The organism is Curtobacterium pusillum (assembly GCF_007673235.1).
GTDB lineage: Bacteria > Actinomycetota > Actinomycetes > Actinomycetales > Microbacteriaceae > Curtobacterium > Curtobacterium pusillum_C.
Genome location: NZ_VDZH01000005.1, coordinates 57,672 through 114,860, shown reverse-complemented (window position 1 = coordinate 114,860; position 57,189 = coordinate 57,672). Strand labels below are relative to the sequence as shown.

At 71.6% G+C, this 57,189-nt stretch carries 53 protein-coding genes (2 of these 53 running past the window's edge); 36 read left to right on the top strand and 17 right to left on the bottom strand.

Going from position 1 to position 57,189, the window contains the following annotated elements:
• The 4 genes from FS532_RS14430 to opgC all read left to right on the top strand — a co-directional run.
• Positions 1-355 carry the 3' portion of a TetR/AcrR family transcriptional regulator gene (locus FS532_RS14430; RefSeq protein ID WP_144755773.1) on the top strand. 383 nt of this gene lie to the left of the window's left edge, so 355 of the gene's 738 nt are visible here — the last part of the coding sequence; the start codon falls outside the window, past its left edge; its stop codon occupies positions 353-355.
• 231 nt (positions 356-586) lie between these two features.
• Positions 587-2,608 (top strand): glycosyltransferase, encoded by a 2,022-nt coding sequence (locus FS532_RS14425; RefSeq protein WP_440130720.1) that lies wholly within the window; start codon positions 587-589, stop codon positions 2,606-2,608.
• Positions 2,605-3,018, top strand: coding sequence for an ATP-binding protein (locus tag FS532_RS14420; RefSeq protein WP_186322054.1), 414 nt, complete (start codon positions 2,605-2,607; stop codon positions 3,016-3,018). The genes FS532_RS14425 and FS532_RS14420 overlap by 4 nt, the downstream gene beginning before the upstream one ends.
• The gene (gene opgC / locus FS532_RS14415) at positions 3,006-5,549 is read left to right on the top strand and encodes an OpgC domain-containing protein (RefSeq protein WP_260852750.1); all 2,544 of its coding nucleotides are present in this window, start codon (positions 3,006-3,008) and stop codon (positions 5,547-5,549) included. The genes FS532_RS14420 and opgC overlap by 13 nt, the downstream gene beginning before the upstream one ends.
• Positions 5,550-5,741: 192 nt before the next feature.
• Here opgC and FS532_RS14410 read toward each other — a convergent pair whose 3' ends face one another.
• From FS532_RS14410 to FS532_RS14390, 5 genes are read right to left on the bottom strand one after another with little or no spacing between them, the layout of a single operon-like run.
• Complete coding sequence (locus FS532_RS14410; protein WP_144755767.1) at positions 5,742-6,857, bottom strand: Gfo/Idh/MocA family protein; 1,116 nt, start codon at positions 6,855-6,857, stop codon at positions 5,742-5,744.
• Entirely contained in the window at positions 6,854-7,660 is an 807-nt protein-coding gene (locus FS532_RS14405) for a ThuA domain-containing protein (RefSeq protein WP_144755764.1), read from the bottom strand. Before FS532_RS14405 ends, FS532_RS14410 begins: the two co-directional genes overlap by 4 nt.
• A 53-nt stretch (positions 7,661-7,713) precedes the next feature.
• On the bottom strand, positions 7,714-8,583 hold the full coding sequence (locus FS532_RS14400) for a carbohydrate ABC transporter permease (protein WP_144755761.1): 870 nt from the start codon (positions 8,581-8,583) through the stop codon (positions 7,714-7,716).
• Complete coding sequence (locus FS532_RS14395; protein ID WP_144755758.1) at positions 8,576-9,544, bottom strand: carbohydrate ABC transporter permease; 969 nt, start codon at positions 9,542-9,544, stop codon at positions 8,576-8,578. The genes FS532_RS14400 and FS532_RS14395 overlap by 8 nt, the downstream gene beginning before the upstream one ends.
• Before the next feature lie 2 nt (positions 9,545-9,546).
• Positions 9,547-10,782, bottom strand: coding sequence for a sugar ABC transporter substrate-binding protein (locus FS532_RS14390; protein ID WP_144755755.1), 1,236 nt, complete (start codon positions 10,780-10,782; stop codon positions 9,547-9,549).
• A 202-nt stretch (positions 10,783-10,984) separates the two neighbouring features.
• Here FS532_RS14390 and FS532_RS14385 point away from each other — a divergent pair, with 202 nt between their 5' ends.
• From FS532_RS14385 to FS532_RS14350, 8 genes are all read left to right on the top strand, one after another.
• The gene (locus FS532_RS14385) at positions 10,985-12,001 is read left to right on the top strand and encodes a LacI family DNA-binding transcriptional regulator (RefSeq protein ID WP_260852749.1); all 1,017 of its coding nucleotides are present in this window, start codon (positions 10,985-10,987) and stop codon (positions 11,999-12,001) included.
• A gap of 249 nt (positions 12,002-12,250) precedes the next feature.
• Positions 12,251-13,570: an ABC transporter substrate-binding protein gene (locus FS532_RS14380; RefSeq protein ID WP_144755752.1), complete on the top strand. Its 1,320-nt coding sequence runs from the start codon at positions 12,251-12,253 to the stop codon at positions 13,568-13,570.
• Positions 13,567-14,538 (top strand): carbohydrate ABC transporter permease, encoded by a 972-nt coding sequence (locus FS532_RS14375; protein ID WP_186322053.1) that lies wholly within the window; start codon positions 13,567-13,569, stop codon positions 14,536-14,538. Before FS532_RS14380 ends, FS532_RS14375 begins: the two co-directional genes overlap by 4 nt.
• On the top strand, positions 14,538-15,386 hold the full coding sequence (locus tag FS532_RS14370) for a carbohydrate ABC transporter permease (protein WP_260852748.1): 849 nt from the start codon (positions 14,538-14,540) through the stop codon (positions 15,384-15,386). Before FS532_RS14375 ends, FS532_RS14370 begins: the two co-directional genes overlap by 1 nt.
• A gap of 126 nt (positions 15,387-15,512) precedes the next feature.
• Positions 15,513-16,214 carry an acyl-CoA dehydrogenase gene (locus tag FS532_RS14365; RefSeq protein WP_144755749.1) on the top strand — a complete coding sequence of 234 codons (702 nt, stop codon included), beginning with the start codon at positions 15,513-15,515 and terminating at the stop codon, positions 16,212-16,214.
• A 7-nt stretch (positions 16,215-16,221) separates the two neighbouring features.
• Positions 16,222-16,779, top strand: a complete 558-nt coding sequence (locus tag FS532_RS14360) for a signal peptidase I (protein WP_144755746.1) — start codon at positions 16,222-16,224, stop codon at positions 16,777-16,779.
• Positions 16,776-17,486 (top strand): hypothetical protein, encoded by a 711-nt coding sequence (locus FS532_RS14355; RefSeq protein WP_144755743.1) that lies wholly within the window; start codon positions 16,776-16,778, stop codon positions 17,484-17,486. Before FS532_RS14360 ends, FS532_RS14355 begins: the two co-directional genes overlap by 4 nt.
• Complete coding sequence (locus FS532_RS14350) at positions 17,483-19,294, top strand: choice-of-anchor G family protein (protein ID WP_144755740.1); 1,812 nt, start codon at positions 17,483-17,485, stop codon at positions 19,292-19,294. Before FS532_RS14355 ends, FS532_RS14350 begins: the two co-directional genes overlap by 4 nt.
• Before the next feature lie 43 nt (positions 19,295-19,337).
• Here FS532_RS14350 and FS532_RS18725 read toward each other — a convergent pair whose 3' ends face one another.
• Positions 19,338-19,493, bottom strand: a complete 156-nt coding sequence (locus FS532_RS18725) for a hypothetical protein (protein ID WP_186322052.1) — start codon at positions 19,491-19,493, stop codon at positions 19,338-19,340.
• Positions 19,494-19,652: 159 nt separating this feature from the next.
• Positions 19,653-20,099: a MarR family winged helix-turn-helix transcriptional regulator gene (locus FS532_RS14345; protein ID WP_144755737.1), complete on the bottom strand. Its 447-nt coding sequence runs from the start codon at positions 20,097-20,099 to the stop codon at positions 19,653-19,655.
• A gap of 122 nt (positions 20,100-20,221) precedes the next feature.
• Between FS532_RS14345 and FS532_RS18925 the strand changes: the two genes are divergently transcribed.
• Positions 20,222-21,199 (top strand): helix-turn-helix transcriptional regulator, encoded by a 978-nt coding sequence (locus tag FS532_RS18925; RefSeq protein ID WP_222121998.1) that lies wholly within the window; start codon positions 20,222-20,224, stop codon positions 21,197-21,199.
• A 129-nt stretch (positions 21,200-21,328) separates the two neighbouring features.
• Here the strand turns inward: FS532_RS18925 and FS532_RS14335 are convergent, their stop codons facing one another.
• The gene (locus FS532_RS14335; RefSeq protein ID WP_260852747.1) at positions 21,329-22,360 is read right to left on the bottom strand and encodes a LacI family DNA-binding transcriptional regulator; all 1,032 of its coding nucleotides are present in this window, start codon (positions 22,358-22,360) and stop codon (positions 21,329-21,331) included.
• Between the two features lie 147 nt (positions 22,361-22,507).
• Here FS532_RS14335 and FS532_RS14330 point away from each other — a divergent pair, with 147 nt between their 5' ends.
• The 4 genes from FS532_RS14330 (at position 22,508) to FS532_RS14315 (ending at position 28,170) form a co-directional block, all read left to right on the top strand.
• Positions 22,508-23,806: an ABC transporter substrate-binding protein gene (locus FS532_RS14330; RefSeq protein WP_144755734.1), complete on the top strand. Its 1,299-nt coding sequence runs from the start codon at positions 22,508-22,510 to the stop codon at positions 23,804-23,806.
• A gap of 7 nt (positions 23,807-23,813) precedes the next feature.
• A complete protein-coding gene (locus FS532_RS14325; RefSeq protein WP_144755731.1) occupies positions 23,814-24,827 on the top strand; it encodes a carbohydrate ABC transporter permease in 1,014 nt (337 codons plus the stop codon).
• A complete protein-coding gene (locus FS532_RS14320) occupies positions 24,824-25,705 on the top strand; it encodes a carbohydrate ABC transporter permease (RefSeq protein WP_144755728.1) in 882 nt (293 codons plus the stop codon). Before FS532_RS14325 ends, FS532_RS14320 begins: the two co-directional genes overlap by 4 nt.
• A gap of 110 nt (positions 25,706-25,815) precedes the next feature.
• The gene (locus FS532_RS14315; protein WP_144756448.1) at positions 25,816-28,170 is read left to right on the top strand and encodes a glycoside hydrolase family 3 N-terminal domain-containing protein; all 2,355 of its coding nucleotides are present in this window, start codon (positions 25,816-25,818) and stop codon (positions 28,168-28,170) included.
• A gap of 117 nt (positions 28,171-28,287) precedes the next feature.
• Here the strand turns inward: FS532_RS14315 and FS532_RS14310 are convergent, their stop codons facing one another.
• A complete protein-coding gene (locus FS532_RS14310) occupies positions 28,288-29,079 on the bottom strand; it encodes an SDR family NAD(P)-dependent oxidoreductase (protein WP_144755725.1) in 792 nt (263 codons plus the stop codon).
• Positions 29,080-29,165: 86 nt separating this feature from the next.
• Here FS532_RS14310 and FS532_RS14305 point away from each other — a divergent pair, with 86 nt between their 5' ends.
• Positions 29,166-29,663, top strand: a complete 498-nt coding sequence (locus tag FS532_RS14305; protein WP_144755722.1) for a MarR family winged helix-turn-helix transcriptional regulator — start codon at positions 29,166-29,168, stop codon at positions 29,661-29,663.
• Between the two features lie 78 nt (positions 29,664-29,741).
• Here the strand turns inward: FS532_RS14305 and FS532_RS14300 are convergent, their stop codons facing one another.
• A complete protein-coding gene (locus FS532_RS14300) occupies positions 29,742-30,641 on the bottom strand; it encodes an NAD-dependent epimerase/dehydratase family protein (protein ID WP_186322051.1) in 900 nt (299 codons plus the stop codon).
• 54 nt (positions 30,642-30,695) lie between these two features.
• Between FS532_RS14300 and FS532_RS14295 the strand changes: the two genes are divergently transcribed.
• Together FS532_RS14295 and FS532_RS14290 are read left to right on the top strand one after the other, a co-directional pair.
• A complete protein-coding gene (locus tag FS532_RS14295) occupies positions 30,696-31,043 on the top strand; it encodes a MerR family transcriptional regulator (RefSeq protein WP_079238321.1) in 348 nt (115 codons plus the stop codon).
• A 38-nt stretch (positions 31,044-31,081) separates the two neighbouring features.
• Positions 31,082-31,525, top strand: coding sequence for an NUDIX domain-containing protein (locus FS532_RS14290; RefSeq protein WP_144755715.1), 444 nt, complete (start codon positions 31,082-31,084; stop codon positions 31,523-31,525).
• A 6-nt stretch (positions 31,526-31,531) separates the two neighbouring features.
• Here the strand turns inward: FS532_RS14290 and FS532_RS14285 are convergent, their stop codons facing one another.
• Genes FS532_RS14285 through xylA form a run of 3 tightly spaced genes read right to left on the bottom strand, consistent with a single transcriptional unit; the run spans position 31,532 to position 35,203 of the window.
• The gene (locus tag FS532_RS14285) at positions 31,532-32,518 is read right to left on the bottom strand and encodes an acetylxylan esterase (protein ID WP_144755713.1); all 987 of its coding nucleotides are present in this window, start codon (positions 32,516-32,518) and stop codon (positions 31,532-31,534) included.
• A 25-nt stretch (positions 32,519-32,543) separates the two neighbouring features.
• A complete protein-coding gene (locus FS532_RS14280; RefSeq protein ID WP_144755711.1) occupies positions 32,544-34,010 on the bottom strand; it encodes an FGGY family carbohydrate kinase in 1,467 nt (488 codons plus the stop codon).
• Positions 34,010-35,203, bottom strand: coding sequence for a xylose isomerase (gene xylA, locus FS532_RS14275; RefSeq protein ID WP_144755709.1), 1,194 nt, complete (start codon positions 35,201-35,203; stop codon positions 34,010-34,012). The genes FS532_RS14280 and xylA overlap by 1 nt, the downstream gene beginning before the upstream one ends.
• Positions 35,204-35,300: 97 nt before the next feature.
• Here xylA and FS532_RS14270 point away from each other — a divergent pair, with 97 nt between their 5' ends.
• The 10 genes from FS532_RS14270 to FS532_RS14225 all read left to right on the top strand — a co-directional run bounded on the left by FS532_RS14270 (position 35,301) and on the right by FS532_RS14225 (position 46,850).
• On the top strand, positions 35,301-36,479 hold the full coding sequence (locus tag FS532_RS14270; protein WP_144755706.1) for a Gfo/Idh/MocA family protein: 1,179 nt from the start codon (positions 35,301-35,303) through the stop codon (positions 36,477-36,479).
• Positions 36,480-37,178, top strand: coding sequence for a ThuA domain-containing protein (locus FS532_RS14265; protein WP_144755703.1), 699 nt, complete (start codon positions 36,480-36,482; stop codon positions 37,176-37,178).
• Complete coding sequence (locus FS532_RS14260; protein WP_186322087.1) at positions 37,175-38,260, top strand: Gfo/Idh/MocA family protein; 1,086 nt, start codon at positions 37,175-37,177, stop codon at positions 38,258-38,260. The genes FS532_RS14265 and FS532_RS14260 overlap by 4 nt, the downstream gene beginning before the upstream one ends.
• 32 nt (positions 38,261-38,292) lie before the next feature.
• A complete protein-coding gene (locus tag FS532_RS14255; RefSeq protein ID WP_144755698.1) occupies positions 38,293-39,333 on the top strand; it encodes a sugar phosphate isomerase/epimerase family protein in 1,041 nt (346 codons plus the stop codon).
• Positions 39,334-39,479: 146 nt separating this feature from the next.
• Positions 39,480-40,607 carry an ROK family protein gene (locus FS532_RS14250; protein WP_369008466.1) on the top strand — a complete coding sequence of 376 codons (1,128 nt, stop codon included), beginning with the start codon at positions 39,480-39,482 and terminating at the stop codon, positions 40,605-40,607.
• Positions 40,604-41,641, top strand: coding sequence for an NAD(P)-dependent alcohol dehydrogenase (locus tag FS532_RS14245; protein ID WP_144755692.1), 1,038 nt, complete (start codon positions 40,604-40,606; stop codon positions 41,639-41,641). The genes FS532_RS14250 and FS532_RS14245 overlap by 4 nt, the downstream gene beginning before the upstream one ends.
• Positions 41,642-41,828: 187 nt before the next feature.
• Positions 41,829-43,205: an MFS transporter gene (locus FS532_RS14240; protein WP_144755689.1), complete on the top strand. Its 1,377-nt coding sequence runs from the start codon at positions 41,829-41,831 to the stop codon at positions 43,203-43,205.
• Positions 43,206-43,608: 403 nt separating this feature from the next.
• Positions 43,609-45,042 carry a bifunctional UDP-N-acetylglucosamine diphosphorylase/glucosamine-1-phosphate N-acetyltransferase GlmU gene (gene glmU, locus FS532_RS14235; RefSeq protein ID WP_144755686.1) on the top strand — a complete coding sequence of 478 codons (1,434 nt, stop codon included), beginning with the start codon at positions 43,609-43,611 and terminating at the stop codon, positions 45,040-45,042.
• A gap of 54 nt (positions 45,043-45,096) precedes the next feature.
• Complete coding sequence (locus FS532_RS14230) at positions 45,097-46,074, top strand: ribose-phosphate diphosphokinase (RefSeq protein WP_144755684.1); 978 nt, start codon at positions 45,097-45,099, stop codon at positions 46,072-46,074.
• Positions 46,071-46,850: a putative protein N(5)-glutamine methyltransferase gene (locus FS532_RS14225; RefSeq protein WP_144755681.1), complete on the top strand. Its 780-nt coding sequence runs from the start codon at positions 46,071-46,073 to the stop codon at positions 46,848-46,850. The genes FS532_RS14230 and FS532_RS14225 overlap by 4 nt, the downstream gene beginning before the upstream one ends.
• Before the next feature lie 196 nt (positions 46,851-47,046).
• Here FS532_RS14225 and FS532_RS14220 read toward each other — a convergent pair whose 3' ends face one another.
• On the bottom strand, positions 47,047-48,642 hold the full coding sequence (locus FS532_RS14220) for a molybdopterin-dependent oxidoreductase (RefSeq protein ID WP_144755678.1): 1,596 nt from the start codon (positions 48,640-48,642) through the stop codon (positions 47,047-47,049).
• A gap of 256 nt (positions 48,643-48,898) precedes the next feature.
• Between FS532_RS14220 and FS532_RS14215 the strand changes: the two genes are divergently transcribed.
• Complete coding sequence (locus tag FS532_RS14215) at positions 48,899-49,525, top strand: hypothetical protein (RefSeq protein ID WP_144755675.1); 627 nt, start codon at positions 48,899-48,901, stop codon at positions 49,523-49,525.
• A 143-nt stretch (positions 49,526-49,668) separates the two neighbouring features.
• Here FS532_RS14215 and gndA read toward each other — a convergent pair whose 3' ends face one another.
• Positions 49,669-51,126 carry an NADP-dependent phosphogluconate dehydrogenase gene (gene gndA, locus FS532_RS14210; protein WP_144755670.1) on the bottom strand — a complete coding sequence of 486 codons (1,458 nt, stop codon included), beginning with the start codon at positions 51,124-51,126 and terminating at the stop codon, positions 49,669-49,671.
• A gap of 113 nt (positions 51,127-51,239) precedes the next feature.
• Here gndA and FS532_RS14205 point away from each other — a divergent pair, with 113 nt between their 5' ends.
• Positions 51,240-51,779 carry a gluconokinase gene (locus FS532_RS14205; RefSeq protein ID WP_144755667.1) on the top strand — a complete coding sequence of 180 codons (540 nt, stop codon included), beginning with the start codon at positions 51,240-51,242 and terminating at the stop codon, positions 51,777-51,779.
• On the opposite strand, the gene FS532_RS14200 is transcribed toward FS532_RS14205, so the two are convergent.
• Complete coding sequence (locus FS532_RS14200; RefSeq protein WP_144755664.1) at positions 51,766-52,008, bottom strand: hypothetical protein; 243 nt, start codon at positions 52,006-52,008, stop codon at positions 51,766-51,768. The two genes, FS532_RS14205 and FS532_RS14200, sit on opposite strands and share 14 nt — an antisense overlap.
• Before the next feature lie 215 nt (positions 52,009-52,223).
• Between FS532_RS14200 and FS532_RS14195 the strand changes: the two genes are divergently transcribed.
• The 4 genes from FS532_RS14195 (at position 52,224) to FS532_RS14180 (ending at position 55,688) form a co-directional block, all read left to right on the top strand.
• Positions 52,224-53,519: a sensor histidine kinase gene (locus FS532_RS14195; protein ID WP_144755660.1), complete on the top strand. Its 1,296-nt coding sequence runs from the start codon at positions 52,224-52,226 to the stop codon at positions 53,517-53,519.
• Positions 53,516-54,208 (top strand): response regulator, encoded by a 693-nt coding sequence (locus FS532_RS14190; protein WP_144755657.1) that lies wholly within the window; start codon positions 53,516-53,518, stop codon positions 54,206-54,208. The genes FS532_RS14195 and FS532_RS14190 overlap by 4 nt, the downstream gene beginning before the upstream one ends.
• 80 nt (positions 54,209-54,288) lie before the next feature.
• Complete coding sequence (locus tag FS532_RS14185) at positions 54,289-55,095, top strand: sugar phosphate isomerase/epimerase family protein (RefSeq protein WP_186322050.1); 807 nt, start codon at positions 54,289-54,291, stop codon at positions 55,093-55,095.
• Positions 55,092-55,688 carry a GNAT family N-acetyltransferase gene (locus FS532_RS14180; RefSeq protein ID WP_144755651.1) on the top strand — a complete coding sequence of 199 codons (597 nt, stop codon included), beginning with the start codon at positions 55,092-55,094 and terminating at the stop codon, positions 55,686-55,688. The genes FS532_RS14185 and FS532_RS14180 overlap by 4 nt, the downstream gene beginning before the upstream one ends.
• A gap of 127 nt (positions 55,689-55,815) precedes the next feature.
• Here FS532_RS14180 and uxaC read toward each other — a convergent pair whose 3' ends face one another.
• Positions 55,816-57,189: the 3' portion of a glucuronate isomerase gene (uxaC, locus tag FS532_RS14175; RefSeq protein WP_144755649.1), read on the bottom strand. Its footprint extends 123 nt past the window's final position; the window shows 1,374 of its 1,497 coding nt (coding positions 124-1,497); its start codon lies beyond the right edge, outside the window; it ends in the stop codon at positions 55,816-55,818.

Genomic DNA, 57,189 nt, shown 5'->3' with positions numbered 1-57,189 from the left:
GGTCGAGCCGGCGTCCCGGACGACGCTCACGATCGTCCGGGTGGTGGCGGACGCGCAGGGTGCGTCTGCGTCAGCGCCTGCCGGGAGGCACGGATCGCCCGTTCCGCCCACGGCGGCTCCCGGGGTGGTCGGCACTGCGGTCGCCGACGGCGTGGCCTCGCTGCACGCGTTCGGCCTGGACCTGCCGGAGGAGGTCCTCCTCCGCGCGCTGATGGCCTGGACGACCGTGTTCGGGGTGATCTCCTTCGAGCTGTTCGGGCACTACGTCGGTTCGGTGTCGGACGGTGCGGCCTACTTCGACGAGGTCATCGCCCGGCTCGCCGACGACCTCGGGTTCGCCGCCGACTTCGGCTGACCGTCCCCAGATCGGGGCGCCGGACTGACGAACGACCCCGTCCTGCGGTAGACAGGTCGCTACGCCCGGATCGCACCCGACGGTCAGGGCAGACGATCGGGCAGCGGCACCTGGAGCCGGCGACCGGTCGGCAACCACCCCTCGGGCGCACGCCGCGGTCGGGGGCCGGCGGATCAGGGAGGCACGCTTGCGACGCAGCACGTTCGGCGACGCCGCGGACGGTGGTACCCGGTGACCGCACTCGACCTCAGCCGTCAGGACCGTCGGCGGCTGACGACCGGAACGTCACGGCGGCGGATCGTCACGGTGCGGACGGTCGCGCTGCTCGCCTCGCTCGCCGGTGTGAACTACGTCGTCTGGCGCTGGGCCGCCTCGGTGAACTGGCACTCGTGGTGGATCGCCGTGCCGCTCATCCTGGCCGAGACCTACAGCGTCATCGACTCCCTGCTCTTCGCCTTCGGCGCGTGGCGGCTCCGTGAACGCGGGGAGCCGCCAGCGCCCCCGAGCGACCCCGTGACCGTCGACGTCTTCATCACGACGTACAACGAGCCGGTCGACCTCGTCGTCCGCACGGCCCGTGCGGCGAAGGCCATCACGCACCCGCACACCACGTGGATCCTCGATGACGGCAACCGCCCGGAGATGCGTGCCGCCGCCGAGTCGCTCGGCATCGGGGTGATCACGCGCGGCGCGGACTGGATCGACCGGCCGCGGCACGCCAAGGCCGGCAACCTCAACAACGCACTGCTGGCGACGCAGGGTGAGTTCCTGCTCATCCTCGACGCCGACCAGGTGCCGGAGCCGTCGATCCTCGACCGGACGCTCGGGTACTTCAAGGACCCGCGGATGGCGCTCGTGCAGACGCCGCAGTGGTTCGAGAACGTGCCCGACGCCGACCTGCTCGGCAGCCAGGCGCCGCTGTTCTACGGGCCGATTCAGCAGTCGAAGGACGGGTGGAACGCCGCGTTCTTCTGCGGGTCGAACGCGATCCTCCGGCGCGAGGCGCTCATGCAACTGGGGGTGACCCGGTACGTGCGCGAGGTCGAGGCCTCGGTGGCCCGCACCATCAAGACCTCCCGGAAGCTCGTGGCCCGTGCGCGGGAGACCGAGACCGACCCCCGGGTACTCGGCGCCCTCGACGAGGCCGAGGCCGTCGTCGACCGCGCCCGCGACCAGGTGCAGCGCGGCGAACCGCTCGGCGACGTCACCTACGACTTCCAGCGGGGCATCGACGCGATCTCGTACCGGTTCGCCGCGTCGGACCTCGAGTCCGTCCGCAACGACCTGCAGGAACTCGCCGCGATGTCGACGGACGCGAACACCTTCGCCGGCCTCGACGACGCAGCGCTCGACGTGCTCGGCCGCCGCGACGCCTCTCCCGTCGCGGCGATCGAGTCCATCGCCGTGCTGGCTCGTGCGCTCGACGTCAACCGCGACGACGAGGCGCAGCCGATCATGCCGCTGGCGACGATCTCCGTCACCGAGGACATGGCGACCGCGATGCGCCTGCACGGCCTCGGCTGGAAGTCCGCTTACCACGACGAGATCCTGGCGAAGGGGCTCGCGCCGGAGGACCTGCCGACCATGCTCGTGCAGCGACTCCGCTGGGCGCAGGGCACCATGCAGGTCTTCTTCCGCGAGAACCCGCTCGTGCAGAAGGGCCTGTCGTGGGGGCAGCGCCTCATGTACTTCTCGACGATGTGGAGCTACCTGTCCGGGTTCGCCGCGATCGTCTACATCGCCGCTCCCGTGCTCTGCCTGTCGTTCGGCGTCGTGCCCGTCCAGGCGTACAGCGTCGACTTCTTCGCCCGGCTCATCCCGTTCCTCGTCCTCAACCAGCTGCTGTTCTGGGTGGTGGCCGCCGGACGGCCGACCTGGCGCGGGCAGCAGTACTCGCTCGCCCTGTTCCCGGTCTGGATCGAGTCCGTGACGAGTGCGTTCGAGAACGTGTTCCGGGGCAAGCCGCTCGGTTTCCGGGTCACCCCGAAGGTCCGCGACGAGTCCGAGCAGAAGCCGCGGTGGGACCTCGTCAAGCCGCAGCTCATCGCGATGGGGGCGCTCGTCGCCGCGCTGGTGCTCATCGGCATCCGCTACCTGACCGGGCAGGCGTCCGGCATCGCGCCGCTCGTGAACACCGCGTGGGTGGTGTTCGACCTCTTCATCTTCAGCGTCGTCATCCGGGCGGTGCTCTACCGAGGGCCGGGCACCGTGCAGTCCGAACACGAGTCGAGCACGGCCGGGGGACCCCTGTGAGCGCGGCACGGATCGAGTTCGAGGTCCCGGCGACGGTGGCGTCCCTCGACGAGGTCCAGGACCGCTTCGGCGCGTGGTGGGACACCCTCGGCGTCGACGACCTCCGGCTCCGCTTCGGGCTCGAGACGGCCGTCGCCGAGATCGCGGCGAACATCGTCGAGCACACCCGACGCGCCGACCGGGAGGCCGGCCGGCGCTACACGGTGGAACTCGACGCGACCGACGACGAGCTCGTCGCCGTGCTCAGGGACAACGGGCTGCCCGCCGACGTCGACCTCGCCGCGGTGACGATGGCGGACGTCGACCAGGAGAGCGGACGCGGCCTCGCCCTCGCGATCGCGGCGCTCGACCGGCTCGAGCACCGGCACGAGGGCGGCCACAACGTCTGGACGCTGGCGTGCACTCGGTGATCCAGCGGGCGGTCGCGTTCCTCGTGGTGGTCGCGACGCTGGCGCTCGGCGGTGCGCTCCCCGCCTCGGCAGCTGCGCCGCCGACGGGCGCTGCGACGGCGGGCGCGACGACGACGGCGGCGACGACGAGCGCGGTATCGCCGGTTTCGGGGAAGACGTGGTTCGGACCGGACATCGACTGGGGCGACGACGCTCCGGACGGGTACGCCGGCCGACTCGGTGCGACACCGTCGATGTACGGCGTCGAGATCCCGTACCCGCTCGACCGCAGCGCCCGCAAGGAGTTCCTCCGTGCGACCCGGGCCGCGGCGACCCAGGGGGCGGTGCTCGTCGTGAGCTTCGAGCCCGACCAGTCGCTCCGGTCCCTCACCGCGGCGGACGCCCGGACGGCGAACACCCTGCTCGAGGAGGTCCACCGGCAGTACGACACCCAGGTGCTCGTCCGCTTCGCCCCGCAGATGAACGGCACGTGGGTGCGCTGGGGGCAGCAGCCGACGCAGTTCGTCAAGGCGTTCCGCGCGCTGGCGACCGCAGTGCACGACGGCAGCTCGGACGCTCGCATGGTCTGGTCGCCGTCGTACGGCGCCGGCTACCCGTTCGGTGAGTCCGCCGGGCGGCTGCGCGACCTGTCGGCGACCGACGTCGCCAAGCTCGACACGAACGGCGACGGGCAGCTCACCGCTGCCGACGACCCGTACGAGCCGTACTGGCCTGGCGACGCGTCCGTCGACTGGGTCGGGCTGTCGATGTACTCCTTCGGCAAGGGGAAGGCGACCGAGGCCGCTTGGCGCGACGTCCCGCTCACCCGGAACGACGTCCCCGAGGCCGGCGAGGTCGCAGGGCGCTTCGACGAGACCTGGGGCTACGAGCAGCCGCAGTCCGGGACCTTCTACGACCGGTTCGCCGTCGCGGACGACCGGCCGATGCTGCTCGACACCGGTGCCCTGTACGACCACTCGCTCCGCGGCGACGCCGAGCTCCCGGTCAAGCAGGGCTGGTGGCGGCAGGTGATCGCCGCCGTGCAGGACCGTCCGCTGATCCGGGGCGTGACGTTCCTCGAGACGAACCGCCGTGAACCCGAGGCCGGCAACCGCGTCGCGGACTGGCGTGACACCGCCGTGCCGGGCATCGCGGGCTCGTTCCGCACCGACCTCGAGCGCGCCGGCGACTTCGTCTTCGGGCCGGTCACCGACCGGGTGACCCCGCAGGACGGCGCCGCGGCGACCGACCAGCAGTACGACACCGGCGGCGACCAGATGGCGTGGATCGTCTGGCTCGCGGTGGGCCTGGCGGTGGTGTTCCTGCTGAGCGGGGTGTTCGGTCGGCTCCTGCCCGGCTGGCGCTACCCGGACGACGGGAAACCCGGACGCGACCTGCGACTCGACCTGTTCCGCGGGTTCATCATCCTCGCGGTGGTGATCACGCACATCGAGATCGGCGGACCGTACTCGTACATCACCCTGCACGCCACGGGTGCGATCACGGGCGCCGAGATGTTCGTGTTCCTGTCCGGCATGGTCCTCGGCATGACGTACCCGTTCGCCATCAAGAAGTTCGGCGAGTGGGCGGCGGCGATCGGGGCGTGGAAGCGCGCGCGGAAGCAGTACTTCGTGACGCTCGGGGTGATCCTCGTCGTCTTCGCAATGAGCTTCGTGCCCTTCCTGAACACGGACGCGATCACGACCTTCACGGACCGGGGGACCGGCACCGGCGGGGTCGGTGCCGAGGGACGCGTGTACGACCTGTACCCGAACGCGATGCAGCTGCTGGCCTACCCGCCGCCCTGGTACGCGATCCGGCAGTTCCTGCTGCTCGAGATGGGCCCGTGGCCGTTCAACATCATGGGCCTGTTCGTGGTGCTCAGCCTGTTCATCCCGGCGTTCATGTGGGTGATCCGGCGCGGCTACTGGTGGGCGCTGCTCGTCGTCAGCTGGGCGCTCTACGTGTTCCAGGCCGTCAACCCGGACTTCCGGCCGCTGAACTCGCAGTTCGAGTCGGTGTTCCCGCTGCTCACCTGGCAGGTCGTCTTCACGCACGGACTGGTGCTCGGGTACTACCGACGCCAGATCATCGGCGCCCTGACCGGCCGGCTCGGCAAGGTCCTGGTCGGCATCGGCCTGAGCGGCTACGCGCTGTTCCTGGTCTACGTCTGGGCCGGCGACCAGTACGGGTTCACGCCCGTGCCGTTCCCGGCGTCGATGTACGACCAGCTGTACAACACGGCGTACCAGCGGGTCGACCTGCAGTGGGGCCGGTTGGTGGACATCGCGTTCTTCGCGATCGTGTCGTACGCGATCCTCACCGTGTTCTGGAAGCCGATCGCGAAGACGATCGGCTGGCTCTGGATCCCGATCGGGCAGGCGAGCCTCTACGTGTTCGTCTGGCAGGTGTTCTTCGCGCTGGCGATCGCGTCGATCCCGGGCCTGGACTGGGGCAACCCGTGGATCGGTTTCGCGACCCACACGGTGCTGATCCTCCTCGCCTGGTACATGGTGCGGAAGCGGTTCCTCTTCTCGGTCATCCCGCGCTGACGCGCGCACGGACGGACTGGAGGCGCGGTGCCAGCTGGCACCGCGCCTCCAGTCCGTCGCCCGGTCGCGTCGTGACGTTCCTGCCCATCGCACGCGTCCTGGAAAGCCGAATCGCGCGTTGGAGGCAAGAACTTCCTGCTCCCTACGCGCGAAACGTCTCCCTACGCGCGGAACGGCCTCCCCCGCGGGACGTCAGCTGAGCGCGGCTGCGCCCGGTGACCCCGTCGCGAGCGCGCCCCGCACCGACCCCCACGATGCGAGCCGCTCGCGGATCGCCGCGTCCTGCTCAGCCTCGAGCGCAGCGGCGTGCGCTTGCTCGAGCACCTCGTCGATGACGATGCGCCGTCCTGATCGTGCCGAGGCGATCGCGGCGTCCACCATGGTGAGGCTCATGACGTTGCCGTGGACCTCGCCGTCCGGGGTTTCACCGGACCGGACCGCGCGCACGAACGACGCGAGCGCCCCGGCGATCTCGTTCCCGACGCTCGGAGCGACCGCGGGGGCTCCCGGTGTGCCGTCGAGGTCGCTCCACGGGTCGTGGTCGCCGTCCCACAGCGCCGTGCCGGCCGCTCCGGAGGCGCGCCAGTCGCCGTTCCACGAGGTCTCCGCGCCGGGCGCGCACCAGGAGCCGTCGTACACGTAGCGGACGTCGTCCTCGAAGGTGAAGATCGCTGCGGCCGCGGCGTCGCCCCGGTACCAGGACCACGACGGGTTCCACGACTCGCAGTACACCGACACGGGGTCGCGTTCGAGCACGTAGCGGGCGGAGTCGAACGCGTGGATCGCCATGTCGAGCAGGAGGACGTCGTCCATCTCCTCGCGGAAGCCGCCGAAGTGCGGGGCCTTCGCGAACCGGGTGCTCAGGCCACCGACGGCGCCGAGGTCGCGGACGTGCTGCCGGAACGCGACGAGGTGGTCGTTGTACCGGCGCGACTGCGACACCATGAACAGCTTGCCGGTGGCCTCGGCGGCGGCCGCGAGCGACAGCGCCTCGGCGACCGTCTGCGCGGCGGGCTTCTCGCCGAGCACCGGGAGCCCGGCGCGGAGGGCCTCGAGCGTGACCGGGTGGTGGGCGACCGGCACGGTGATGTCGAGCACCGCCTCGGCACCCGTCTCCGCGGCGAGGGCGGTCAGGTCCGTGCCGACGGGGATCGACGGGTCGCCCGCGACGGCTGCACCGACCCGTGCGGCGTCGAGGTCGAGGTCGACGATGCCGACCAGCTCGACGTCGGGGTCGGCGGCGACGGTGGCGAGCCAGGCCCGCCCCATGCCGCCGGCGCCGACCTGGACGACGCGGAGGGGGATCACGCCTGCGCCCCGGCTTCTGCCGGTTCGTCCACGGGCGCGTCGTCGAACGGGCCGCGGTAGTGCTGCCCGTCGAAGTACTCGCCGAGGTCGTACCGGCGCAGGGTCGGGATCTCCCGTTCGCGCTCCGGCCGGGCCCACTCGGTGGCGTTCGCGATCACGCGGCGGACGTCCTTGTGGTGGTACACGGGGAAGTCCTGGTCGCCGGGGGAGAAGTAGAAGATCTTCCCGAGGCCGCGGCGGTACGTCATGCCGCTCCGGAACACCTCGCCGCCGGTGAAGCCCGAGATGAACACGAGCTCGTCTGGGGTCGGGACGTCGAAGTACTCGCCGTACATCTCCTGCTCGGGGATGACGATCGGGTTCGGGACGCCGCGCGTGATGGGGTGCTGCGGGTTCACGGTCCAGACGAGCTCCTGGTCGTGCTCGCTGCGCCACCGGAGCGTGCAGGTCGTGCCCATGAGCTTGCCGAAGATCTTCGACCAGTGCCCGGAGTGCAGCACGACGAGTCCCATGCCGGCGAGCACGTGCTTGTGCACGCGGTCCACCACGGCGTCGTCGACGTCCTGGTGCGCGGCGTGCCCCCACCAGGTGAGGACGTCCGTCTCGGCGAGGACCTCGTCGGTGAGGCCGTGCTCGGGCTCCTGCATGGTGGCGGTGCGGACGACGGCGTCGGGCAGGTTCTCGCGGATGCCGTCCGCGATGGCGCCGTGCATGCCGTCGGGGTAGCGCTCGGCGACGTGCTGCTCGACCTGCTCGTGGACGTTCTCGCCCCAGACGGTGATGCGGAGCGGGGTGGTGGTCATGGTGTGTGCCTTTCCGGGGCCGGTAGGCCCGGTTCGGGGGCCGGTGGACCCGGTCACTTGACGGCGCCGCCGGTGGCCCCGGCAGCGATGAACTTCTGCGCCACGAGCAGCAGCACGATGGCGGGGACCGAGGCCATCACCGCGGCGGCCATGACGGTCGACCAGTCGGCGGTGAAGGTGCCGATGTAGTTGTAGATGCCGAGCGTGATCGGCCGGACGTCACCCGTGGTGGTGAGCGTCAGGGCGAACAGGAAGTCGCTCCAGGTGAACAGGAACGTGAAGAGCCCGGCGGTGATGAGGGCGTTGGCGCTGATCGGCACGACCACGGAGCGGAACGCGCGGAAGTTCCCCGCACCGTCAACCTTCGCGGCCTCGATGATCGACGGCGGGATGTTCTGCATGAACGCCCGCATGATGAGGATCGCGAAGGGCACCCCGGCGGTGGAGTCGGCGAGGATGAGTCCGGGGATCGTGTTGAGGAGCCCGAGGTCGTTGTACGCGGCGTACAGCGCGTTCGCCACGACGATGCCCGGGATCATCTGCGAGATGAGGATCCCGAACAGGACCGCCCCGACGCCCTTCACCTTGAACTGCGCGAGGGCGTAGGACGCGGGCGTGGCGATGAGCAGGCTGACGACCACGCTGCCGAGGGCGATCGCGAGGCTCGTGACGAGGGCGCCGCCCTGGTCGGCAATGGCCTGTGCGTACCCGCCGAGCTGCGCGTGGATCGGGAACCAGGCGGCCTCGATCGCGGGACCGGCCGGCTGCAGCGAGATGTTGATCATCCAGTAGACCGGGAAGAGCATCACGGCGAGGATCAGGATCCCGACACCGGACAGCACCCACTGCTTCGGGGTGGTCGGGCGGGTGGTGCGACGGGTTCCGCGGGTCACGACGGCCCGCGTCGCTGCTGCGTCAGTCATCGATGGCCTTCCGGTTGAGACGGAGGTAGACGATCGCGAACAGGGCGGAGATCACGATGAGGATGTTGCTCAGCGCGGCGCCCTGGCCGAAGTCGAACTGCTTGAACGACAGGTCGTAGGACTGGGTCGCGATCGTCTGGGTGGCGTTCGCCGGCCCGCCGTTCGTCAACCCGAGGATGATGTCGAGCACCTTGATCGTGTAGACGACACCGAGCACGAGCGTGACGCTGACGACCGGTCGGAGCATCGGCCAGGTGATCGACCAGAACGCCTTCCACCCGGTCGCCCCGTCGAGCGCGGCGGCCTCGTACAGCTCGGTCGGGATGTCCTGCAGGCCGCCGTAGAGGATCGTCGTGTTGAACGGGATGCCGATCCAGATGTTCACGCCGATCACGGTGATGAGCGCGACCGCCGGGCTGGTGAGCCACGGGACCGAGCCGATGCCGAAGATCCCGAGGAACTGGTTCACGACGCCGGAGTCCTGGTCGAGCATCCACTTCCACACCGCGCTCGAGACGATGAGCGGCAGCAGCCAGGGGAGCAGGAGCAGCGAGCGGAGGAGCCCGGACAGCGGGAAGTTCCGCCGGAAGAACAGGGCGAGGAGCAGCCCGAGGACGAACTGGCCGACGATCGACCCGATCGTGAACAGCGCGGTGTTGAGCAGCGCCGTGCTGAACAGCTGCGACGACACCACGGAGACGTAGTTCGAGAGCCCGACCCACGGCGCCTCGCCCGTGTAGAACGTCGAGGTCGTGTAGGCCTGGAAGCTCATCACGATGTTCTTGACGACCGGGTAGCCGAAGAACAGCACGAGGAACAGCACGGCGGGCAGCAGGAACAGGAGCTGGGCGATCCGCTCGAAGCGCAGACCGCGGCCCCGGCGGGCGGGCCGCGGGGCGGGAGTGGTGCTCCCGTCCCCGGCGGCCCGCTGCGGGGCGACGTGCGTCGCGGTGGAGGTCATGCTCAGTTGCTCGACTGCGCGTTCTTCAGCGCGTCGGCGGGCGAGTCCTGCCCGGTCAGCGCGGACTGCACGGCGGTGTAGATCTTCGTCGCCGCCTTGGGCCAGTCCGCTCCGAGCTCACCGGTGCGGGCACGGGCGTCGGCGACCAGGTCGACGAAGACCTGCTCCTCCGGGACGTCCTTGCCGAACTGCTGCGCGACCTCGGTCTTCGACGGGATCGTGTAGCGGAGCTTGGCCATCGCGAGCTGGTTCTTCGCGTCGTTCATGCAGTCGACGACCTTGGCCGCGACCTGCTGCTTCGCCTTGTCGCCGGTGTTCGGGACGGTCCAGACCTCGCCGCCGAGCGGTGCCACGGCGGTGTCGCTGGCGGACTGCACGGGGATCTGCGCGATCCCGTAGTCGATGCCGGAGTCCTTGAGCGCCGGGATCTGCCACGGGCCGTTGATCATCATCGCGGCCTTGCCGGCCATGAACTGGTCGTTGACGTCGGCCTGGGTCCAGTTGACGACGCTCTTCGACATCGAGCCGTCCTTGACGAGGTCCGTCCAGAGCGACAGCGCCTCGGCGGTCTTCGCGGTGGCGATGTCCTTCTCGTCGCCGCCGTTCGACCACATGAACGGCAGGAACTGCCAGGTGCCCTCGTACGTGGCGTTGGCGTCCACGGCGAACCCGTACTCGCCGTTCGCGGTGAGCTTCGCGGAGGCGGTCTTCAGCTCGTCCCACGTCTTCGGCGGGGTGACGCCGGCGGCGGCGAGCTTCTTCTTGTCGTAGAACAGCGCGATGGTGTTCACGGTCGGGGCGAGGCCGTAGACCTTGCCCTTGTACGTGCCGGCCTGCAGCACGCCCTTCGCGTAGCCGTCGGTCGAGATGCCGTAGTCGGTGAGCGGTGAGAGCGCACCCGTCTCGGCGATCTGCTGCAGGTCGGGGTTGTCGAGCATCAGGACGTCCGGCAGCGTCTTCGACGACGCCTGCTGGAGCACCTTCTGGATCAGCGAGGCGCCGGGCACCAGGCTGCGCTTGATGGTGACGTCGTTCTCGGCGCCGCACTTGTCGAGGTACTCGCCGATGACCTTCTTGTCGTTGCCCTGGTTGTAGTAGTCGAGGACGGTGATCGAGTCCACCTTGCCGCCGGAGCTCGCGGAGGAGCCCCCGGAGCAGCCGGCGAGGACGAGGGGGACGGCCGCCAGCATGGCGACCGCGCTGAGGACCTTGGGCGTCCTGCGGTGTCGAGGCTTCATTGCTTCGCTCTTCTCTGGATGGTTGCCGGGCACGGGCGGGCGTGCCGTCCGTGGATCGGGTGCGAACCGGACCAGAAGCGCTCCGTCGCGTCCCGAGTGGCACGAAGCTAGCATCTAAGCGCTTCGACAGTAAAGCGCTTAGACAGACTTTCTCCGGTCTCCGCGGCGCTACAGTGAGCGGATCACACGAACGGGAGACGTCATGGCGACGATGCAGCAGGTCGCCGACCGGGCTGGGGTGTCGATCGCCACGGTGTCGTTCGTGGTGAACGGCAACAAGCGCGTGTCGGAGGACACCCGCGCCCGGGTGACGGCGGCGATGCGCGAGCTCGGGTACCGCAACAACGTCGTCGCGCGAGCACTGGCCTCCAGACGGACGCACATCCTGGCGCTGCTGTTCCCGGTGCTCGAACACCGGCTCGGCCAGACGGCGCTGCAGTTCTTCACGAGCGCGGCCAGCCGGGCCTCGGAGCTCGGGTACCACCTCGTGCTCTGGCCCGCCGCGACCACCGCGGAGGACGTCCGCGACCTCATCTCGGGCGGCCTCGCGGACGGCGTCGTCGTCATGGAGGTCACCATGCACGACCCCCGGATCGAGCAGCTCGCCGCGATGGACGTCCCGTTCGTCGCCATCGGCCGCACCGCGGAGCCGTCGTCGATGTCGTACGTCGACATCGACTTCGAGCGCACCGTCGAGGACGCGCTCGACCACCTCGCCGGCCTCGGGCACCGGCGGATCGGGCTCGTCGTGGAGGACCTCGACGGCACCGCCATGGCCGACTACGGGCCGAAGGTCCGGTCCGAGGCGGCGTTCCGGGCCTCGATGGCCCGCCGGGGTCTGCACGGCACGGTCGTCGCGTCAGGGGCCTCGGCCGAGGGCGGGCGGCGGGCTGCGCGGGAGCTCCTCGCGAGCGACCCCGACGTCACGGCGACGATCATCATGAAGGACGACTCGAACTTCGGGCTCGTCAGCGGCCTGATCGCAGCGGGGCGGCGGGTCCCCGAGGACGTCTCCGTCATCGCGATCGTCTCCTCCGACGGTGCGGGTGCCGCGACCGAACCCGTGCTGACGACGCTGAACGCCCCGGGGCCGGAACTCGGGCGGCTCGCGGTGGAGTCCCTGACCGACCGCCTCGAGGGTCGGACGACCGCGCTCACGCACACGCTCATCCCCTGCGCCATCCACCTCGCCGACTCGACGGCCCCCGCGCCCGGCTGACCCGCCGCGAGAGCGACAGTCTGCCGCCGAACTTCCGTGCACCTCTGTCGCTTTCGCGACACGACCCGCGGCCCGGACCCGAGATCTGTCGCCATCGCGACATCGTGTCGGCCTGGAGGCGCGTGGCGGGCCCGCACCGCGCCTCCAGGCCGCCGTCGGGTCGCGCTCCACACCCCGCCCACCGGGCGTCCAGGGAGCGTTGGTTGTGTGGATCCACAGGAACGCCACACCACACGTCGAGGAGGACGGATGGCAATCGACCGCAGGTTCTTCCTGCTCGGGGGAGCGGGGGTGCTGCTGCTCGCCGGCTGCTCCACCCGCCCGGAGCGCACCACCGTCGAGAACTGGCCGACCGATCCGCCCGAGGGCGACGTCACGATCAGCTGGTGGGCCGGTCAGGTCGCGTCGAAGGACGGCGGCGACCTCCGGCGCCGGCTCATCGCCGAGTTCCAGAAGGAGCACCCGAACATCCGGGTCCGGATCGTCAGCGCTCCGAGCGACACCGACACGAACCGGACGAGCCTGACGACGCAGATCGCCGCGGGGTCGAGCACGCCGGACGTGTACCTCGGCGACGTCGCGTGGCCGGGCCAGTTCGCGAAGAACAAGCTCGCCACCCCGGTGAACCAGCTCGTCGGCGAGGACTTCTTCGACCAGTTCCCCGAGGGCCTGCGCCGGGCGGCGAGCGTCGACGGCACGTACTACATGTTCCCGCTCTACATCGACGAGTCGTTCTTCCTCTACCGGAAGGACCTGCTCGCCAAGCACTCCCTGCAGGTGCCGAAGTCGTGGGAGGAAGTGCGCGAGACCGCCGCGAAGCTCGTCGACACGGGTGACGTGTCGTACGGGTTCGCGTTCCAGGGCGACGTGTACGAGGGGCTCACCTGCAACGTCACCGAGTTCGTCGCGGACGCCGGCGGCTCGCTGCTCAACGACGACCTGACGAAGCCGGAGACGACCAGCTCGGAGACGAAGCGGGCGTTCGAGTTCATGCGGTCCCTGATCACGGACGGCGCGAGCCCGCGGGCCACCCTGACGTACCAGGAGCAGGACACGAACGACGCGTTCTCCGGCGGGCGGGCGGCGTTCCTCCGCAACTGGTCGTACGCCTGGGGCATCGCGAACGGCCCGGACAGCCGGGTCGCCGGCAAGGTCGGGCTCGCCGCACGACCGACGTTCGACGGCATGGACGAGCACCACTCGACGATCGGCGGGTGGGGGAACTACATCAACCCGCACACGCAGCAGCCCGCCGCGGCGCTGACGTTCGCGAGCTGGATGTCGAGCGAGACCGCGCAGCAGTTCCTCACCCGCGAGGGCGGCGTCCTGCCGGCCCGCAGCGCGTCGCTCGTCAGCGCTGATGCCAAGCGGCAGCAGCGCCCGACGTACGACACCGCCGCGGGCATCACGCTCGTGCCCCGCCCGACCTCGACGGCGTACTACCCGAAGGTCTCGCAGGGCGTGTACCAGAACGGCAACAGCATCCTCGGCGGGCAGGCATCGGTGGACGGCGGCACGAGTGCGATGGCCTCCGCCATCTCGCTCGCGCTGCAGGGGGAAGCGCTGTGAGCGCCGGCACCGCCACACGGGCGTCGACCAGGCCTGGAGGCACGGATCGCCTCGACCCGCCGCCTCGCCTCACCGGGCGGTCGCGGCTCGACCGCATCCGCGCGCGGGGCGCGTGGGGCTTCGCGGCCCCGGCGCTCCTGGTCGTGGCGGCGGTCACGATCTTCCCGGTGGTGTACTCGATCGTCCTGAGCTTCGCGGACGTCGAGGTCGGCTACGAGGGCTTCTCCATCCAGTCGTTCGGGCTCGGCAACTACGCGGCGCTGCTGCAGAGCGCCGACTGGTACCGGGCACTGGGCTTCACGGTGCTGTACACGCTCGTGACGGTGTCGGTGGAGCTCGTGCTCGGGATGCTCGTCGCCCTCGTGCTCGAGCGGCTCGGGGCCACGCGCGGCTGGATGCTCGCGCTCATGCTCGTCCCGTGGTCGCTCGTCACCATCGTCAACGCGCAGCTGTGGAAGTACGTCTACGACTCCACCTACGGGGTCGCGACGTGGTTCTTCGGCCTGTTCGGCGAGGCGCCCGTGATCCTCGGTGAACCGGTCCCCGCGATCACCGGCCTGATGGTCGCGGACATCTGGAAGACGACGCCGTTCGTGGCGATCATCCTGCTCGCGGGGCTCGTGCAGATCTCCGAGGACCACTACGAGGCGGCCGAGCTCGACGGCGCCAGCACGTGGCAGACGTTCTGGCGCGTGGTCCTGCCGCAGCTCACGCCGACGCTCACGATCGCCGTGCTGTTCCGCATCCTGCAGGCGTTCGGAGTGTTCGACCTGCCGTTCGTGCTGACGAACGGCGGACCGGGCACCAGCACCCAGTCGCTCGCGATCATGGGCTACAAGGTCCTGTTCCAGGACATCAACATCGGGCCCGGCGCGGCGATCGCGACCTCCACGGCGGTCATCGTCGCTGCGGGCTGTCTGCTGTTCCTCCGGGCGTTCCGGAACCAGGCGAAGGGAGGGGACGACTGATGCCCCGTCAACGCGTGCGCCGGGGGTGGCGCAAGTGGGTCAACACCGTCAACGTCAGTGGCGTCGTCATCGCGGTGCTCACCGCGCTGCCGCTGTACTGGCTCGTCACGACGTCGCTCAAGCCGGCGTCCGAGATCTCGCAGTCGCCGCCGACCGCGTGGCCGCAGGCGATCACGTTCGACAACTTCGTGGTGGCCTTCCGCGACAACGCCCTGGGCCAGTACATGGTGAACAGCGTCATCGTGTCGGTGTCGACGACGGTCATCGTGCTCGCCCTGGCGTTCCTCGCCGGGTACGCGCTGGCCGGCCGCTTCATCCGGGGCCGCACGGCGATCATGACCTCGTTGCTCATGCTCTCGGTGTTCCCGGCGATCGCGGTCCTGACGCCCCTGTACCTGCTCGAGCGCAACCTCGGGCTGCTCAACTCGTACCCCGGACTGATCGTTCCGTACGTGGCGTTCAACCTGCCCTTCGCCATCTGGATCATGCGGAACTACCTGCAGGGCATCCCCTCGACGATCGAGGAGGCCTCCGAGATCGACGGCGCCGGAGCCTGGCGCACGGTGCTGTCGGTGATCCTGCCGATGGCCAAGCCGGGGCTCTTCACGGTCGGGGTGTTCACCTTCACGGCGTCGTGGAGCGAGTTCCTGATGGCGTTGACGTTCAACAGCGAGAACTCGTTCCGGACCATCCCGGTCGGGATCGCCCTGTTCGGGACGCAGTTCACCGTGCCGTTCGCCCAGATCTTCGCGGCGAGCGTCGCGGCGACGGTGCCGATCGTCATCCTCGTGCTGGTGTTCCGCCGGTCGATCGTGTCCGGGCTGACGTCGGGGGCGGTCAAGGGCTGAGCAGACCTTGTCGATCTCTCAGCTCTGCGAGAGGATCGACGCACGACGTCGAGCACGACGGCCCGGGACCAACCACCCCGGGCCGTCGTCGCATCCGGTCGACGTCACGGATCAGGAGACACGGCAATGGCTGACACCAGCACACCCGCGCGCGCTCGACGCCGCACCAACCGCACCAGGGCGTTCGCACTCGCGGCCGGAGGAGCCCTCGTCGTGGGCGGCCTCGGCTACACGCTCGCCTCGTGGACCGACACCGAGTGGGTGTTCGGCGGCAACGGCTCCGGAGGCGGTGGCGTCGGCACCTCGCGCTTCGAGGTCGAGCAGAACGTCACGGCACCGTTCACCGCGGCCGGATTCACCTCGGACGAGACGAACCCGGGTCAGGCGCTCCGGTTCACGGTCGACGCTCTGGCGCTCTCCCCTGGTACCGCGACGTACGCCCCCGTCGCCCTGCGCACCACCGCCGACTCGGTCGCCGGCGACGTGGCCCTCCGCGCGGCCGTCCCCGCCGACGGCATCACCGTGACCGACGCCGACGACGCACTCTGGGATGCGCTGCACGTCCGGGTCGCCACGGCGACGAGCACCACGGCGGCCTGTGACGCCACCGCCTTCGCGACCCCGGCGAACGTCATCGCCGACGGGCCGCTCGGCACCACCGCCGCCTCGGCACCGCAACGGCTCGCTGCCGCCGGGGCCTCGACGCAGCTGTACTGCTTCGAGGTCTCCCTGCCCGCGTCGCCGACCCTGCCCGCGGGCGTGCCGCTCGACGCCCTGCAGGGGAGGACCGCCGCACCGGCCTGGCAGTTCGCCGCCGAGTCCGACTGAGCGCGTCGTGCGCGGCACCACCGCGCCGTCGTCCTCAGCAGAGGACACGGCGCCACCCCGTCGTCTCGTCGACCGGGTCCGCACGGTCGTCGTGACCGTCGCGGGCGCGATCGGCCTCGCCTGCTTGCTCGGGTGGGTGGCGATCGCCCTGACCGGGCTGTCGTTCGTCGTCGTCACCACCGGGTCGATGGCGCCGACGATCCCCGCGGGGGGACTCGCGATCACGCACGACGTCCCGGCGACGGAACTGCACGAGGGCGACGTCGTCACGGTGCCCCGACCGGGCTCCGCCCTGCCGGTCACGCACCGGATCGTCGCCGTCGAACCGGTTCCGGGCGAGACCGGTGCGCGGTCGCTGACGCTCCGCGGCGACGACAACGCCTCGGACGACCGCGACCCGTACGTCGTGCGCGAGGCCGGACTCGTCCTCGCCCACGCACCCACGCTCGGCTCGGTGCTCGTGGCCCTGACGAGTCCGGTCGCCCGCGGGATCGCCGTCGCGGCCGTCGGCGCGCTCGTCGCCTGGGCGTTCTGGCCGGACCGCCGACAGGAGGAGGACACGTGATCCGGCGGCTGACGTCTCTCCTGGCGCTCGCCGCCGTGGTCGTCGGGTGCGCCGGAGCCGGGACGACGGTGGCGGCGGTCGCCGCGTCGGACTGGAGGCCCGTGCCCGAGACCGGCACGCCGGGTCGCCTCGTGCTGCACACCGGACCAGAGCCGCGGACGCTCCCCGACACGGCCGGCGTCACCGAGACGGCGTGGCAGGTGCGCACGGAGGTGCGGGCCCCGGGGCCCGTCACGCTCGACCTCGAGGTGCGCAAGGACGGCGCGCTCGCCGAGGCCCCGACCGGGCTCCTCGTCACGGTGTCGTCCTGCGACCGCGCGTGGCGGGATGCGAGCGGCACCCCGAGCTGCACCGGTGACGCGATCGACCTCGTCCGAGCGACGCCGGCCGAGGACTGGGCAACGACGAGCCCGGTCGTCCGAGTGCCCGATCCCGACGGTGACGGCACGGCGTACCTGCTGGTCCGCTCGTCGCTGGCCGACGCCGCGGACCCCGGGCTCGCCGGACTGAGCGGACGCCTCGGCCTCGGGGTCACCGCCCGCGGGGACGACCCGGTGGTGACCGGGCGGCCGGGGGCTCCCGCTCCGGCCCTGGCGTACACCGGCGGTCCCCTCGTCGGTCCGGCGCTCGTCGCCCTCGCCGCGGTCCTCGCCGGCATCGCGCTGCGCAGCCGCCGGGGAGCGCGGGCAGCGGAGGTGCGACCGTGACCCCGCGGGGCCGGTCCGCCGTGGCGGCGGGCATCGCCCTCGCCGCCGCGCTCGTCGTGCCGACCGCCGTCCCGAGCACGGCGTCCTGGACCGACCGGGAGTGGAATACGGCGGCCGTCGGGACCTCGTCGTTCGACTGCGGGGCGGACTCCGGGTACACCGCCACCGCCTCGAGCCGGTTCCTCAGCGGCTCCCTGGCGGGGACCGACCTCGACGACCTCGCCACCGTGCGGGGCGTCGCCGTCGCCAAGACCGGCGCCGCTCCCGCATCGGTCGAGCCGGCCACGTCGCCGGAGATCGGGAACGCGCAGCCGTACGCGCAGTCGTTCGGCAACCCGCTCGACGTGGGGCTGCTCGGCGACCTGGTCGGCATCGACCTGACCGGGCTCGGCGTCGGGCTGCCGGCGGGCTCGGCGGGCGCGGTGAACCAGGTCGCCACCGCCGCCGGGACCGGGGACGCCGTGGCGGCCGCGGGGCTCGTCGCGGACTCCGGCGGCCTGCTCTTCACCGACACGACACCCACGAGCGAGCTGCCCGAACCGGCGGCCGTCACCCTCGGTCGTGCCCTGCCGGGGATCGCGAACGTCACCGACGTCGGTCTGGACGTCGGTGCGGTGGGGGCGACCGCGCAGCTCGCCGGGTGCGACGCGCTCGAGGACGAGCTCTGGGGCGGGGTCGTGCAGCAGGCGCTCCGCACGAACCTCCGCGCAGCCGTGCAGCGGGCCGTCGCGGCGGGGGAGACGACCGGGGTCACCCGGGACTACGGCATCGCGAGCCTCGACCTCCGCGTGGACAGCCCGCTCGTCGGCGCACTCGTCACCGCCGTCGACGACACCGTGGTCCAGCTCGACACCGCCGTGGGTGCCCTCGGCGGCAGCGACGGCGTCCTGGCACGGACGATCAACCAGGGTGTGCTCGGCGTCCTCGGCACGCTGACCGGCAGTCTCGGACTCGGCACGGTCGGCGGCACCGTCGTGCTCACCGGCCCGGACCTCGGGGCCGCAGTGTCCCCGCTGCTGTCCGAACCCGTCCAGGACCCGGGCGGCACGCTCGTGCTCGACCTGTCGGCCGGGTCGATCCGCGTCGACCTCGCGCACCTGCTCGGCGACGACGAGCACGGCCTGAACGACCTGCCGCCGAACCACGAGGTGGTCCTCGACGCGGTCACCCTCGGCGCGCTCGCCGACCGGCTCGGCCAGGTCGTGGACGCCTGGGCAGGCCGGATCACCGCGGCGCTCACGACGGCGCTCGGGTCGATCCGCCTCCAGATCGCCCTCGCGGCGGACCTCAGCGCGCCCCTGCTCGGCGTGCGGGTCCCGATCGCGAAGCTCTCCGTCGGGGTCGACACCGGGATCGCAGCGCTGATGTCCGGTCAGACGAAGCTGACGGTCGGCGTCGACCTGCTCGGCCTGCCGCTCGGCGGCTTGCTCGGCGTCGTCACCGGGCTGGCGACCTCGCTCGTGAACCCGTTGACGCAGGCGGTGGTCGGGACGCTCTCGACCAGGCTGTTCGCGCTCGTCGGCTCCCTCGGGACGACGATCACGACGACCATCGGCGGACCGGTCGTCACCGCGCTCGCGACGGTGCTCGTCGGACTGCCCGGGGTGCTCTCGTTGCGGGTGAACGTGCAGGAGGACACCGCGCCCTCCGGCGCGGGCGGCGCCCGCGCGGCGACCGGCCGTCACACCGAGACGGCCCTGCGCCTGACGATCGCCGACGCGCTCGTTGCCGGGGGCCTGGCCCGGGTCGACCTGGCCACGGCGACCGTGGGGCCGAACTCGGTGTCCCTGGTGCCGGAGCGTCCGTGACGGAGCCGCGCCGCGCCTCCAGGCCGGACCGGGTGACCCGTCGTCAGCCGCGACGCGGGTCGCGGACCGTGTCCGTGAAGAAGTCCTCGTACAGCCCGGCGCCGTCCTGCTGCTCGCCGTGCTTCCAGCGCTTGCGCATCAGCCGCAACGTCTCGATGCGGACCGGGTCGACGCCCTGTTGCGACTCGTAGTGGCTCATCGTTCGCTCCCTTCGCCCTCGTACCCCCGATCGGGGGCATCCGTGGACGAAGGTACGGGCGCGCGGGCGGGGCGTCCGGCAAGATAGGTAGGGAAGTTACCTAACTGCGCTTGGTGGACAAATGATCGGGGTGCGGTCGTCGTCGCCCGTACCCTGCCGTCAAGGCGACGGGGCGCCGAACTCGAGCGCCTCGATGACGCGGTCGATGACCCGGACGTACTTCGCCCGCTCGCGATCAGTGAAGGAGGACAACAGCTCGTGCAGGTGCTCGTTCGTGCTGTCCATCGCCGATGCGTAGGCGCGCTCGGTCTCCGGCGTCAGCTCGATGAAGCGGCTCCGGCCGTCGTCCGGGTTCGGGACGCGGCACAGGTGGCCCGCGCGCTCGAGCCGGTCGACCGTGCCCGTGACCGCCGGCCCGCTCAGGCCCAGGTGCGTGGCGAGGTCCTTCACGCGGACCTTCCGCTCGGCCGCTGCGGCACGGGCGACGAACTGCAGCACCGTGAGGTCCGATCCGGTCACGTCGAGCCGGTCGCGGAGTCGACCTCGCAGCGACCCCATCGCGGCTTCGAGCCGGGTGAGGGCCGCGGTCAGGTCGATCTCACTCACGTGGTCGCCCCCTCGGTGCGGATCGATTGCGCGCCACGATACGCCGCGCTCATCGGGCCAGCGTATCCAGATAACGAGGGTGACAGCGGGATGTGGACACCCGGGTCGGATCGGGGGTGCGTGTGAGCGAGCAGGTGACGAGTCCCTCCGAGGGTCCGGAGGCGATCCGGTTCGAGTTCACCGGCCACCGCCCGGACGACGCCGTGCGCGACCTGGCCGGCGTCTACGGCGCCGGGTCGGACGTCGTCGGCCGCTGGGTCGCGCATCCGAGCGACGGCGCCTTCGACCACCGCTACACCGCCGTCGGTGACACCGAGGTGACGATCCGCCGCGCGCAGTTGCACGGCGTGCTGCAGGGGGTCGTCCCGGCCGGCGGTGACTACGTCGTCCTCTGGATCGGCGCCGGTTCCGTGGAGACCGAGCGGCGCACACTGCCGCACGACGTCCCCCTCCTGCTCCCGCCCGACCAGGAGTTCGCGTTCCGGACGGCGGACCACGACCTGCGCATCGTGCACCTCGACCGGGCCTTCGTCCGTCGGGTCGCGGGCTCCCACGGCGACGCCGCGCTGCGCTTCGACGCCCACGGGGAGCCCGATTCCGAGTCCGCCCGGCGGTGGCAGGGAGCGCTCACCGCACTCGCCCGCGCGCTGCGGGTCGGCGGGACCGAGTCGGTCGCCTGGCAGGGGGCGAAGGTGGCCGCTGCCGAGGTGTTCCTCGACGTGTTCCCGCCGCTCCTCGACGACCTGCCAGCAGTCCTCGGGCAGCCGCGCAACGCACGGCTCCGGGCTGCCGTCGAGTACGTGCACAACCACGCGTCGGAACCCGTCACGATCTCGGACCTGTCGGCGGCGTCCGGGCTGAGCGTGCGGTCGGTGCAGGAGTCGTTCCGCCGGGTGTTCGACGTGTCGCCGCTCACGTACCTCCGGCAGGTGCGGCTCGACCGCGTGCGGGCCGAACTGCTCGACGCGGACCCGCAGGCCGGGGCGGTCGGCGACGTCGCGCGGCGGTGGGGGTTCGCGCACCTCGGGCGGTTCTCGGCGGCGTACGCGGAGCGGTTCGGCGAGTACCCGAAGGAGACGCTGCGGCGGTCGGTGGGCTGAGTCGCGCAGTCTCGTGGGACTGGGCTCGCCCGCTCGCCCGCTCGCCCGCCCGCCCGTTCGCCCGCTCGCCCGCTCGCGTTGAGTGAGCAGCAATTGTCGAGTCCCATCGATCGACTCGACGATTGCTGCTCAGTCGACGGCCGGCGGCGCCGTGCTCGCCCGGACGCGGAGGGTCGTCGGCAACCGGACGTGGTCGGACGTCGGCTCGCCGCGCAGCATCGTGAGCAGCATCTCGACGGCGCGCGACCCGAGTTCGGCGAGCGGCTGTGCGACGGTCGTCAGCGGTGGGGTCGTGGTCGACGCCTGCGGCACGTCGTCGAAGCCGACCACGGACACGTCCTCGGGGACGCGGAGCCCGAGCTCGGCCGCGGCGCGGAGGACACCCACCGCCGAGGAGTCGTTGGCGGCGAACACCGCGGTCGGCCGATCGGCTGCGGCGAGGAGGTCGCGGGCGACCGTGGCGGACTGGTCCTCCTGGTAGCCACCGTCCCGGACGAGCCCCTCGTCGACCGGCAGTCCGGCGGCGACGAGGGCGCGACGGTAACCGGCCTCGCGGAGCTGCGCGGACGCCAGGTCCGGGCGGCCGCGGAGGTGCGCGATGCGTGTGTGTCCGAGCGCGACCAGGTGCTCGACCGCCTGGACCGCGCCGTCCTCGTTGTCGGCGTCGACGGTCGCGTGTCCCTCGGGGCCGGTGTGCGGGTCGATGGCGACGACCGGGATCGACGTGCTCGACAGTGCCGTGGTGGGCGTGACGACGATGGCGCCGTCGATGAGCGTGCCCGACAGCCGCGAGAGTGACCGCCGCTCCCACCCCGGCTGGCCGGCGCCCGTGACGAGACCCGCGTAGGCGAGCAGTTCGTAGCCGGTGCCGATGGTGGCGCTCGAGATCCCGCGCAGGAGCTCGGTCGAGAACGGCTCGAACTCGGGCACGAGGATGCCCACGACCCCGGTCCGGGAGCTGCGGAGGCTCCGGGCGACGAGCGAGGTCTCGTACCCGAGCTGCTCGACGACCTCCTGCACGCGGAGGATCGTCGCCGGTGCGACGCCGTCGCGCTGGTTGATGACCTTCGACACCGTGGGGATCGACACCCCGGCGGCCCGCGCGACGTCCGCGATCGTCACCCGGCCGGCTCCGGGACGCATGCCGAGAGCCGTGTCCATGTGCACACCGTACCGCTGCCTCGGCGCGAAATCGGCAAAGAAAACGTTATCGATATCGATTGACAAGGCTCCTGACCACCTGGCACGCTCTCCGCAAGCGGCAGTCGATGTCGCTGCATGTCAACGACGACACTCAGGAGTTCCACGATGACGAGGAAGATCCGTGCCGCGGCAGCCATCGCGCTGATCGGGGTCACAACACTGGTGGCCGCAGGCTGCTCAGCGGGCAGCGACGCCGCCGGGGGTGACGGCGGGAAGGTCTCGATGACCTTCTGGCACAACTCCACCACCGGACCCGGCAAGGCGTTCTGGGCGAAGACCGTCAAGGACTTCGAGGCGAAGAACCCGAACGTGACGATCAAGATCCAGGCGATCCAGAACGAGGACCTGGACGGCAAGCTCCAGACCGCGCTCAACTCCGGGTCCGCCCCCGATGTGTTCCTGCAGCGCGGCGGCGGCAAGATGGCCGCGATGGTGAACGCCGGCCAGCTCATGGACATCTCCGGCTCGATCGGGAAGACGGCGAAGAGCGAGATCAGCGACGCCGCGTTCGGCGGGTACGAGCAGGACGGCAAGACGTGGGCCATGCCGGTCGACGTCAACCCCGAGGGCATCTGGTACAGCCAGGACCTGTTCGAGCAGGCCGGCATCGAGGGCACGCCCACCACGATGGACGAGCTGAACGCGGACATCCAGAAGCTCAAGGACGCCGGCATCCAACCCGTCGCCGTCGGGGCCAAGGACGCCTGGCCGGCAGCGCACTGGTACTACAACTTCGCCCTCCGTGCCTGCAGCGAGAGCACGCTGACGAAGACCGCGAAGGACCTGAAGTTCACGAACTCCTGCTGGACGCAGGCGGGCAAGGACACCAAGGCGTTCTTCGACACGAAGCCGTTCAACGACGGGTACCTCACCACGGCATCGCAGCAGGGTGCCGGCAGCTCCGCCGGTCTCGTCGCGAACCACAAGGCCGCGATGGAGCTCATGGGCGCCTGGGACCCCGGAGTGATCTCCTCGCTCACCCCGGACGGCAAGCCCCTCGCCGACCTCGGCTTCTTCCCGTTCCCGGAGGTCTCCGGCGGCAAGGGCGCACCCGGCTCGATGATGGGCGCCGTCGACGGGTTCTCCTGCTCGGCGAAGGCTCCGAAGCAGGCCTGCACCGACTTCCTCAACTACATGACCGAGAAGCCCGTGCAGGAGGCCTACTACAAGGCCTTCAACGCGATCCCGGCGAACCAGTCCGCGCAGTCGGTGGTCACCGAGCCCTACCTGAAGACCGTGCTCGAGGCCTACAACAAGGCGCCGTTCGTCTCGAACTACCTCGACACCGTCTACGGCCAGAACGTCGGCAACGCCCTCAACACGAGCGTCGTGAACCTGCTCGCCGGCAAGGGATCGGTGGACGACATCGTGAAGACCATCAACCAGGCCGCGGCCAAGGGGTGACGACACGATGACCACCTCCGTCGCACCCCGCCCCGAAGCGCGGTCCGGGACGGGACGGAACCAGGGAGGGGCCGACGGTTCGCCGTCGGCCCCGGCCCGCCGGGCCCGGAAGGGCACCGACGTCCGTACCCGCGTCGAGATCGCGGTCCTCGCCGGCCCGGCGACGATCATGTTCGTCGGGTTCGTCATCCTGCCCGTCGCGCTCGCCGCCTACTACGGCTTCTACAAGTGGCAGGGGTACGGCACCCCCACCGACTTCGTCGGCCTGCAGAACTACGCGATCATCTTCACCGACCCGGACTTCCGGGGCGTGCTGCTCCACAACGCGTTCATCGTGATCGGATCGCTCCTGGTGCAGGGGCCGATCGCGATCGTGCTCGCGCTGCTGCTCAACCAGCGCATCCGCGGCCGCGGGCTCATCCGCGTCCTCATCTTCCTGCCGTATGTCATCTCCGAGGTGATCGTCGGCACCGGCTGGAGCCTCATGCTGCAGTCGAGCGGCGCCGTGAACGACCTGCTCCAGGCGGTGGGCCTCGGTGCCCTGCGCGCCGACTGGCTGTCGAACCCGGACATCGCGATCTGGACGCTGCTGGCGATCATCTCGTGGAAGTACATCGGCTTCGCGGTGATCCTGTTCCTCGCCGGCCTGCAGAGCATCCCGGAGGAGCTGTTCGAGGCAGCGCAGCTCGACGGCGCGAGCTACTGGCAGATCCAGCGGCGGATCACCCTGCCGCTCCTCGGCCCGACCGTCCGCATCTGGGCGTTCCTGTCGATCATCGGGTCGCTGCAGCTGTTCGACCTCGTCTACATCATCTGGGGTCAGTACATCGCCGCGACGGCGGGCACCTCGACGATGGCGACGTACATGGTCGCGAACGGCCGCATGTCCGGCAACTACGGGTACGGCAACGCCGTCGCCGTGGTCATCTTCCTCATCTCGCTGGCGGTCGCCCTCGTCTACCAGCGGTTCGTCCTGCGCCGGGACACCGCCGGCGCCCTCACCGAGAAGGCCGACCGATGACCGCCACCGCCTCCATCGTCTCGCCGGGACGGGGCCGTCCGCCCCGGGACACCGGACCCGTGCGTCGTGAACGGAACCTCGGCACGTACTTCGTCGCCCTGCTGTTCATCGCGGTCTGCGTCGGGCCGGTGCTGTACATCGTGCTCGGCGGGTTCCGCAGCAACTCGCAGATCACCGCGAGCCCGGCCGGCCTGCCCAGCCCGTGGCAGTTCGGCAACTACCTCTCGGTGCTGTCGAGCGGCGTCTTCTGGCAGCAGCTCGGCAACTCGGTGATCGCCGGCGTCACCACCACGGTCGGCGTCGTCGTCCTCGGTCTCATGGTGAGCTTCGTGATCGCCCGGTACCGGTTCCGCGGCCGGGACGCGCTGTACTCCCTGTTCGCGGCGGGCCTGATGTTCCCGATCACCGTCGCGATCACGCCGCTGTACCTGCTCGTCAAGGACCTCGGGCTCACGAACAGCCTGGCCGGGGTGATCCTGCCGCAGATCGCGTTCGCGCTGCCGACGACGGTGATCATCCTCGTACCGTTCCTCCGGGCGATCCCGGACGAACTCGAGGAAGCCGCGTCGATCGACGGCGCCAGCCGGCTCGGGTTCTTCTTCCGGATGGTCGTGCCGCTGTCGCTGCCCGGCGTCGTGACCGTCGGCATCCTGGCGTTCATCGGCAGCTGGAACAGCTACATCCTGCCGCTGTTCATCCTCAACGACGCATCGGCGTACACCCTGCCGCTCGGGGTGCAGGCGTTCTCGTCGCAGTACTCCGTCGACACCGCACGGGTCCTGGCGTTCACGTCGCTGTCGATGATCCCGGCGCTCGTGTTCTTCGCCGTCTTCCAGCGCCGCATCGTCGGCGGCCTGACCGGGGCGGTGAAGGGGTGACGGCGACGGACGCGACGCGGACCGCCGGGGGTGACCCGCGCCTCCAGGCCGATGCCGTGCACACGACGGACGCGACCCGCACCACCCGCGCCACCGCCCTGCTCGCCGCGATGACCCTCGAGGAGAAGACCGCCCAGCTCGTCGGCTACTGGCTCGACCAGAACGGCGTCGTCGCCCCGATGCAGGGCGAGATGACGGCCCCCACGGACGGCCGATCGCTGGCGGACATCACCCGGCACGGCATCGGCCAGTTCACCCGCGTCTACGGCACCCGACCCGTCGAACCGGACGAGCGTGCCGCCTGGCTGTGGGCCGAACAGCGACGACTCACCCGTGAGACCCGGCTCGGGATCCCGGCGCTCGTGCACGAGGAGTGCCTCACCGGACTCGCCGCCTGGAAGGCCGCCACGTTCCCGACCCCGCTGGCGTGGGGTGCCGCGTTCGACCCGGACCTCGTCGAGCAGGTGGGTGCCGTGATCGGGCAGTCGATGCGGCAGCTCGGTGTTCACCAGGGCCTCGCGCCCGTGCTCGACGTGGTCCGCGACCCGCGCTGGGGACGCGTCGACGAGTGCATCGGCGAGGACCCGTACCTGGTCGGGACCATCGGCACGGCGTACGTCCGGGGGCTGCAGGGCGCCGGCGTCGACGCGACGCTGAAGCACTTCCTCGGCTACTCGGCGTCGCAGGCCGGGCGGAACCACGCGCCCGTGCACGCCGGACCGCGCGAGATCGCGGACGTCTTCCTGCCGCCCTTCGAGATGGCGCTGCGGGACGGCGGCGCGCGGAGCGTCATGAACTCGTACGCCGAGATCGACGGCGTGCCCGTCGCGGCGAACGACGAGCTGCTGACGGACCTGCTGCGCGACCGGCTCGGGTTCAACGGGACGGTCGTCGCCGACTACTTCTCGGTCGCGTTCCTCGAGGTCATGCACGGCATCGCCGCCGACCGCGGTGAGGCTGCGGCGCTGGCGCTGTCCGCGGGCATCGACGTCGAGCTGCCGACGGGGGACGCGTTCCTGCAGCCGCTCGTCGACCGCGTGCGTGCCGGGCTGCTCGACGAGGCGCTCGTCGACCGGGCGGTGCTCCGGGTCCTCCGGCAGAAGGAGCGGCTCGGGCTGCTCGACCCGTCCGCGTTCGACGGCGACGCGCCCGCCGGCATCGACCTGGACACACCCCGGCACCGGGCGCTCGCGAAGGAACTGGCGGCACGGTCGCTGGTCCTGCTGACGAACGAGCCGGTTGTCGCCGGTGCCGCGCCCGTCCTGCCCCTGTGCCCCGGCACCTCGGTCGCCCTGATCGGCCCGAACGCCGACCGTGCCGAGGCCCTGCAGGGCTGTTACTCCTTCGCGAACCACGTGCTCGCCGCGCACCCGGACCTGCCGCTCGGCTTCGACATCCCGACCGTCCGCGAGGCCCTCACCACCTCGCTCGGGCCGTCCGCCGTCCGGTTCGCCACCGGCTGCGCCGTCACCGGCACGGATCGCTCGGGGTTCGCGGACGCCGTCGCCGTGGCGAAGCGCTCCGACATCGCCGTGGTGGTGGTCGGTGACCAGGCCGGACTGTTCGGCCGCGGCACCGTCGGCGAGGGCAACGACACCGAGTCCCTCGACCTGCCCGGTGTGCAGCGCGAACTCGTCGAGGCCGTCGTCGCCACCGGCACGCCCACCGTCGTGGTGCTGCTGACCGGGCGGCCGTACGCGATCGGGTGGGCGCTCGACGGCGACGCCCAGCGGCCCGACGCGCTGCGGCCGGCTGCCGTCGTCCAGGCGTTCTTCCCCGGCGAGGAGGGCGGGACCGCCATCGCCGAGCTCCTCACCGGAGCGGCCTACCCCTCTGGCCGCCTGCCCGTCTCGCTCCCGCGCGCCGCCGGAGCGCAGCCGTACACGTACCTGCACCCGCGGCTCGGCGGTCCGTCCGACGTCACCGCCGCGGACTCGACGCCCGTGCGGCCGTTCGGCTTCGGGCTCGCGTACACGTCGTTCGCGTACGAGGACCTCGTCACCGACCCCACGGTCCGCAGCGACGGCACGTTCGACGTGTCGGTGACGGTCCGGAACACCGGGGAGCGCGCGGGCGACGACGTGGTGCAGCTCTACGGCCACGACGTGCACGCCAGCGTCACCCGCCCCGTCGTGCAGCTGCTCGGCTACGCGCGGGTCGCGCTGGCACCGGGGGAGACGGTGCGGGTGCGGTTCAGGGTGCCGGTCCAGCGGTTCGCGTTCACCGGTCGCGACCTCCGGAAGGTGGTCGAGCCCGGCGACGTCGAGGTGTGGGTCGCGTCGCATGCCGCCGCGTCACGGCCTGGAGGCACGGTGCACGCCGACGGGATCGTGGCCGTCGGCAGCGGGTCCGGTCCAGAGCCCGTCCCCGGCTCCGCCACGGACCGCGCGGTGGTGCGCGTCACCGGCGCCGTCCGCGAGGTCGAGGCGTCGGACCGTCGGATCGTCACGTGGGAGTGCGTCTGAGGGGGCGCCTGGCGCTGGCGCGGACGCGTTCAGGGAGCAGAAATGGTCGAGTCCGTTCGCGCGACTCGACCATTTCTGCTCACTCGATGCCCGCGCGGCGGAGGGTACGCGCGGGCGTCAGAGGATGCCGGTCAGGACGCCGCCGTCCGCCCGGACCGCCGCACCGTTCGTCGCCGAGGACCGCGGGCTCGCCAGGTAGGTCACGAGGTGCGCGATCTCCTCCGGTGCGATGAACCGTTCGAGCAGCGTCGTCCGGTTCTGGCCGATCACCGCCGCCTGCACCGCTTCGACCGGCGCGCCCTGCGCCGCCGCGATCGCCTCGACCGTCGAGGCCACACCGTCGGAGTACGTCGGGCCGCCCAGCACCGTGTTCACCGTCACGCCGGTGCCGCGCGTCCGCTTCGCGAGGCCGTTCGCGAGCGCCACCGTCGCGGCCTTCGTGACGCCGTAGTGGACCATGTCGACCGGCACGTTCACGCCGGACTCGCTGCTGATGAACACGACGCGGCCCCGACCGCGGTCGAGCATCGGACCGAGCAGCGCGCGGGACAGTCGGACGCCGCTCATCAGGTTGACGTCGAGGTACCTGGCCCACTCGTCGTCCCCGATCGCGTCGAATTCGGCGAGCCCGAAGAGCCCGACGTTGTTCACGAGGACGTCGACCTCGGGCAGCCGCTCGATCAACCCGGCGACCTCGTCCGCGTCGGCGAAGTCCGCCGCGATGCCGGACACCTCCGCGCCGGGGTGTGCGGCCCGCAGCCGTCCCACGGCGTCGTCGACACGGGACTGTTCCCGCCCGTTCAGCATCACCCGCGCGCCCTCGGCGGCCAGCGCCGCGGCGATCGCGTACCCGATTCCCTGCGTCGAACCGCTGACGAACGCCGTCCTGCCGGTCAGTCCCAGATCCATGTCCACTCCTGTCGTTTTACTTGCTCAGGCAAGTCAACCTACGGCGGATGACTTGCCTGGGCAAGTCACGGTGCTAGCCTCGACACATGCCGAACCCCGACGAGGACACCGCGCTGAGCGCCGAGCAGATGGAGGTCTGGGCCGCCCTGGCGACCGTCCTCGAACGGCTCCCCACCGCGCTCGACGCGCAGCTCCAGCGCGACAGTGGTCTGACGCACTTCGAGCACGGCGTCCTCTCCGCGTTGGACGGCGCGCCCGACCGGACCCTCCGGATGAGCACGCTCGCCGGGTACGCGAGCTGCACGCTCTCGCGCCTGTCCCGTGCCGTGACCCGCCTCGAGGGGAAGGGGTGGGTCCGCCGCACGGTCGACCCGAGCGACGGCCGGTTCACCCTCGCCGAGCTCACCGAGGCCGGTCACGACCACGTGGTGGTCTCCACGCCGGCGCACCAGGCCCTCGTCCGCCGTGTCGTCTTCGACGCCGTCACGCCGGCGCAGGCCCGCCAGCTCGGCGTGATCGGCCGCCGCATCGCGGAGGCCGTCGGCGGCGGCCCCGTCTGGACACCGCCGGCCGACGCGCGGTGAGCGACGCACCGACGGACTGGAGGCGCGGTGCGGGCTGGCACCGCGCCTCCAGTCCGCCGTCTGGTGGCGTCGCGGACGTCAGGCCGGCGTCGGGGCGACGTACGAGCCGTTCCGGACGTCGTCGAGCAGCGAGCGCTCGGAAGGACGCCAGCCGTAGGCGGACTGCGCCTTCGTCGCGAGGAGGTGGGTCGACGTCGTCAGCGTGCGGACGGACGGGCCCATCTGCGCTTCGGCGACCTCGAGCGGGACGGACACGCTCGGGGTGCCCGTGAGGTCGCCGATGGCCTCGGCGAGTTCGCGGAACGTGAACGGGACGGTCCCGACCGCGTTGAAGACGCCGGGGACCGGGTGCTCGATCGCCCGGACGTAGAGGTTCGCGAGGTCGTCGACGTGTACCGGGTACCAGGCGTTCGCGCCGTCGCCGATGTACGTGGACGCGCCGTTCGCCGCCGCGGCTCCGATCAGGCCCGTGACGAGACCGGTGCCCCCGCGGCCGAAGACGAGCCCGGCGCGGATCGCGATGCCCGCGACCCGGGCGTCGCCGAGCACGATCCGCTCCGCCTGCGCCTTGACGGGCTGTGCGCTCACCTCGGGGAGCTCGGCGTCCTCGGTGACGTCGGTCGGGTCGGGGCCGTAGACCAGGCCGGTCGAGGTGTAGACGACGGGTTTCGGGGTCGTCCCGCTCGTGGCAGCACCGTCGACGATCGCGGCGACGGCGGCGAGTTCCGCCTGCATCGACTCCTCGGTCGGGGTGTAGTCGGAGGCGGCGTACACCACGGCGTCCGCGGTCGCAGCAGTAGATCGCAGCACCGAGGTGTCGGCGATCGATCCGGCGACGGGTTCGGCGCCCGCTGCCCGGAGGCGTCCCGCGCTCCGGTCGGACCGGGCGAGGGCGGTGACGGTGTGGCCGGCGGTGAGGAGGTGTTCGACGAGGACCGAGCCGAAGTAGCCGGTGCCGCCGATGACGAAGACGTTCATGGACGGCACGCTAAACTCTGACATCAGTGTCAAGGTCAAGCGGGAGGCGGCACGATGCAGATCAGTGACCTGAGCCGGGCCAGTGGGGCGAGCGCCCGCTCGCTGCGGTACTACGAGCAGCTCGGGTTCATCAGCCCCGAGCGCCGGTCGAACGGGTACCGCGAGTACGACGAGTCGGACGTCGAGACGGTCGGCACGATCAAGATGCTGCTCGACCTCGGACTCCCGACGGCTCTCATCGAGCAGGTCCTGCCGTGTACCCGGGGCACGAAGGTCGAGGACCAGTGTCCGGGGATCATCGACCAGGTCGTCGCGATCCGGGACGACATGGACGCCCGCGCGCAGCGGTTGCTCGCGACGCGGGACGCGCTGTCGGAGTCGTTGTCGCGCGTGGGGCGCTGACCGCGACGCCGGTCGTCGACCGGTGGCAGGGTGGACCGATGGGGACGATCAGGAACATCGCCGTCGGGTTGCCCGTCCGGGACGGCCACGTGCTGCTCTCCGAGGGGTTCGACCGGGTCCGGCAGCTCCGCTTCCACCGGGCGGTCGGCGGCGGCATCGAGTTCGGTGAGCTCGCCGTCGAAGCACTGCACCGGGAGTTCCGCGAAGAACTCGACGTGGCGATCGAGGAGACCGAACTGCTCGGCGTGCTCGAGAACCGGTTCGAGTTCGAGGGGACCCCCGGGCACGAGGTCGTGCACGTGTTCGCGGTCCGCTCGGCAGCGCTCGACGCGGTCCCGTTGGACGCCGAGCTCGTGGTGCTCGACGAGGGCAGCCGGGTGCGCTGGGCGCCGCTGGACACCGATGTCCCGGTGTTCCCGCCCGGCGTCCTCGATGTGCTGAGTGAGTGCGCGCAGTCAGAAGATCTGCCCTCCGCGTTCTGAGATCGGTCAGCCCCGCGCCCGGAGGAACGCCACCTGCCGCTCCCAGTGCCGGAAGCCGCCGCCCTCGTGCCCGTTGTACGGGTAGACCTCGATCTCCTTGTCCGCCGAGCCGAGGGCGTTGTAGGCCGCGAAGGTCGTCCGCGGCGGCACGACGTCGTCCATGAGCGCGACGGAGAACAGCGCCGGTGCGGTGATCCCGGCGGCGAAGTGCACCCCGTCGAAGTACGCCGCGGTGTCCCACACGGTGTCGATCGCGTCGCGGTGCACGGACAGGTACTGCGCGAGTTCGCGGTACGGTCCGCCGACCGCGACCGCCGTGCCGTTCTCCCAGTCGCTGAGGAACGCGACGTCGGGCAGCAGTGCGGTGATCGGTCCGACGTGCGCCTCGACGAGGGCGGCCGCAGCGATGGTGATCCCGCCGCCCTGGCTGCCGCCGGTGAGGGCGATCCTCGACGCGTCGACGCCGGAGAGCGTCCGGACGGCGTCGACGAGCCGGACGGCGTCGGTGTACACGCGTCGGTAGTAGTGCTCGGCGGGTGAACCGATGCCGCTCGTCATCCATCCGCCGATGTGCGGGGCGGAGCCGTGCGGGTCGGGGGTGTCGCCACCGGAGCCCCACCCGCTGCCCTGCCCGCGGGTGTCCATCACGACGTGCACGTACCCGGCGAGGGCCCACGAGACACGCTCACCGGGGAGCCCCCGCCCGCCGTTGTAGCCGAGGAACTCGACGACGACGGGCAGGGGCTCGGTGGCACCGACCGGACGGGTGACCCAAGCACGGACCGGGTCGCCGGCGAAGCCCGGGAACGTGAGGTCCTCGACGACGAGTCCCGTCACCGGGGTGTCCGCGGGGACGACGACGGGTGCGACGCCGGCCCCGGCCGTCCGTGCGGTCTCAATCGTCTCCGCCCAGAACGCGTCGAAGTCGGCGGGGCGCCGGACCTCGGGTCGGTACGATCGGAGCGCGTCGAGGGGCAGGTCGGTCAGGGGCATGCGGGTTCCTCCGAGTGTGCTGGTGTCAGCGAGCCGCTCCACGGTACTGCGCGAGCACCGCGGGGTGCGGGTCCGCCGGGACGGTCGTCGAGTCGGTCGCCCAGGTCGGTAGAGCGCCGGTGAGCGCCCACGCGGCCTGCTTCGCAGCGCCCGCCGCGACGTACTCGCCGGCTTCCGGCACGATGACGTCCCGCCCGAACACCTGCGCGGCGACGACGCGGACGGCGTCGTTGCGGGCGGCACCGCCGATGAGCAGCAGCCGTTCCACCGTGACGCCGGTGTCCTCGACGGCCGCGAGGCCGTCCGCGAGCGCGCACAGCATCCCCTCGACGGCGGCCCGCGCCAGGTGCGCACGGTCCGTCGTCGCGGGCGTCATGCCGAGCAGTGACGCGGTCGCGTCCGGCCGGTTCGGGGTGCGCTCGCCGACGAAGTACGGCACGAGGACGAGTCCGTCGGCACCGGCCGGCGCCTGCAGCGCCAGCGCGCCGAGCGCGTCGTGGTCCACGCCGAGCAGGCCGCCGATCACCTCGAGCACGCGGGCCGCGTTGAGCGTGGTGACGATCGGGAGGCGCGACCCGCCTCCGTCGGCGAAGCCCGCCACCGTGCCGCTCGGGTCGCGCACCTCGGCGTCGGTGACCCCGAAGACCGTGCCGCTCGTGCCGAGGGACACCGCGACGTCACCAGGGCCGAGACCGAGGCCGAGCGCTGCCCCGGCGTTGTCGCCGAGTCCGGCGCCGACGACGAGGCCGGACGGCGCCGTGGCGCCGTTCGGCAGCGGCACGTCGTTGTCCAGCGTGCCCATCGCCTCGTCGTGCAGGACGACGCGGGGCACCACGACGGTGTCGGGTGACGGCTCGGACCCGGCGACCCGGAGCGGGCGACCGAGCGCGAGCTCGAACAGCTCGGCGTCGTACTCCCGCCGCACCGGGTCCCAGTACGCGGTGCCACTGGCGTCGGAGGCGTCCGTCGCGAGGGCGTCGAGGTCGGGGCCGAGCGGGCTCTCGTCGGCCGGACCGTACCCGCGCAGCCGCCACGACAACCAGTCGTGGGGGAGCGCGACCGCGGCGACGCGCGCTGCGTTCGCGGCTTCCGCATCGCGGAGCCACCGCAGCTTGGTGCCGGTGAACGACGCGACCGGCACCAGACCCGTCCGGGCGACCCATGCCTCCCGGCCGAGCTCGTCGACCATCTGCGCGGCCGCATCCGCACTGCGCACGTCGTTCCAGAGGAGGGCGTCGCGGACCACGTGACCGTCGGCGTCGAGCGCGACCATGCCGTGCTGCTGCCCGGCGATCGCGACGGCTCCGACGTCAGCGAGCCCGCCGGCGTCCGCGACCGCGGTGCCGAGTGCGTCCCACCAGTGGCGGGGGTCGACGGAGGTGCCGTCCGGGTGGGACGCACGTCCCTCCCGGACGACGGCACCGGTGTCCGCGTCGCGGATCGTGACCTTGCAGGACTGGGTCGACGAGTCGACCCCCGCGACCAGTGCCATCAGGAACGAGCGCCCATGAGGTGCTCGATGGCGAGCTGCTGCAGCTTGACGAAGCCGAAGCCCTTGCCGCCGAAGTACGCCTCGGCGTCGAAGTCCTCGTACGCGGAGCGGTCCGCGAGGAAGTCGTCGTACGACTCGCCACTGTTCAGCGTCGGGGTGCTCAGCTCCGGGACCTTGGACGCCTCGAGCGCTGCCTGGACCTCGGGGTCGGCGCGGAACGCCTCGGCACGCTCCTTGAGCAGGAGGTACATCCGCATGTTCGCGGCCGCCGAGTCCCAGACGCCGGAGATGTCCTCGGTGCGGCTCGGCTTGTAGTCGAAGTGGCGCGGGCCGTCGTACGCCGGGCCGCCCTGGGGGGCGCCGTGCTCGAGCAGGTCGACGAGCGAGAACGCGTTCTGCAGGTCGCCGTGACCGAACACGAGGTCCTGGTCGTACTTGATGCCGCGCTGCCCGTTGAGGTCGATGTGGAAGAGCTTGCCCTGGTAGAGCGCCTGGGCGATGCCGGCCGTGAAGTTCAGGCCCGCCATCTGCTCGTGGCCGACCTCGGGGTTGATGCCGAAGAGCTCCGGGCGCTCGAGCGTCTCGGTGAAGGCGATCGCGTGGCCGAGGGTCGGCAGGAGGATGTCGCCGCGGGGCTCGTTCGGCTTCGGCTCGATGGCGAACCGGATGCCGTAGCCCTTGTCCGTGACGTAGTCGGCGAGCAGGTTCACGGCCTCGCGGTAGCGCTCGAGCGCGGCCTGCACGTCCTTCGCGGCGTCGTACTCGGCGCCCTCGCGGCCGCCCCACATCACGAACGTCTTCGCACCGAGCTCAGCAGCCAGGTCGATGTTGCGCAGGACCTTGCGGAGCGCGAACCGGCGCACCTGGCGGTCGTTCGAGGTGAAGCCGCCGTCCTTGAACACCGGGGCCGAGAACAGGTTCGTGGTGACCATCGGCACGACGATGCCCGTGGCGTCGAGCGCGCCCTTCAGCCGGTCGATCTGCTTCTGGCGTTCTGCGTCGGTCGAGCCGAACGCGAAGAGGTCGTCGTCGTGGAACGTCAGGCCGTAGGCACCGAGTTCGTCGAGCTTCTCGACGCCCTCGACCACGTCGAGGGCGGGGCGGGTCGGGCCGCCGAAGGGGTCGGAGCCGTTGTAGCCGATGGTCCAGAGACCGAAGGAGAACTTGTCTGCACGGGTGGGCGTCGTTGCCATGGGGGTCACCGTTCGTCGTCGAAACAAAATGTTGCCGCGCCCAACATAAGCGGTAGTGTTGGCTGTGGCAAGGACGTGATCGCAAGGGAGCGAGCGGATGGCACAGGATCGACTGCGGGTCGCCATGATCGGGCACGGCTTCATGGGAGCCGCGCACTCACAGGCCTGGCGGACCGCCCCGAGGTTCTTCGACCTCGGGGCCGAACCGGAGATGGCGGTGGTCGTCGGGCGCGATCCGGACCGCACCGAGGCTGCGCGGGCGCAGTACGGCTGGCAGACCGCGTCCACCGACTGGCGTGCCGTCGTCGCCGACCCGGACATCGACGTCGTGGACATCGTGTCGCCGGGTTCGTCGCACGTCGAGATCGCGATCGCCGCGCTCGAGGCCGGCAAGCACGTGCTGTGCGAGAAGCCCCTCGCCAACAGCGTCGCCGAGGCCGAGGCGATGACCGCTGCCGCCGCGGCTGCCCGGGTGAAGGGTGTGCGCGCGATGGTCGGGTTCAGCTACCGACGCGTCCCGGCGATCGCGTTCGCGAAGCAGCTCGTCGCGTCCGGCCGGGTGGGGACCGTGCGGCAGGTCCGCGCGCTGTACCTGCAGGACTGGCTGGCCGACGCCGACGGCCCGATGACGTGGCGACTCGACAAGGAACTCGCCGGGTCCGGAGCGCTCGGTGACATCGGTGCGCACGCGATCGACCTGGTCGAGCACGTCACCGGTGCGTCGCTCACCACGGTGTCGGGGCTGCTCGAGACCTTCGTGACCGAGCGCCCGCTGCTCGCCGACGGCGTCGGACTCTCCGGCACCGCGTCGAGTGAACGCGGGCAGGTCACGGTCGACGACGCCGCGTTCTTCACCGCACGGCTCGGCGGTGGCGCGGCCGACGGAGCGATCGGCACGTTCGAGGCCACGCGGTACGCCACCGGCCGGAAGAACGGCCTGACGCTCGAGATCAGCGGGTCCGACGGTGCGATCCAGTTCGACCTCGAGTCCATGAACGAGCTCCGGCTGTACGAGTCGTCGGCGCCGGCTGGGGAGCAGGGCTTCCGTCGCATCCTCGTCACCGAACCCGAGCACCCCTACATGGCGGCGTGGTGGCCCACCGGACACCTCATCGGGTACGAACACACCTTCAGTCACCAGGTGAAGGACTTCGTCGAGGCGATCGTCGCCGGCACCGACCCGTCGCCGTCGTTCGAGGACGGCCTGCACGTGCAGCGCGTGCTCGACGCCGTCGAACGCAGCGCCGCCGACGGCAGCAGCTGGACGGTGATCTGAGTGGCTCCGACGAAGAACGCCCTCGTCGTCCGCGGTGGGTGGGACGGCCACCAGCCCCTCGAGACCACCGACTCGTTCGTGCCGTTCCTGCGCGACAACGGTTTCGACGTCCGGGTGTCCGACTCGACCGCCGTGTACGCCGACGAGGCCGTCATGGCTTCGGTCGACCTGATCGTGCAGGTCGTCACGATGTCCACGATCGCCGACGACGAGTTCGCCGGACTGCAGCGGGCCGTCCTCCGCGGGACCGGACTGGCCGGGTGGCACGGCGGCATCGCGGACGCCTTCCGGAACACCGCCGACTACCTGCACATGATCGGCGGGCAGTTCGCCCACCACGCGGCCAAGGCCCCCGCGGAACGCGTCGGCGAGCAGTCCGACAACTACATCCCGTACACGGTGCACATCACCGACCTCGGGCACCAGCACCCGATCACGCAGGGCCTCGAGGACTTCGACCTCGTCACCGAGCAGTACTGGGTGCTGAGCGACGAGTACAACGACGTCCTCGCGACCACCACGCAGGCGGCCCGGGACTTCGACGCCTGGAACCGACCGGTCACGGCGCCCGCGATCTGGACCCGGCAGTGGGGCGATGGGCGCGTGTTCGTGTCCGCCCCAGGGCACCGGCTCGAGGTCGTCGAGTCACAGCCGCTCCGCACGATCATCGAGAGGGGACTCCTGTGGGCAGCCCGATGAAGGTCGGAGTGGTCGGGGTCGGCGTCATCAGCCAGCAGTACTTCGACCACTTCCCGTCGCTGGACGGGCTCGAACTCACCGCGGTCGCCGACCTCGACGTCGACCGGGCACGCTCCATCGGGGCCACCCAGGGGGTCCGAGGCACGAGCGTCGACGAGCTCCTCGCCGCGGACGACGTCGACGTCGTGCTCAACCTGACGATCCCCGCCGCCCACGCCGAGGTCGCCACCCGAGCGCTCACCGCCGGCAAGCACGTGTACGGCGAGAAGCCGCTCGCGCTCTCGACGGAGCAGGCAGCGCCCGTGCTCGAGCTCGCGAACCGGGCCGGCCTGCGGGTCGGCAGCGCACCGGACACCGTGCTCGGCACCGGCATCCAGACCGCCCGTGCCGCGCTCGACGACGGGCTGATCGGGACTCCCGTCGGGGCTTCGGTCGCCTGGAGTGCGGCGGGCCACGAGCTGTGGCACCCGGCACCCGCGTTCTACTACCAGCCGGGCGGCGGACCGCTCCTCGACATGGGGCCGTACTACCTGACCAGCCTCGTCACCTTCTTCGGCCCGGTCGTGCGGGTCAGCGGCAGCGGCACGCGGTCGACCCGGGAGCGGACCATCGCCACCGGACCGAACGCGGGCACCCCGATCCCGGTCGACGTCGACACCCACGTCGTGGCGATCCTCGAGCACGAGAGCGGCGTCGTCTCCACGGTGACGGTCTCGTTCGAGGTCTGGGCCACCCGCAGCCCGCTGTTCGAGGTCTACGGCACCGCCGGGACCCTCGGCGTCCCCGACCCGAACCGGTTCTCGGACACGGTGTCGATCGCCGACGCCGAGACCCGCGAGTGGCGGGACCTGCCGACGAGCGCCGGGTACGCCGACGCCGGACGCGGCTACGGCCTCGCCGACATGGCCCACGCGATCGCCACCGACCGAGCGCACCGTGCTCCGGGCGAGCTCGCGTTCCACGTGCTCGAGATCATGGAAGCGGTCGGGACGGCCTCCCGCGAGCACGTCGTCGTCGAGGTCCGGTCCCGGCCGGCACGGCCGGAGACGGTACCGCTCGGCGCACGACCGGACACGTGGTGACCGAGCACCGGCCACAGGAGGAAGGAAGCAGCATGACGGACACGACCCGTGCCTCCAGACAGGCGACGACGCGACCGGTGACCCTGTTCACCGGCCAGTGGGCGGACCTGCCCTTCGAGGAGGTCGCGCGCCTCGCGGGCGAGTGGGGGTACGACGGGCTGGAGATCGCCTGCTGGGGCGACCACCTCGACGTCCGTCGTGCCGCGACCGACCCGTCGTACGTCGCCGACCGCCGGGCGATCCTGGAGCGGAACGGCCTGCAGGTCTGGACCATCGCGAACCACCTGACCGGCCAGGCCGTGTGCGACGACCCGATCGACCAGCGCCACGAGGACATCCTCGCGCCGCACGTGTGGGGCGACGGCGATCCCGAGGGCGTCCGGCAGCGTGCCGCCGAGGAACTGCAGTGGACCGCGCGTGCGGCCGCGGCGCTCGGCGTCGACACCGTCACCGGGTTCTCGGGCTCCTCGATCTGGAAGACCGTCGCCGGGTTCCCGCCCGTGCCCGCCTCGATGATCGACGCCGGGTACCAGGACTTCCACGACCGGTGGTCGCCGATCCTCGACGTGTTCGAGGAGGTCGGGGTCCGCTTCGCGCTCGAGGTGCACCCGTCCGAGATCGCCTACGACTACTGGACGGCTCAGCGCGCGCTCGAGGTGTTCGCGGACCGGCCGGCGTTCGGGTTCAACTTCGACCCGTCGCACTTCGTGTGGCAGGACCTCGACCCCGCCGCGTTCCTGCTCGACTTCGCCGACCGGGTCTACCACGTGCACTGCAAGGAGTCGGTCAAGCAGCTCGACGGTCGGAACGGGCGGCTCTCGTCGCACCTGCCGTGGGGCGACCCCCGGCGCGGCTGGGACTTCGTCACCGCCGGGCACGGGGACGTGCCGTGGGAGCGGGTGTTCCGCGTGCTGAACCACATCGGGTACGCGGGTCCGACGAGCGTCGAGTGGGAGGACGCCGGGATGGACCGGCTCGTCGGCGGGCCGGAGGCGTTGGCGTTCGTACGGCGGCTCGGGACGATCGCGCCGCCGGAGGCATCGTTCGACGCGGCGTTCTCGCGGTCGCGGTGAGCGGCGCGCGGGGCCCGAGACTCGGCCGCAGCGACAGCTCTCGCGCTCCAGGGCCCGAGAACGGTCGCGCAGGCCGAGTCTCGGCGCCCAAGCAGGCGGCGCCCAAGCAGGCGGCGCCCGGCAACGCCGCGCGGGTCCTCCGCATCGTGCACGAGGACGGCCCGGTCACCCGCGCCGAACTGACGCGCCGCACCGGGCTCAACCGGTCCACGACCCTCGCACTCGTCGGGGAGCTCGTCGACCTCCGACTCGTGCACGAGGAGACCCCCGCGCCGGGCACCCCCGGAGCCGGCGTCGGGCGACCGAGCAGCGTCGTCCGAGCCTCGAGCGACGTGCTCGCCGCGGCGGTCACGGTCGAGATCGACGCGGTCGGCGTCGCACTCGTCGGCCTCGACGGCACCGTGCGCGACCGCGAGGTCGAATCCCAGCAGGACGTCCCCAGCGCAGCGCAGGCGATGGACGCCGTCGCCCGGGTCCTCGCGGTGCTGACGGCCCGGACCGACCCAGCAGCCCGGATCGTCGGGGTCGGCGTCGCCGTCCCGGGCATCGTCCGCGTCGAGGACGGCACCGTCCGGGACGCGCCGCACCTCGGGTGGCGCGACGAACCCTTCGCCGCGCCCCTCGCCGACCGGATCGGGCTCCCGGTGCGTGCGGCGAACGACGCCAACCTCGGCGCCTGGGCGGAGCGCCTGTACGGCAGCGCCCGCGGTGTCGACGACCTGGTGTACCTCAACGGCGGCGCGAGCGGCATCGGCGGCGGGATCGTCAGCGCCGGCCGACCCTTCAGCGGCGCAGACGGGTACGCGGGGGAGCTCGGTCACACCTTCGTCGCCGCGAACGGCATCCGCTGCCACTGCGGTGCCGTCGGGTGCCTCGAGACCGAGGCCTCCCGATCAGCCCTCACGCTCGTCACCGGCACGCCACCGGACGACCTGGCGGCGCTCGCCGTGGCGCTCGCCGCCGGACGCCCGGAGGTCGAGCGGGTCGTCGACCGGCAGGTCACCGCGCTCGCGACGGGGCTCCGGAACGCGATCCACACGGTCGACCCGGAGGTCGTCGTGCTCGGCGGGTTCCTCGGGACCCTCCTCGGCCACGTCGGGGGCCGCATCGAAGCCGACGTCCGTGCCCAGTCCATGCCGGCCATGACCGAGCGGCTCCGGATCGTCCCGGCCGCCCTCGGCACCGACGTCCTGGTGCGCGGTGCCGCCGAGATCGGCTTCCGCGACCTCCTGCTCGACCCGTCATCACCCACCACTGAATCGAGAACCCCATGACCTCCGTCCAGCGTCAGCGCACGAGCGTCCTGCTCGGCACGCAGGAGCTCACCGTCGAGGACCGACCCGTCCCCACCGTCGACCCCGGCGACGTGCTCGTCCGGGTCGCCGCCGTGGGCGTGTGCGGCTCCGACGTCCACTACTACCGGCACGGCCGCATCGGGGACTTCGTCGTCGAGGAGCCGCTCGTCCTCGGCCACGAGCTGTCCGGCACGATCGCCGCCGTCGGCGAGGGCGTCGACCCGGCCCGCGTCGGGGAGCGCGTCGCGATCGAGCCGCAGCGGCCCTGCCACCGGTGTGCGCAGTGCCTCACCGGGCGCTACAACCTCTGCCCGCACATGCGCTTCTACGCGACGCCGCCCGTCGACGGGGCCTTCGCCGAGTTCGTCACGATCGAGTCCGCGTTCGCACACACGCTGCCCGACTCGGTGTCCTTCGAGGCAGGCGCGCTGCTCGAACCGCTGTCCGTCGGCATCGCCGCCGTCCGCAAGGCCGGGATCGTCCCCGGTTCGAGCGTGCTCATCGCCGGTGCCGGTCCGATCGGGATCATCTGCGCGCAGGCCGCGAAGGCGTTCGGCGCCTCGCGGATCGTCATCAGCGACCTCGTCCCGGAGCGTCGCGAGCGTGCGCTGTCGTACGGTGCCACCGAGACCGTCGACCCGACCGTGGTGTCCGTCGCGTCCGACCTGCCGCCGTTCGACGCGTTCATCGACGCCAGCGGCGCCCCGCGCGCGGTCTCCGACGGCATCAAGGCAGTCGGACCAGCCGGTGCCGCGGTCCTCGTGGGGCTCGGCAACTCCGAGATGACGCTGCCGGTCGAGCACATCCAGAACCTCGAGGTCACGGTCACCGGGATCTTCCGGTACACCGGCACGTGGCCGGTCGCGATCGAGTTGGTCGCCTCCGGGCAGGTGGACCTCGACTCGCTCGTGACGGGGCGGTTCGGTCTCGACGAGGTCCGCGAGGCACTCGAGAGCGACACCGACCCCGAGTCACTCAAGTCAGTGGTCTACCCGGGTGGCGTCCCCGCCTGACGTCGCACCGTCCGCGGCGGCGACGAACGTCGCCCTTGCCGGGCGACCAAGGCCGGACTGGAGGCGCGTGGCGGCGCCGCCACGCGCCTCCAGTCCGCCTGCTGGTGACCACCACTGCACGCGACCCGCGTCGGGACGCCCCGACTGGGGCCACCGGCGCGACACCCGGACGCGCTACGGTTCGCGCATGACGGCTTCCCCCGCGGCTGCAGTGCCGCAGCGCACCGACCGCCGCGCGCTCGTGTCCTGGGCCCTGTGGGACTGGGGGTCCGCGGCCTTCAACGCCGTCGTCACGACGTTCGTGTTCAGCACCTACCTGGCGAGCCGGGCGTTCGTCGACCCCGCGCTCGTCGCCGACACCTCGACCGCCGGGAAGGCGATCGTCGAACGCGCGCTCGCCCACAACGCGGCCGTGGTCTCGACGGCACTGACCATCGCAGGGATCGTCGTCGCCCTGGTCGCCCCGGCGATCGGCCGCCTCGCCGACTCGTCCGGGCACCGCCGGCGCTCGGTCCTCATCGCCACGATCGGCATCGTGCTGTCCATCGCCGGCATGGTCTTCGTCGCACCGAGTCAGCCGTACCTGCTGCTCGGTGCCGCCCTGCTCGGCATCGGGACGGTCGCGTACGAGATCGCGAGCGTCGGCTACAACGCCATGCTCGGCCAGGTCGCGTCGGGGGAGGAGACCGGGCGGGTCTCGGCGATCGGCTGGGCGGCCGGGTACTTCGGCGGCATCGTGCTGCTCGTCGTGCTGCTCGTGCTGTGCATCCAGGACTTCGGTGGCGGCGACGTCGCGGGACTCCTGCAGCTGCCGGCGACCGTGGCGTCCGGGCAGTGGGACGTCCGCGTCGCGATCGGCATCGCCGCCGTCTGGCTCGCGGTCAGCTCGATCCCGCTGTTCGTCACCGTGCCCGAGGCCGCGTCGGACCCTTCGGTGCGCGGCGGCGGGGTGTTCGGCGCCTACCGGGACCTCGGGCGGGACATCGCCCGGCTCTGGCGCGAGCGGCGGAACGTTCTGGCGTTCCTGCTCGCGAGCGCCGTGTTCCGGGACGGTGTCGGTGCGGTGTTCACCTTCGGCGGGATCGTCGCCGCGCAGGTCTTCGGGTTCAGCCCGGCGCAGGTCATCCTGTTCGCCATCGCCGCGAACGTCGTCGCCGGTCTCGCCACGTTCCTGTCCGGGCGGCTCGACGACCGCTTCGGCTCTCGAGCGATCATCACGGTGTCGCTCGTCGGGCTCGCGGTGTGCGGGATCGGCGTCTTCGCGGTGGGCACGGTGACGGCGGGCTTCTGGGTGCTCGGCCTGACGCTGGCGGTGTTCGTCGGGCCGGTGCAGGCGTCCTCGAGGGCGTACCTCGCCCGGCTGGCCACGCCCGGCCGCGAGGGCGAGCTCTTCGGCCTGTACGCCACCACCGGCCGCGCGGCGTCGTTCCTGGCCCCGGCGTTGTTCGGGGTCGCGGTGACCGTCGGCGGGTCGACGCGGTACGGGATCCTCGGCGTCGTGGTGGTGCTCGTCGCCGGGCTGGTGCTGATGGCGCTGGTGCGGCGCGAGCCGGTCCGCGCGTAGGGAGCCGTTCCGCTCGTAGGTGGCCATTTCGCGCGTAGGTGGTCGAAACTTCCGGCCTCCTACGCGCGTTCCTGCCTCCCATCGCAACCGTGATGGGTCGGAATGTCGTCGCTGACCCGGCCTGGAGGCGCTGACCCCGCCGGGAGGCGGCTCGGCGGCGAAGGGCCGGGTGGGGGGAGCCGTTCCGCGCTTAGGAGGTCGTTTCGCGCGTAGGAGGTCGAAACTTCCGTCCTCCCACGCGCGTTCCTGCCTCCCATCGCAACCGTGATGGGTCGGAATGTCGTCGCTGACCCGGCCTGGAGGCGCGGCTCGGCACTCCTCCACAGGTGCGGTTCAGCGCACGGTTACGCACAGAGCCGCGGCTCGGTCGGACTCCGCAGGTCGCGTGCGCCAGGATGGTGGCATGACCGACCAGCGGATCGCCGTCGTCGTCCTCGCCGCCGGGCAGGGCACGCGCATGAAGTCGTCCACACCGAAGGTGCTGCACCGTCTCGCGGGCCTCCCGCTCATCGCACACGTGCTCCGGACGGCGTCGTCCCTCGAGCCCGAGCACGTCGCCGTCGTCGTGCGGCACGAGCGTGACCGGGTCGCGGCCGAGGTCGTCGAGCGCGCGCCGGACGCGATCGTCGTCGACCAGGACGACGTGCCCGGCACCGGGCGTGCGGTCGAGGTCGCCGTGCAGGCGCTGCCCGCGGACTTCGACGGCGCCGTCGTGGTGCTGTCGGGCGACGTGCCGCTGCTCGACGCGCCGTCCCTCCGGTCGCTCGTGGACGCCCACGTCGACGGTCGCAACGGTGCGACGTTCGTCAGCGCGATCGCTCCGGACCCCACCGGGCTCGGCCGCATCGTCCGCGGCGCCGACGGGGCGTTCGTCGGGGTCGTCGAGCACAAGGACGCGTCGGCCGAGCAGCTGACCATCACCGAGGCGAACGCCGGCATCTACGCGTTCGACGTCACCCACCTCCGTGCAGTGCTGCCGTCGTTGACCACGGCGAACGCGCAGGGCGAGAAGTACATCACCGACGCGCCGGCACTCATCGGCGAGCGGGGCGGCCGGATCGACGTCGTCACCCTCACCGACCCGTGGCTCGTCGCCGGCATCAACGACCGCGCGCAGTTGTCCGACGCCGCCCGGGTGCTCAACGAGCGCATCGTCCGCCGTCACCAGCTCGCCGGGGTCACCGTGCAGGACCCGGCCACCACGTGGATCGACCTCGACGTGTCGATCGAACCCGACGCCGAGATCCTCCCGGGCACGCAGCTCGTGGGCGCGACCGCGATCGCCGCCGGGGCGGTCGTCGGCCCGGACACCACCCTCCGCGACACCGAGGTCGGTGCCGGTGCGGTCGTCAACCGCGTCGACGCGACCCTGGCGGTCATCGGCGACGGGGCCTCGGTGGGGCCGTTCGCGTACCTCCGCCCGGGCACGATCCTCGGCGACCAGGGCAAGATCGGGACGTTCGTCGAGACGAAGAACGCGACGATCGGCCGGGGCAGCAAGGTGCCGCACCTGTCGTACATCGGCGATGCCGAAGTGGGCGAGGACTCGAACATCGGCGCGAACACCATCACCGCGAACTACGACGGCGTGCACAAGCACCGGACCGAGGTCGGGTCGAACGTCCGTACAGGCTCGCACAACGTGTTCGTCGCCCCGGTTAGGATTGGCGACGGGGCGTACACCGGCGCGGGTACGACCGTCCGCAAGGACGTACCGGCCGGTTCGCTGGCCATCAGCTACGCCCCACAGCGCAACACCGACGGATGGGTCGAGGAACACCGACCCGGCACGCCGGCGGCCGAGGCGGCTCGGCGCGCGAACGGCGAACAGATCTGACGGCTCTCGGGCCGATCGACACGGCCCCGCGGGGTCAGGGAGTGAGCACCGCACTTGTCCGGAATCAAAACGACCGGCCAGAAACGACTCGTCCTCGTCTCAGGACGAGCACACCCGGCGCTCTCGGCCGAGATCGCCGAAGAACTCGGTGTCGAGCTCGTCCCGACCGACGCCCGGACCTTCGCGAACGGGGAGCTCTACGCCCGGTTCGATGAGTCGGTCCGCGGCTGCGACGCCTTCGTCATCCAGTCGCACACCGCGCCGATCAACGAGTGGCTCATGGAGCAGCTCATCATCGTCGACGCGCTGAAGCGTGCCTCGGCGAAGCGCATCACCGTTGTGGCGCCGTTCTACCCCTACGCCCGGCAGGACAAGAAGGGCCGCGGGCGTGAGCCGATCTCGGCCCGGCTCGTCGCCGACCTGTTCAAGGCCGCGGGCGCCCACCGGATCATGAGCGTCGACCTGCACGCCGCGCAGATCCAGGGCTTCTTCGACGGCCCCGTCGACCACCTGTTCGCGATGCCCGTCCTGCTCCAGCGCTTCCAGGAGATCCTCGACCCGTCGACGCTCACCGTCGTCTCGCCGGACATGGGTCGCGTCCGGGTCGCCGACATCTGGTCCGAGAAGCTCGGCGCGCCGCTCGCGATCATCCACAAGCGCCGTGACCCGCTGGTCCCGAACCAGGTCTCCGTGCACGAGATCGTCGGTGACGTCTCCGGCCGTGTGTGCCTGCTCGTCGACGACCTCATCGACACCGGTCGAACGATCGCCAAGGCCGCAGAGGCGCTCAAGGCCGCCGGCGCCACCGGTGTCGTCGTCGCGGCGACCCACGCGGTGTTCTCGGACCCGGCGACCGAGCTGCTGCAGAGCGAGTTCATCGACCGGGTGGTCGTCACGGACACGCTGCCCCTGCCGGAGGAGAAGCGCTGGGACCGGCTCGAGGTCCTGCCGATCGCTCCGCTCATCGCGCGCGCCATCCACGAGGTCTTCGACGACGGGTCGGTCACCTCGATGTTCGATGGTGCTGCTTGACCGCACCCGCGCGTGACGCGCTCGCGGCCCGACTCCGGGCCGCGGGCAGCGTCTTCGCCGAGGACGAAGCCGACCTCCTGCTCGAGGCCGGCGACGGCGACCCGGCACGCCTCCGTTCGGTGGTGCAGCGGCGGCTCGGTGGTGAGCCGCTCGAGTACGTCCTCGGTTGGGCCGCGTTCGACGGGCACCGCATCCGCGTGACACCGGGGGTGTTCGTTCCTCGTGCCCGGACGACCGTCGTGGTGGAGCAGGCCGCGCGTCGTCTGCAGCGCTACGACCGGGTCGTCGACCTGTGTTGCGGTGCCGGGGCGATCTCGGTGGCGCTGCTCGGACGCGTCGGAGCGCTCGACCTCGTGGCGGCGGACATCGACCCCGATGCGGTGGACGTCGCCGCGGAGAACATCGGCGACCGGGGCATCGTCGTCGTGGGGGACCTCTTCGCGCCGTTGCCTGACCGGTTCCGCGGCGCCGTGGACGTCGTCGCCGTGAACGCCCCGTACGTGCCCACCGGGTCGATCCCGATGATGCCGTCAGAGGCCCGCGACCACGAGCACCGCGTCGCGCTCGACGGCGGTGCGGACGGGCTCGACCTGCACCGGCGGATCGCTGCGGGGGCAGGGGAGTGGCTCCGCCCGGGTGGATCGGTCGTCATCGAGGTGTCGGAAGCGCAGGCAGCGGTGTCCTGCGCCCTGTTCGCCGACGCCGGGTTCCGTGCGTCCGTCGAGTCCGACGACGCCGTCGACGGCACCTGCATCGTGGCGACCCTCCCGGGCTGAGACCGAGCCGAACGCGCGAGGCCCGGCGCGCGAGGCGCGGCCCGGCGCGCGGGACGCGGCTCGGCGCGCGGGAGTCGCCACCCGCCGGACGGGACGTCGCCGGATCCGGCGACGTGGCGCAGTGGACGCGCTGTCTCGAGGATGCGACGGTGTCGCCCGAGTCGAGCCGCGCCTCCATGCCGTTGACCGTCGACCGTCAGGCCGCCCGCACCTCGACGCTGTGCCATCCCGAGGCGCCGTTCGGTGCCGGCGGCCGCTCGACGCTCGTCTGCACCTCGCCGTCCGCGCTCACGGCACGCACCTGGATGCGGTGCGACCCCTTCGTCGGCGTCCACCGGTACACCCACTGCCGCCACGTGTCGGCGGACACGGAGTCCGCGAGCGTGGCCTCCTGCCACGCGCCGTCGCCGACCCGGACCTGCACGGCCTTGACCCCGGTGTGCGGCTGCCAGGCGACGCCCGCGATGGCGACGGTCGACCCGGCGTCGACGGTGGAACCGTCGCGGGGCGTGTCGATGCGCGATTCGAGCTTGACGGGGCCGCGCTCCGACCATCCGCGGGGCGTCCAGTAGCCCTGCGCGTCGGCGAAGCGGGTGACCTCGAGTTCGGTGACCCACTTCGTGGCAGACACGTAGCCGAACAGCCCGGGGACGACCATCCGGACCGGGAAACCGTGCTCCGGCGGCAGCGGCTCACCGTTCATGCCGACCGCCAGCAGCGCCGCGGTCCCGTCGTCCTGCAGCACGTCGAGGGGTGTCCCCGCGGTGAAGCCGTCGACGCTGCGGGACAGCACCATGTCGGCGCCCGCGTGCGGCCCGGCGCGTTCGAGCAGGTGCCGGATGGGGTAGCCGAGCCACAGCGCGTTGCCGATGAGGTCGCCGCCGACCTCGTTCGAGACGCAGCTCAGGGTGGCGAGGTGCTCCTCGAGCGGCAGGGCGAGCAGGTCGTCCCACGTCAGCTCGACCTCGTGGTCGACGGCGCCGTGGATCCGCAACCGCCAGTCCGCGGTGTCGACCGATGGCACGCGCAGCGCGGTGTCGATCCGGTAGAAGTCGGCGTTCGGGGTCACGTACGGGGTGATGCCGGCGACGTCGAGCGACGCCCCGGCGGGGACGGCCGGCGCCGTCGTCGCGGGCTCCGGCAGTCGGATCGCCCGACGAGCGGCCGCCGCTGCCTGCATGGCCGAGGTCCCCAGCCTGGAGGCGGTGCCCACCACGACCGCGAGGGTCGCCGCGGTGACGCCCCAGACCAGGAACGCGCGACGCTCGGTCGACGCCGGCCGCGGTGCGGCGGACGGCACGGCGGCCGCTGCCTCCCAGCGGCGGAGCCGGACCGCGAGCAGCCGCAGCACGATGATCGCCGCGGCCACGCCGAGCACCGACGGTGCGCCGTCCCACGTCCCGCTGCCGGAGCGGGTGCTGACGGCCACGAGGGACAGGACCCCGCCGACCGCGAACACGAGCGCCCCGAACGGCGGCCGCGCCCGCTCGAGGACGCCGGCGCAGGCACTGATCGCGGCGACGAGGACCGCCATCAGGACGAACAACGCCACCTTGTCGCCGGTCCCGAACAGGGCGACCATGAGGTCCTTCGCACCGCGAGGGGCGAGGTCGATGACGGCCGAGCCGACGGCCACGAGCGGACTGCCGGCGCCGCCCAGCACGAGCGCGCCGAGCTCGGCGGCGGCGAAGAACGCTGCGGCGGCGACGAGACCGGCGCCCGCCGCGAGCAACACCGGTCGATGGACGGTCCGTGGTGCGGTCTCGACTGCGGTCTCGACGTCAGTGGTCACGGGCCGAGCGTAGGTCGCGGCTGCCGCGCGTGGGCTGACAGTCGTGCACGTGGGGCTGGTCGGCAGGAGTGGGTCTGCGTCCGTCCATCGGGCCGGGTGTGCTTCAGGTCCCGTTCGCGGGCCTGGTGTGGTTCGGCACCCGTTCACCGGGCCGAGCCAGCCGGTACCGAGCGGGGCGTGCGAGGATCAGGGTGTGCTGAGGCGACCCGACCGCGTTCCGCGGTTCGGTCGCGCCCGGCGACGGGAACGCCACCCGATGTCCGCCGTACGACGCCTGATGGTCCTGCGCTGGGTCATCGTCGGCGTGTGGGCCGCCCTCCTCACCGCCCGGATCATCGTCGTGGCCACGACGCCGGACGCCGACCTGACGTACTTCGGGATCGCCGAGGTCGTCGCGATCACACTCGGCGTCGTGGTCATCGGGGTGGCGGTGGTCCGGGCGCAGTCGATCCGACGGCGCCGCGAGGACGAGGCCCTTGCACTCGCCATCCGCCGCATCGACCCGACCGTGTGGCTGGTCCCCGCTGCTCCGACCCCGGAACTCCGTACCTCGATCGAGACGATCCGACCCGAGGTCTCGCTCGGCCACCGTGTGACATGGGCGTTCGGCGCGACCGAGGCGTCGCTGTGGGAACTCGAGGATCGACGCGCGACCCGGCTGCTCGTGATCCGGTGGAGTCGCATGGTGCACGTCGGACTCGAAGACGTGCAGGGCGACGGCCGGTCCTGGGCGATCGCCATGCACTACGTCCGACCCGACGACACGACGGCGGTGGCGACGTTCTTCGTCCGCGCGGCCCCGGGTTCGCGGCGGATGCTCGGGCGCGGGCCGCGGCTCGAACGGCTCGTCGCTGACCTGGCACGGGAGCGCATCGTCGCGTAGCGGCTTGCGGCAGGGCTCGGGGCGTCTTGCGGCGCGGCGCGTGGCGTCTTGCGGCGGGCGCGCGGCGTCCTGCGGCGTGGACGGGAAGGCGGAAGGCCCCGCCGATCGGCGAGGCCTTCCCGTGGTGCGGTTGTCGCCGCGGTCTAGTGGGTGGACGGTTCCTGGTCGACCTCGCGGCGGTCGTCGTCGGACCACAGCGTGTGGAAGGTGCCGTCCTTGTCGATGCGCTGGTAGGTGTGCGCACCGAAGAAGTCGCGCTGCCCCTGGATGAGGGCGGCGGGCAGGCGGTCGGAGGCGAGCGAGTCGAAGTACGACAGCGCCGACGAGAAGCCCGGTGCGGGGATCCCCGACGCTGCGGCGATCCCGACGATGCGGCGCCAGGCGGCTTCGCCCTCCTGCACGGCGTTCGCGAAGTACGGGTCGACCAGCAGGCTCTCGAGCGAGGGGTTCTTGTCGTACGCCTCGACGATGCGGTTGAGGAACTGGGCGCGGATGATGCAGCCGCCGCGCCAGATCTTCGCGATGTTGCCGAGGTTGATGTCCCAGCCGTACTCCTTGGCCCCGGCGATGATCAGGTCGAAGCCCTGCGCGTACGCGACGACCTTCGACGCGTACAGCGCTGCACGGACGTCGTCGGCGAACCCGTCGGCGACCTCGGCGATGGTGGGGCGGTCCGGGAAGGCCTTCTGCACCGCGGACCGCTGGGTCGGCTTGGACGACACGGCACGGGCGAACACCGCTTCGCCGATGCCGGAGACGGGGATGCCGAGACCGACCGCGTTCTGCACGGTCCAGACACCGGTGCCCTTCGAGCCGGCCTCGTCACGGATGACGTCGACGAGGGGCTTGCCGGTGTCGGCATCCTGCTGCTTGAGGACCTCGACGGTGATCTCGATCAGGTAGGACTCGAGGTCGCCGCCGTTCCACTCGTCGAACACCTTCACGAGGTCCTCGACACTGAGCCCACCGACGCGACGGAGCAGGTCGTAGGACTCGGCGATGAGCTGCATGTCGGCGTACTCGATGCCGTTGTGCACCATCTTCACGAAGTGGCCGGCGCCGTCGGTGCCGATGTGGGTGACGCAGGGCTCGCCCTCGGCGACCGCCGCGATCGACTTGAGGATCGGGCCGAGCGTCTCCCAGGCCTCCTTCGAGCCGCCGGGCATGATCGACGGGCCCTTCAGCGCGCCCTCTTCACCACCCGAGATGCCGGTGCCGACGAAGTTGAGGCCCTTCTCGCGCAGGTCGTGCTCACGCCGGATGGTGTCGTGGAAGTTCGCGTTGCCGCCGTCGACGATGATGTCGCCTTCCTCGAACCGCTCGGCCAGCTGCTCGATGACGGCGTCGGTGCCTTTGCCGGCCTGCACCATGATGATGGCGGTGCGCGGCTTGGACAGGGAGGCGACGAAGTCGTCGATCGACTCGGACGCGATGAACCCGGCGTCGGCGTGCTCGTTCAGCAGCTCCTCGGTGCGGGCGTACGTGCGGTTGTAGACCGCGACCGTGTTGCCCTCACGCGACGCGAGGTTGCGCGCGAGGTTCGACCCCATCACCGCCAGACCGACCACGCCGATGTTCGCCTGTCCGTTGTTGTCTGCCACGAAGGTCTCCTTTGTCCTGACGTTCGCCACCAACCTACGGTCCGCGGCTCGGGACCGCACGGGTGTTACGGCAACTGGGGATGACTGTTCACCCCGACCAATACTGTGGAGGAATGACCGAGAGCGTTGTCCTCCCGCCCGTGCTCGTGATGGGGGTCTCCGGCTCCGGCAAGTCGACGATCGGTCAGGCCCTCGCCGATGCGCTCGCCGACCGTGGTGACCCGAGCGTGTTCGTCGACGCGGACGACCTGCACCCGGCCGCGAACAAGGAGAAGATGCGTCAGGGCATCCCGCTCACCGACGAGGACCGGTGGCCGTGGCTCGATGCCTGCGCCGCCCGGATCGCGTCCGTCGAGGCATCCGGAAGCCGGTGCGTGATGGCGAACTCGGCGCTCAAGCGCGTCTACCGCGACCGTCTCCGCGAATCGGCTCCGGGCCTCGTCATCGCGTACCTCGACGGCTCGCACGACCTCATCGCCGAGCGGCAGTCGCACCGGCACCACGAGTACATGCCGACGTCGCTGCTCGACTCGCAGTTCGCCACGCTGGAGCGGCCGGAGCCGGACGAGGCCGCCGTCGCCGTGCCGATCGACGGGTCGGTCGACGACACGGTGACGGCGATCCTCGCGGCGCTGTCGGTCACTTCCGGCTGAGCTCGGAGAGCCGCGAGCGGTACTCCTCGGCGTCGATGTCGCCGCGGGCGAAGCGGTCGGCGAGCACGGACCGCGCGTCCGAACGAGCACGCCAGCTGCCGCGACGGAGGACCCCGAACACCACGAACACGACGAGGAACGCGAAGAAGAAGAACGCGGGGAAGACGAAGAACGGGAACCCGCCGCCGTGCCAGTACGGGGCGGTGGCTGCGATGGTGTTGGTGAGCACGAGGACCTCCTGAGGTCGGTTTCGGTGCCGCTGTCGCGACCGTTCCAGGATCCGGTCTGGAGGCATGGCGCGCGTCCGCCACGGAGGCCCACTTCCGCCTGCTCCCGCGGTCGTAGGGCACGTCCTCCTCACCAGGCGACTACTCCCGCGGGAGTAGTCCACAGGTCGTGCTCCCGCCCGATGCCGGAGTTCAGCACCGACCCTAGGCTCGAGCCATGGACCGCACCCCGACCGTCGCCGACGCCTCCCGCTGGGGCGGGCGTCGACGCTTCGCCCGCGTCGGGCGCGTGCTGCCCGTGGCGTTCCTGCAGATCGTCGGCACGCTCGTCGCGTCCCGCTTCGCGACCTCAGCCGGCGGCGACGGGTCGAACGGCGGACCCCCGTGGGCGCGGCACGCCTTCGGCGGCACGGTCGACCCGGTGCTCGTCGGGCCGATCGCGATCGCCCTGCTCGTGGCGGGTGTCGTCGTGCTCCCGTGGCGGTGGCGCTGGCCGCGGGGCGTGCTGCTCGTCACCCTGGCCACGACGGTCGGCTTCGCCCTGGTGGTGAGTCCGCGCGGACCGTTCGTCGCTGCCCTCACGATGGCCATGGCGAACGCCTGGCTCCGCGGACACAGGTGGTGGGTCGCCGTCTCCGGGGCGGTCGCGATCGCCGTGCTCCCGACCGCCGACGCCGTCCTCGGCCGTTCCTCGGTGCTCGACCTCAGCGCCGTGCTGCTGTGCGTGGCGTGGGTCACGGTGACGATCGCGGTGTCCGAGCTCGTCCGGGTCCGCCTCGAGCGCGTCGCTGAACGCCGTCGGCAGCGTGCCGAGGCCGACCGTCGCCGCGCCACGGACGAACGGGTCCGGATCGCCCGGGAACTGCACGACTCGGTCGCCCACAGCATGTCGCTCATCAACCTCCAGGCGGGTGTCGCCCTCCACCTCGGCGCTGACCTGCCGGAACAGACCCGGGACTCCCTCGCCAACATCCGGGACTCGAGCCGCGATGCCCTCGTCGAGCTCCGCACGATCCTCGGCGTCCTCCGTTCGGTCGACGGAACGCGCGAGGGGGCGGCTGACGGCGAGGGGTCCGAACGCGCCCCGACCGCCGGCCTCGATCGCGTCGCCGAGCTCGTGGAGCGAGCGCGTGCCGCCGGCGTCGACGTCACCCTGTCGCTCGACGGCGATCGTGCGGGCGTGCACGGCGTCACCGATCGGAACGCCTTCCGCATCGTGCAGGAGTCGGTGACCAACGTGATGAAGCACGCCCCGGGGCACCGAGCCGCCGTGACGATCTCGATCGGGCCGGACGTCGTCGACCTCCTCGTCGAGGACCACCCGGCGCAGTCGCAGGCGGCCGGCATCCCGTCGACCGAACCGCTCGCGTCGACCGGCAACGGGATCATCGGGATGCGCGAACGTGCGAACGCGGTTGACGGCACGCTGTCCTCCGGGCCGACGACCGACGGCGGCTGGCGGGTGGCAGCGCGCCTGCCGATCGTCGGCACCGAACCGGAGGACATCCGATGACCACCGACCCCACCACTTCCGACCCGATCCGCGTGCTCCTCGTCGACGACCAGGTGCTCGTCCGCGCGGGACTCCGGGCGCTCGTCGACGCCGAACCCGGGATGACCGTCGTCGGTGAGGCCGGCGACGGTGACGCCGCGGTGGACGTCGCCCGGCGGGAACTCCCCGACGTCGTGCTGATGGACATCCGGATGCCGGGTACTGACGGTCTCTCGGCGACGCAGCGGATCTCGGCCGACCCGGAACTCGCCGGCGTGCACGTCGTCATCCTCACGACCTTCGAGGAGGACGACCACGTGTTCGAGGCGATCCGGGGTGGTGCTGCCGGGTTCCTCGTGAAGGACACCGAGCCGGCCGAACTCCTCCGGGCGATCCGGACCGTCGTCGCGGGGGAGTCCCTGCTCTCGCCCCGGGCGACCCGTTCCCTGGTCGAGGCGTACGCCACCCACGCCAAGCCGTCCTCCCTCGCACCGGAGCTCGGCGTCCTGACCGACCGGGAGCGCCAGGTCATGCAGCTCGTCGCCGTGGGGATGACGAACGCCGAGATCGCCGAGCAGCTGTTCGTGAGCCCGATGACCACGAAGACGCACGTGTCCCGGGCGATGATCAAGCTCGGCGCCCGCGACCGCGCCCAGCTCGTCGTCTTCGCCTACGAGACCGGCCTCGTGACGCCGGGGTGGCGCCCGTGATCCCGCGCTGCGCTGATCGGATCCGTGGCAACGAACGGCAACGACTGCCGGACCGCGGAACCCCGAGTTGCATGGAGCCCATGTCGTTCACCGGATTCGGCGTCGTCGCCGGAGCAGAACTGACCGAGGCCGTCCGTCGTGCGGGCGCCGACCACGTGGAACCGACGATCGCCGGCAACCTGGTGATCCAGCCGGACGGTGACGGCGGTGACTGGGCGCTGAACGACCTCTACGCCGGTGACCGATTCCCGTCGTTCGCGATCCTCGTCCCCGGAGACCTCCCGCTCCTGACCGCAGAACCCACCGCCGTCCGGGGCTACTTCGACGCCGTCCTCCCGATCGTCCACTCCGTCGCCGACCCCGGCGCGAAGATCGTGTTCGGGTCGGGGACCGCCCGGACGGCACCAGACGGCATGCCCGAGGCCGAGGCCGACCGCCGGTTCGCCGAGGTGCTCCGCACGGCCCGGGACACTGCCGTGGCGAACGACCTGCGCATCGTGCTCGAACCGCTGAGCCGGTCGGAGACGAACGTCCTGAACTCGTTCGCCGAGGCCGTCCGGTTCCTGGACGACGCGGCCATCGACGGGGTTGACGTCGTCGCCGACCTGTTCCACATCCGGAACGAGGGGGAGTCACTCGACGTCCTCCGCGAGCACGGGGACCGCATCGGCCACGTGCACGTCAGCGATCGCGACCGGCTCCCGCTCGGGGCCGAGGGCGGCGACGACGTCTGGCGCGACTTCCTCCACGCCGTGCACGACGGCGGCTACCGCGGCTCGGTCTCGCTGGAGTGCAACTGGTCCCGGGACACCACCACGGCCGCCGAGCGGGAGATCGGTCGATCGCTCGAACTCCTCCGACGATCGGGTGCCATGCTCGTGGCATGACGATCGAGGTGCGCTCCGCGACGTCCTTCGACGACGTCCGCACCATGGTCGGGCCGAAGCGCCCGGACGCGAACGTGTGCTGGTGCCTGAGCTACCGGATCCCGGCGAAGGAGAACCAGGCGCTCATCGGGACGGCGCGTGGGGATCGCGTCCGAGCACTGCTCGACGAGGACCTGCCGCCCGGGGTCCTGGCGTACGACGGCGGTGAGGTCGTCGGGTGGGCCGCGGTGCACCCCCGCCCGGACACGACGTTCGCGCGGAACCGGAAGATCCCGCACCTCGACGAGCCGGGCGACAGGACCGTGTGGAGTGTCTGGTGCATCCGGGTCCGGCCGGGGCACCGGGGCGAGGGCATCTCGCACGCGCTGCTCGCGGGCGCGGTCGACTTCGCCCGTGATCACGGCGCACGCACGGTGGAGGGCTACCCCGTCGACAACCGCGGCGAACGGGTCGACCTGACGATGGCGTACGTCGGGACCCGCGCGCTGTTCGAGCACGCCGGGTTCGAGCACGCGGTGGACACGACGTCCGTGCTGAACGGCGTCCCCCGCGTGCTCATGCGTCGCACCGTGCGAGGCGGCGCACGGAGCTGACCCTCGCACCGTGCGAGGCACGGCCGCGACGGTGCGAGGTTTCGCGCAGTGTGCGACGCCGCGCGCCTCGCACCATCCGCGGAACCTCGCACACTGCGGAACAGCGCCCGCACCCCGCCGCACGCGCTCAGAGCTTGAACGTCGCCTTCGGGATGTCCGACACGATGCGCCGCGCGGTGCGGACGGCGTCCTCCTCGGAGATCTCGTGCGTCACGACGAGCGATGCCAGGTAGGCCGCGTCCGCCCGGCGGGCCATGTCGTGCCGCGCGGGGATCGAGCAGTACGCCCGGGTGTCGTCGATGAACCCCGAGGTCTTCGTGAACGACGCCGAGTCGGTGATGGCCGCTCGGTACCGTCCGATCGCCGCCGGGGTGTCGATGAACCACCAGGGAGCGCCGGCGTACACGGCGGGGTAGAAGCCGGCGAGCGGACCGATCTCGCGGGAGAACACGGTCTCGTCGACGGTGAAGAGCACGAGGTGGAAGCCGGGCGCGGTGCCGAAGGACTCCAGCAGGGGGCGCAGCGGTTCGGTGAAGGACCCGACCGCGGGCAGGTCGTGCCCGGTGTCCGGCCCGAAGCGCTCGAGCGTCGGCGCGTGGTGGTTCCGGTGCACCCCGGGGTGGAGCTGCATGACGAGGCCGTCCTCGACGCTCATCTCGGCCCAGCGGTAGAGCATGTCGTGCCGGTACGCGACGGCCTCCGCGGCGGTCACGCCTTCCGGACCCGAGAGCGCGGCCGCGTGGATCCGCGAGCGCTCCGACGCCGACAGCGGTGCCGATCCGGCATCGAGGACCCCGGTGTCGGTGGCCGTCGCGCCGTGCTGGATGAAGTACTGGCGACGCGCGCGGAGAGCCGCCAGCAGCCCGTCGTGGGTTCCCGTGTCGATGCCGGCGGCTTCACCGATCGACGCGACCACGTGCCTCCAGTCCGATCCCGACGGGTCGAACACGGCGTCCGCGCGGAACGTGGGGACCACCCGGCCGGTGAAGGTGGGGTCGGCGGCGAGCCGCGCGTGCGCGGCGAGGTCGGCGGTGGGGGCGTCGGTGGTCGCGAGGACCTCGATGCCGAAGGCGTCGAACAGAGCGCGCGGACGGAACGCGGGTGACGCCAGCAGGTCGGCGATGTGGTCGTACTGGGCGTCCGCGTTCGCGGCCGACGGCTGCTCCGTCAGCCCGAAGACGTCGTGCAGCTCCGTCTCGAACCAGTAGCGGACGGGGGTCCCGAGGAAGTCGTCCCAGTGCTCGGCCAGCGTCCGCCAGACGGACCTGCCTGGCGGGGTCGGCTCAGCGGCATCGCGCCAGCGATGCGCCGACCCCGCCGGGCGAGCCTGCGAGCCCGGACGGGTTCCGGACAGGTCGGCGCGACCCAGCGCCTCCAGTCCGACACCGTTCGCGTGCAGGAGCCGCAGGACGTAGTGGTCCGGCGTGATGAGCAGCGACGCGGGGTCCTCGAACGGCTGGTCGTCCGCGATCAGCGAGGCGTCGACGTGACCGTGGGGCGA

Coding starts and splice junctions, on each gene's coding strand:
- FS532_RS14405 (WP_144755764.1), bottom strand. CDS start 7,660: ATGACCACCACCCCGCTCCGCATCACCGTCTGGGGCGAGAACGTCCAC.
- FS532_RS14400 (WP_144755761.1), bottom strand. CDS start 8,583: ATGACTGACGCAGCAGCGACGCGGGCCGTCGTGACCCGCGGAACCCGT.
- FS532_RS14395 (WP_144755758.1), bottom strand. CDS start 9,544: ATGACCTCCACCGCGACGCACGTCGCCCCGCAGCGGGCCGCCGGGGAC.
- FS532_RS14390 (WP_144755755.1), bottom strand. CDS start 10,782: ATGAAGCCTCGACACCGCAGGACGCCCAAGGTCCTCAGCGCGGTCGCC.
- FS532_RS14385 (WP_260852749.1), top strand. CDS start 10,985: ATGGCGACGATGCAGCAGGTCGCCGACCGGGCTGGGGTGTCGATCGCC.
- FS532_RS14380 (WP_144755752.1), top strand. CDS start 12,251: ATGGCAATCGACCGCAGGTTCTTCCTGCTCGGGGGAGCGGGGGTGCTG.
- FS532_RS14370 (WP_260852748.1), top strand. CDS start 14,538: ATGCCCCGTCAACGCGTGCGCCGGGGGTGGCGCAAGTGGGTCAACACC.
- FS532_RS14365 (WP_144755749.1), top strand. CDS start 15,513: ATGGCTGACACCAGCACACCCGCGCGCGCTCGACGCCGCACCAACCGC.
- FS532_RS18725 (WP_186322052.1), bottom strand. CDS start 19,493: ATGAGCCACTACGAGTCGCAACAGGGCGTCGACCCGGTCCGCATCGAG.
- FS532_RS14335 (WP_260852747.1), bottom strand. CDS start 22,360: ATGGACACGGCTCTCGGCATGCGTCCCGGAGCCGGCCGGGTGACGATC.
- FS532_RS14330 (WP_144755734.1), top strand. CDS start 22,508: ATGACGAGGAAGATCCGTGCCGCGGCAGCCATCGCGCTGATCGGGGTC.
- FS532_RS14325 (WP_144755731.1), top strand. CDS start 23,814: ATGACCACCTCCGTCGCACCCCGCCCCGAAGCGCGGTCCGGGACGGGA.
- FS532_RS14320 (WP_144755728.1), top strand. CDS start 24,824: ATGACCGCCACCGCCTCCATCGTCTCGCCGGGACGGGGCCGTCCGCCC.
- FS532_RS14315 (WP_144756448.1), top strand. CDS start 25,816: ATGACCCTCGAGGAGAAGACCGCCCAGCTCGTCGGCTACTGGCTCGAC.
- FS532_RS14310 (WP_144755725.1), bottom strand. CDS start 29,079: ATGGATCTGGGACTGACCGGCAGGACGGCGTTCGTCAGCGGTTCGACG.
- FS532_RS14305 (WP_144755722.1), top strand. CDS start 29,166: ATGCCGAACCCCGACGAGGACACCGCGCTGAGCGCCGAGCAGATGGAG.
- FS532_RS14300 (WP_186322051.1), bottom strand. CDS start 30,641: ATGAACGTCTTCGTCATCGGCGGCACCGGCTACTTCGGCTCGGTCCTC.
- FS532_RS14295 (WP_079238321.1), top strand. CDS start 30,696: ATGCAGATCAGTGACCTGAGCCGGGCCAGTGGGGCGAGCGCCCGCTCG.
- FS532_RS14290 (WP_144755715.1), top strand. CDS start 31,082: ATGGGGACGATCAGGAACATCGCCGTCGGGTTGCCCGTCCGGGACGGC.
- FS532_RS14285 (WP_144755713.1), bottom strand. CDS start 32,518: ATGCCCCTGACCGACCTGCCCCTCGACGCGCTCCGATCGTACCGACCC.
- FS532_RS14280 (WP_144755711.1), bottom strand. CDS start 34,010: ATGGCACTGGTCGCGGGGGTCGACTCGTCGACCCAGTCCTGCAAGGTC.
- xylA (WP_144755709.1), bottom strand. CDS start 35,203: ATGGCAACGACGCCCACCCGTGCAGACAAGTTCTCCTTCGGTCTCTGG.
- FS532_RS14270 (WP_144755706.1), top strand. CDS start 35,301: ATGGCACAGGATCGACTGCGGGTCGCCATGATCGGGCACGGCTTCATG.
- FS532_RS14260 (WP_186322087.1), top strand. CDS start 37,175: ATGAAGGTCGGAGTGGTCGGGGTCGGCGTCATCAGCCAGCAGTACTTC.
- FS532_RS14255 (WP_144755698.1), top strand. CDS start 38,293: ATGACGGACACGACCCGTGCCTCCAGACAGGCGACGACGCGACCGGTG.
- FS532_RS14245 (WP_144755692.1), top strand. CDS start 40,604: ATGACCTCCGTCCAGCGTCAGCGCACGAGCGTCCTGCTCGGCACGCAG.
- FS532_RS14240 (WP_144755689.1), top strand. CDS start 41,829: ATGACGGCTTCCCCCGCGGCTGCAGTGCCGCAGCGCACCGACCGCCGC.
- glmU (WP_144755686.1), top strand. CDS start 43,609: ATGACCGACCAGCGGATCGCCGTCGTCGTCCTCGCCGCCGGGCAGGGC.
- FS532_RS14215 (WP_144755675.1), top strand. CDS start 48,899: ATGTCCGCCGTACGACGCCTGATGGTCCTGCGCTGGGTCATCGTCGGC.
- FS532_RS14205 (WP_144755667.1), top strand. CDS start 51,240: ATGACCGAGAGCGTTGTCCTCCCGCCCGTGCTCGTGATGGGGGTCTCC.
- FS532_RS14195 (WP_144755660.1), top strand. CDS start 52,224: ATGGACCGCACCCCGACCGTCGCCGACGCCTCCCGCTGGGGCGGGCGT.
- FS532_RS14190 (WP_144755657.1), top strand. CDS start 53,516: ATGACCACCGACCCCACCACTTCCGACCCGATCCGCGTGCTCCTCGTC.
- FS532_RS14185 (WP_186322050.1), top strand. CDS start 54,289: ATGTCGTTCACCGGATTCGGCGTCGTCGCCGGAGCAGAACTGACCGAG.
- FS532_RS14180 (WP_144755651.1), top strand. CDS start 55,092: ATGACGATCGAGGTGCGCTCCGCGACGTCCTTCGACGACGTCCGCACC.